Raw genomic sequence first — 55,863 nt, 5'->3', positions numbered from 1 at the left:
CCACGCGGTCGGCCAACTCGACGAGGCGCTGCGAGCCGGGGAACAGGTGGGTTCGGAAGTCGGACAGGATGCCGAAGGCGTAGACGTCCAACTGCAGTTCGTCGACGATCCTCGCCAACTGGTCGATGTGCTCGGACGTGTAGAACTGCGCCTCGTCGCACACGATGTAGTCGACGCGCTGCCCGGTGGTCAGCTCCCCGATGACGTAGCGCCACAGGTCGAAGTCGTCGGTCACCTCGATCGCGTCGGTGCTCAACCCGAGCCGCGAGGTGATCTTGCCCTCCCCAGCCCTGTCCTGCGAGGTGAACACCCTTCCACGCCGCCCGTGCGTGGACTGGATGTGGTCCAACTGCAGCGCGAGCGTCGACTTGCCGCAGTCCATCGGGCCGGTGTGGAAGACCAGTTCAGCCACTCGTGGTCCTTTCCTCGATGAGGTCGTGGTAGGCCGCCACGTACCGCTCGGCGGTCCGCTCGGGGCTCAGGTCGGGTAACAGCTTGGCAGAGGCGGCCGACATCGCGCGACGTTTCGCCGGGTCCATCATCGCGACGAAGCCGCGGGCCATGGACTTGACGTCCGGGCCGGTCAGCAGCGCGCTTTCCGGGGAGGTCCCGACGGTGAGGCGACCGTCGCAGTACATCACCGGAAGCCCCGCAGCGACGGCCTCGGAGATGACGAGGCCCTGCGAGTCGAACCGGTAGGAGCTGAGCACCAGCGCGTCGGCGTTGACCAACTCGTAGGCGATCGCGGAGAGCGACGACAGGTGCCAGCGGAAGTCGATGTTGTCGGCCCCGGCTGCGAGCCTCTTCAGCGGGTCGCGCTGATCCCCGTCGCCGACGATCACCAGTTCGGCGTCAGGCAGGTCCGCGGCGCGGAACGCCTTGATGAGCACGTCGAGGCGCTTCTCCTTGGCGAGCCGCCCGATCGACAGGAACCGGACGCGGGGGCCCTCCCGTTCCCGCTGCGTCTCGCCGATGGCGTCGAGCATGCCGCGGTTGTAGCCGGTCGGCACGACGTAGCTTGGCAGCCGCTCTCCGGCCGCCTCGTCGATCAGGTCGCGCATGAACGGCGACGGCACCGTGTAGGCGTCGACGCGCTGTGCGATCTGCGCGAACGACTTCCAGTCCGTGCGGGCAGCAAGGCCGCCCGTCTCGTGCCGCGCGGAGGGCAGCTTGGCGGGTGGGGTGTCCTGCTGGGTCGCGCCGCGCAGGGCAGGCAGCACCAGCAGTCGGTAGCTGAGTGTGCCGAAGAACGCGCCGCGGACGGTCTGGTGCGTTCCCGCGATGTTGGCGTGGAAGGTGTGCAGGTGTGGGATGTTCTGCAGCCGGGCGATCCTGGCGCCGAGCACCAGCGCGCCCCGCTCCGTCTGGCTGTGCACGACGTCGAAGTCGGCGACAGACGAGATCAGCTTCGCGCGCCGGTCGCTGCAGTGCAGCACGCTGAGGTGCGCGGGCAGCCCCTCGAGGTAGATGGTCGGGCATTCGATGATCCGCCCGAGCCTCGGTTTCTGCAGGTGGCGATCAGGGGCGATCAGGGTCACCTCGTGACCCATCGCCGTCAACTCCTCCAACTGCGTCTGCACCGATCGGCCGATCCCCCGGAGGCCGGGAAGAAGTCGTCGATGATGATCGCGATGCGCAGGCTCACCGGGTCCCACCAAAGGCGAGGAGCGGGACCTCCATCTCGGCGGCAGTCAAGGACCCGTGCATGCCGACCAGCCCGAACTCGCCGGGCGTCGCGGTGCTCATCGCGGCGAAGTCGTGATGCATGGCAGCGACCACGTCGCCGATCCGCGACTGGCTGACCCCCGTCACACGCGGGCCGAACCAGCCGGCCTCGATGGCCTCCTCGCGGCGCAGCACCATGGCCCGTTCGCCGAGAACCGACTCCCACGCCCAGGCGATCTCGCGCGGCGAGTCCCCGTAGACGTGCCGGAACCGCGGCTCTCCGCCGACCAGCGAATGGCCCGTGAGGCGGGGCTCCTCCTCGATGACGATGCGGGAGGCCTGCGGCACGTTGACCATCCCGTGATCTCCGGTGACGAGCAGGCACACATCCGCGGGAAGGGTCTCGACGAGGTGGGCGATCGTGTCGTCGACGGCTCCCAGCCGGTCGAGCCACTGCCACGAGCCGACGCCGTAGCCGTGGCCGTCGTGGTCGAGCATCCGCTCGTAGCAGTAGACGACGTCGGCGCTGCGGAGCGCGTCGGTGACCAGCGCCGAGAAGTGCTCCGGCGCCCCTCCGCCGAGACCGGGAAGTGGGTGGTGCCCGCGAATGCGAGCCTGGTCAGCGCGCTGCCCGCGAAGCGGTCGAGGGTGACGGCCCCACTGCCGCGGCCCACGGAGGCGAGCCTCTGGAAGACGGTCGGCACCTGCGCGAAGCCCTTGACGTCGCTCGGCCCGCCCTCCCAGGTCAGGGCGTTGATGACGCGCTGCACGCTCGGCTCGAAGAAGCTGTACCCGACCACGCCGTGCTCCCCGTTGGCACGCCGGTGCCGAGCGAGGTCAGCGAGGTCGCGGTGGTCGAGGGCACCGAGCAGGTCAGCCGGAGCGCCCCCGCCAGTGCATCGCCCATCGTCTCCGCGTGGTCGAGGTGTTCGCCCAGTTGATGCCAGCCGAGGCCGTCGACCAGGAGCACCACGTACTTCGAGGCGCGGGGCACCTCGATGACGGGTTGCTCGCCGTCCAACCGGGCGATGACGCTCGGGAAGACGTTGACGAGCGCCAGGTCCTCGTAGCGGGGCTCGACGAACTGTGAATGCATCAGCCGACCGCACCCTGAAGCCGGAGGCCGAACGCCACGAGCCTCCGCGCGTTCTCGCCGTCTGCCTGGCGCGACATCCGTACGGTGATGTCGTCGGGCTGCATCACGCCGGTGTAGCCGTGGTCGGCCTCGCAGGTCGGGTCCTCGCAGGAGGCAGGCCCAAGGTCGATCCGTCGCGCGGCGCCCCACACGATCGTCAGCCAGGCCTCGCTGAGCGAGGTGAGCTGCTCAGGGTCGCTCAGCGACCGGGTCACGACAACGGAGTCGACGGCGCGCAGGGCGACGCACTCAACGGTTGACAGCGCCTCGGGACGGCCGCCCTCGCCCTCGTCGACGTGGCAGATGACGAGTTGGCGGTCGGTGCGGATCAGCACGGTCAGGTGCCGGTGAAGTTCATGCCCCGCGAACGTCGCCTCGTGCTGCACGAGATAGTCGAGCGGCTCCTGCCCACCGATGCCCATCTGGGTGGTCTGGGTGACCAGATCCGGGTAGAACCCGCACTCGGCGATCTCGGCGATGAGCTCGGCGGGCAAGGTCGAGTTGAAGTTGGCGGACTGGCTCACCCGCCCATCATGGCATGTCTGGGTTAGGTTTGAGCCATGGCCTCCCGCCCCTTCATCGCCGCCCGCATCGAGGACAGGCTCAACCGTCTCGTCAATCGTGTGCTGCTCCGCCGAGGCTGGAAGGAGAACATCCTCGCGTTCACCGGATATGGCACTCCCGAGCAGTTGCGCATCCTGGCCCGCGTGGTGCTGCGCCCGTCGGAAGACCTTGGCATCGTGCAGGCGGCGCAGGCGCTGCTGTACCGGCGCGGCTGGCGCAACTTCATGAACGTGGCCCGCGTCAACGCGACCGTCAACGTCGTGGTCGGCGAGACCCGGATCCCCGTCAAGGCCGACAGGGGCGGCTACGTCGACGTGCGGGTCCACAACCCAGGGCTGCCGCCGGGCTGGCACACCGTCCGGCTCGAGGGCGACGGCGGCGCCTCCGCGCTGGCAAGCGTGCAGGTGATCGGCCACGACGTCACGTTCGGCATCGTCAGCGACATCGACGACACCATCTTGTCGACCCTGCTGCCCCGCCCCATGATGGCCGCGTGGAACTCCTTCGTGGTGACCGAACAGGCCCGCCAGGCGGTCCCCGGGATGGCAAGGCTCTACCAGCGCCTGCTGGCGGCACACCCCGGATCGCCCATCATCTTCGTCTCGACGGGGCCTGGAACACCTATCCGATGATCCAGCGCTTCCAGGCCCGCCACGGCATCCCGCAGGGCGCGATCCTGCTCACCGACTGGGGCCCGACGCAGACCGGCTGGTTCCGGAGCGGCACCGACCACAAGCGCAGGGCGCTGCGCGAACTGGCCCGCGACCTACCCAACGTCCAGTGGCTGCTCGTCGGGGACGACGGACAGCACGATCCCGACCTGTACGCCGAGTTCGCCTCGCTGCAGCCCGAACACGTGCGGGCACGGGCGATCCGGCAGTTGACGCCGGGCGAGCACACGCTGGCGCACGGCCTCCCGATGGAGGTCAATACGGCCGACCGGTGGTCCCCCGACATCGCCCCGGAGGTCAGGGCCCCCGACGGCGACGGCCTCGGCGACCAACTCCCCGACCTGCTCGATGACGAGACACGGTCCCGCTCCTGAGGCGTGGACCCGCCGTGGAGGGATAACCTTGGCAGGTTGCCATCCCGGAGGAGGAGACGTACATGGCGAAGCCAACCGTCGATGACGATGTGAACGACGAGGAGCACATCCTCGACGTCGACGTCACGCAGGAGATGGAGTCGAGCTTCCTCGAGTACGCCTACTCGGTCATCTACTCCCGCGCGCTGCCCGATGCCCGCGACGGCCTCAAGCCGGTCCAGCGGCGCATCCTCTTCTCGATGGACGAGATGGGGGTCCGCCCCGACCGCGGCCACGTCAAGTGCGCCCGCGTCGTCGGCCAGGTGATGGGCCTCCTGCACCCCCACGGCGACGGCGCCATCTACGACGCCCTGGTGCGGATGGGTCAGTCCTGGGCGGTGCGCCTCCCCCTGATCGACGGACACGGCAACTTCGGCTCGCTCGACGCGGGCCCCGCCGCGATGCGTTACACCGAGTGCAGGATGGCGAGCCCCGCGGTGGCGATGACCCGCGGCCTCGACCACGACACCGTCGACTTCAAGCCGAACTACGACGGCAAGGAGTCCGAGCCTGTCGTCCTCCCCGCCGCGATCCCCAACCTGCTCGTCAACGGCGCCACCGGCATCGCCGTCGGCATGGCCACCAACATCGCACCGCACAACCTGATCGAGGTCGTCGCGGCCCTGCACCAACTGCTCAAGCGGCCCGACATCGAACTCGACGAGTTGATGCGCCACATCCCCGGCCCCGACTTCCCGACCGGCGGCAAGATCATCGGCCTCGACGGCGTCCGCGACGCCTACGCCACCGGCCGCGGCACCTTCAAGATCCGCGCCACCACCCGCATCGAGAAGGTCTCGCCGCGGCGGATGGGCATCATCGTCACCGAACTGCCGTACATGATCGGCCCCGAGAAGATCATCGAGCAGATCAAGAAGGGCGTCGACGACAAGAAGCTCACCGGCATCGCCGACGTCAAGGACCTGACCGACCTCGCCAACGGCATGCGGCTGGTCATCGAGGTCAAGAACGGCATCAACCCCGAGGCGCTGCTCGAGCAGTTGTTCAAGGTCACCAAACTCGAGGACACCTTCGCGATCAACGCCGTGGCACTCGTCGAGGGCCAGCCGCGCACCCTCACACTGAAGGAGATGCTCGAGGTCTTCCTCGCGCACCGCCTCGAGGTGACGCTGCGGCGCTCGCGCTTCCTGCTCGCCAAGGCCGAGGACCGGCTGCACCTGGTCCGGGGCCTCATCACGGCCATCGCCGACATCGACGACGTGATCGCGATCATCCGCACCTCCGACGACGCCGGGCAGGCGCGCGAGCGGCTGATGGGCGCCTTCGACCTGACCGAGGTGCAGGCCAACTACATCCTCGACATGCAGTTGCGGCGCCTGACGCGCTACTCCACCATCGAACTGGAGAAGGAGGCGGGGGAACTCGCCGACGAGATCGCCCGGCTGCGCGACATCATCGACAACGACGACGTGCTCCGCCGGTTGGTCGGTGAGGAGCTGACCCAGGTCGCCAAGGAGTTCGGCACCCCGCGCCGCACCGTGCTGCTGGCCTCCTCCGGCGCGCCAACCACCGCGAAGGCGCCCCTCGAGGTGCCAGACGACCCGTGCTGGGTGCTGCTGAGCGGCAGCGGGCTGGTCGCCCGCACCGACACGCTCGCGCCGCTGCCGGGCGAGGGCCGCTCCGCGCACGACGTGGTGATCGCCAAGGCCTCCATCACGGCTCAGGGAGAGTTCGGCGTGGTCACCAACCGCGGCCGCCTGCTGCGCTGCCGCGCCATCGAACTGCCCACCGTGCCGCTGACGGCCTCGGCGCCCAGCCTGCAAGGCGGCAGCCTCGCTCACGAACTGTGGCCGCTCGAGCCGGGTGAGCGACCCATCGGCCTGACGACGCTCGACCCCGATTCGCTGGGGCTGGCGCTCGGCACCCAGCAGGGCATCGTGAAGCGGGTCAACCCCGAACTGCTGAGCAAGGACACCTGGGACGTGATCCGTCTCGACGACGGCGACCAACTGATCGGCGCCGTCGAACTGACCGACCCCGAGGCCGATCTGGCGTTCATCAGCACCGATGCCCAACTGCTCCACTTCCCCGCCTCCGGTGTGCGTCCCCAGGGCCGTGCGGGCGGCGGCATCGCCGGCATCAAGCTGTCTCCGGGCGCCAAGGTCGTCTGGTTCGGGGCCGCCCATCCTGACACCGACGTGGTGGTCACCGTCTCCGGCTCGTCCGACTCGCTGCCAGGCACCGAGACCGGGCTCGCGAAGGTGACGCCGATGTCGGAGTACCCGGCGAAGGGCCGGGCGACCGGTGGCGTGCGGGCGCACCGCTTCCTGAAGGGCGAGGACACGCTGCTGATCGCCGCGATCGGTGGAGCCCCCGTGGTCGCCGCCGCCGCGAGCGGTTCGCCCGTGGATCTGCCCTCGGCGCACGGCAGGCGCGACGGGTCCGGGTCGCCCGTCGCACAGCCCATCACGATGCTCGCAGGCCGAAATGGTCAGAGCGCCGATGCCCTGACCCCAGGAGTACAGTCGCTCCTCGATGAGGAGTGATACATGAGCTTTGACGACCTGCTAGCCAACAACGCCACCTACGCCTCGACCTTCACCGACGGGAACTTCGACGGTGTCGCACGGGCCGGGGTCGCGATCGTGACCTGCATGGACTCGCGGATCGAGCCCCTCGCGATGCTGGGCCTTCACCTCGGCGACGCCAAGATCCTTCGGTCCCCCGGCGGCCGCGTGACGACCTCCGTCCTGAACGGCTGCGTGCTTGGCGTGCAACTGCTTCAGGTCGACCGGATCATGATCATCCCGCACACCCGCTGCGCCATGGCCAAGGGCACCGACGAGGACGTGCGACGGCAGATCCTTGAGGCCAACGGTGTCACGGCGAGCTGGATGACGTTCGGGTCATCGCCCGATCAGATGCGCCGCGTCCATGAGGACGTCGAGATGGTCAAGTCCCATCCGTTGATCGCGGGAAGGGCCGAGATCGGCGGCTTCATGTACGACGTCGACACGGGCCTGCTCGAGCAGATCATCTGAGCCGCGACGCCCGGCGTGCCGTCAGGGCAGCAGTGCCCGGTGGGCCTGCCGGATGTGGGCCTCGCAACGCTCGGCCGCCAGGTCGCCATCTCCCAGGCGTAGCGCGTCCAGGATGTCGGTGTGTTCCACGTTGAGTTGACCGCGCAACGCCTCCCAGTCGGGAAGCCGCTTCTCGGCGGCGAGGATCGGGCTGGCCACGGCCTCGCGGATCGCGATCGTGACGTCGCGCACCAGCCGGTTCGCCCCGATCCGGGCGATCGCGACATGGAAGGCCGTGTCGATCTCGTTGAACTCGGCGGCGTCCTGGGTCTCGCGCATCCGCTGCAACATCGACTCGAGTTCCGCAAGGGACTCGTCGTCGCGGTGCTCCGCGGCCGCGACCGCCGCGGCGCGTTCCAACACCACGCGCGTCTCGGTCACCTCGGAGAAGGAGATCGCGTCGAGGGCGACGTGCAGTTTCAGCATCCGTCCGAGCGCGGGGCCCTGGTTCGCCCCGACCCTGGTGCCTCCGCCGGGGCCGGTATGCGAGGTGACGACGCCCTGCGCCTGGAGCACCTTGATGGCCTCTCGGACCGCGCTGCGACTGGCGCCCAGTTGGACGGCGAGTTCGCGCTCGTTGAGCAGCCTGTCGCCAGGGCCGACCCGGCCCTCCAGAATCTCGGTCGTCAGATGATCGAGGACCGCCTCGAAGCCACCCACCCCACTTGTCATGTGCTCAATTGTGGACCATGTCACCAAGGCCTTGCACACGCCTGTCCGCGAGCGGCGTGTCCTGCTGACGACCCCAATTCGGGGGTTGGTCTGACCTGAACGCTCGGGCGTGTTAGGTTTGGTCTGACCAGCCTTCGGTTGGCAGCAGAAACGGACAACGGAGTTCCATACATGTTCACACCTCAACTCGAGCCGCTCGGCAGTTTGACGCTGTCGGCCCTCGTCGCTCTCCTCCCCCTCCTGGTGATGTTCTTCACCCTCGGCGTCCTGAAGTGGAAGGCGCACTGGGCGGGGCTCTCCTCGTTGGCGACCGCGTTGCTGGTGGCCATCTTCGCGTTCAAGATGCCGGCGGGGATGGCGCTGCTGGCCGGTACTCAGGGCGCCGTCTTCGGGCTCTTCCCGATCACCTGGATCGTGCTGACCGCCATCTGGCTGTACCAGGTGACCGTCGTGTCCGGTCGCTTCGAGGACCTGCGGGCCACCTTCGGCCTCGTCTCCGACGATCCCCGCATCCTGGCGATCCTGATCGCCTTCTGCTTCGGCGGCCTGATGGAGGCCCTCGCCGGCTTCGGTGCCCCCGTCGCCATCACCGGCGTGATGCTGATGTCGATCGGCTTCTCCGCGTTCCGCGCCGCCATGGTGGTGCTGCTCGCCAACACCGCCCCTGTCGCCTTCGGCGCCGTCGCCATCCCGATCATCACCGCGGGCAACCTGACCGGCATCGACTACCACCACATCGGCGCCTACGTCGGCCACCAGTCCCCCGTGCTTGCCCTGTTCGTCCCGCTGCTTCTTGTGTTGCTCGCCGACGGGAAGAAGGGCCTCAAGCAGGTCTGGCCCGCGGCCCTTGTGATCGGCGCGTCGTTCGCCGTGGCCCAGTGGGTCTCCGCGACCTACCTGTCGGTCGAACTGACCGACGTCATCGCGTCGCTGTTCGCGCTCGCTGTCGGCGTCGTGTTCCTGCGCTTCTGGAAGCCCGCCGGCGGCGAGGAGGCCCTCGAGCGTCTGGCGGCCGAGCGCAGCCAGGAGAAGCTCGAGGACGTCACCGAGACCGACGCAACACCTGCCCGCGCACTGACCGGCGGCCGCATCTTCATGGCCCTGTTCCCCTACCTTCTTGTCATCGTGATCTTCTCGGCCGCCAAGCTCATCCCCGCGGTGGTCGGCTTCCTGGCGGGCACCGACCTCAAGATCAAGTGGCCCGGCCTCTACGGCAACCTGCTCAACAACGCGGGCGAGCCAGCCACCACCGCCATCTACAACTTCCAGTGGCTCTCGAGCCCGGGCACGCTGCTCGTCATCACCGCCATCATCGTCGGCCTGGTCTACCGCGTCTCGTTCAAGGACATGGTCGGCGAACTGTGGGCAACGGTCCACAAGATGCGCTGGTCCGCCCTCACGATCGCCTCGGTGCTCTCCCTTGCCTATGTCATGAACATGTCGGGCCAGACGATCACCATCGGCACCTGGATCGCGGGCGTCGGCACCGCGTTCGCCTTCTTCTCCCCCATCCTCGGCTGGATCGGCACCGCGGTGACCGGTTCCGACACGTCCGCCAACGCGCTGTTCGCAACGCTGCAGCAGACCACCGCTGACAAGGTCGGGCTCGACCCGACCCTCCTCGTCGCGGCCAACACCACGGGCGGCGTCGTCGGTAAGATGATCAGCCCACAGAACCTGGCCATCGCCTGCTCGGCCGTCGGTCTGCTTGGTGCGGAGTCCCAGTTGTTCCGCCGCGTCATCTGGTGGAGCCTGGGGATGCTCGTCATCCTGTGCCTGCTGATCGGCCTGCAGTCCACCCCGGTGCTGAGCTGGATGCTCCCCACCTTCAACTGACGCACAAGGAGCGCCTCCTATGTTGAGTCCCGGAACGAGGGTCGCACTGTTCGCGACCTGCATCAACGACACCATGAAGCCGTCGATCCCGATCGCCACCGTCAAGCTGCTCGAACGGCTCGGCTGCACCGTCGTGTACCCGTCAAAGCAGACCTGCTGCGGGCAGATCATGACGAACACGGGCTACTACAAGGACGCGGTTCCGACGGTGCGCAACTACGTCGACTCCTTCGGCGAGTTCGACTACATCGTCGGGCCGAGCGGGTCGTGCGTGGGGTCGGTGCGCGAGCAGCACGCCATGCTGGCCCGCTGGGCCAAGGACGCCCCGCTCGAGGAGGCCGCGACGGCAGTCTCGGGACGCACCTACGAGCTGACGGAGTTCCTCGTCGACGTGCTGGGCGTCACCGACGTCGGCGCCTACTTCCCGCACCGCGTCACCTATCACCCGACGTGTCACTCGATGCGGATCACCAAGGTGGGCGACCGGCCGATGCAACTGCTGAAGGCCGTCCGGGGAATCGACCTTGTCGACCTGCCGATGGCCGACCAGTGCTGCGGCTTCGGGGGCACCTTCTCCGTGAAGAACCCCGACGTCAGCATCGCGATGGCCTCCGACAAAGCGCGCCACGTCCGCTCCACCGACGCCGAGTACCTCGTTGCGGGCGACCAGGCCTGCCTGATGAACATCGGCGGCGTGCTGCACCGGCAACGCTCCGGCATCAAGACCATCCACCTCGCCGAGATCCTGGCGAGCACCGAGGAGGAGGTGTGGGTCGCATGAGCCCCACCCGCGAGAGGCTGACCCCCGAGCCGCCGTCCTGGCTGGGCATCCCACCGTTCCCGGAGGCCGTCAAGGAGGCCCTTGGCAAGGCGGAGCAGCGCAAGAACCTGCGCCACGCCACCGGAACCATCCGCGCCAAGCGGGTCGCGCGCGCCGACGAGGTCGACAACTGGGAGGAACTGCGCACGGCGGCCGCCCAGATCAAGGACCGGGTCGGCAGGCACCTCGACGACTATCTGGTGCAGGCTGAGAAGGCCATGACCGATGCGGGCGTCACCGTGCACTGGGCCCGCGACGGCAAGGAGGCCAACCGGATCGTCGCCGACATCGCCAAGGCGAAGGGCGTCGATGAGGTCGTCAAGATCAAGTCGATGGCGACGCAGGAGATCGACCTCAACGAGGCGCTCGAGGCAGAGGGCATCGCGGCGTGGGAGACCGACCTCGCCGAGCTGATCGTCCAACTCGGGCACGACCTGCCGAGCCACATCCTGGTGCCTGCGATCCACCGCAACCGCTCCGAGGTCCGCGAGATCTTCAGGACCGAGATGGGCACCTACGGCACGCCTGCCCCCGCGGGCGTCTCGGACAACCCGGAGGAGTTGACGGCGGCGGCCCGCACCCATCTGCGCGACAAGTTCCTGCGCTCGAAGATGGCCGTCTCGGGCGGCAACTTCATCATCGCCGACACCGGAACCCTGGTGATCGTGGAGTCGGAGGGCAACGGCCGGATGTGCCTGACGCTGCCGGAGACGCTCGTCTCGGTCGTCGGGATCGAGAAACTGCTTCCCACCATCGAGGACCTCGAGGTGTTCCTGAAGCTGCTGCCCCGTTCCTCCACCGGCGAGCGGATGAACCCGTACACGTCGTTCTGGACGGGCGTCACGCCAGGCGACGGGCCGCAGGACCTGCACGTCATCCTGCTCGACAACGGTCGCACCAACGTGCTCTCCGACCCCGTCGGCAGGGCCGCGCTGCGCTGCATCCGCTGCTCGGCGTGCCTGAACATCTGCCCGGTCTACGAGCGGGTCGGCGGCCACGCCTACGGCTCGATGTACCCGGGCCCGATCGGCGCGATCCTCGGTCCGCAGTTGCGCGGCCTCGAGGAGGAGCGCGACAGGGCGCTTCCGTACGCGTCGACGCTGTGCGGGGCGTGCAACGACGTCTGCCCGGTGCGGATCCCGTTCACCGACATCCTCGTGCACCTGCGTCACAAGGTGGCCGAGTACAAGTCGAGCAAGCACCCGACCGTCGAGGGCGGCATCATGAAGGGCGCTGGCTGGGTGATGTCCGACGGCAAGCACCTGGCGAGCGTCCAGGTCGCCTCGAGGGCCGCGGGCAAGTTGTACCGCGGCAAGTGGATAGGCCCGATGCCGGTGCCGCTCGCCGGTCGCTGGCTGCAGGCCCGCGACGTGGAGGCGCCGCCGACGGAGACGTTCCGTGAGTGGTGGAAGAAGAACCGGGAAGGCGGCCAGAAGTGAGTGCCCGCGAAGAGATCCTGAGGCGTGTGCGCAGCGCGACCGCCGACGTCAACGTGTCCGACCCCGCGCTCGACGTGCCGGTGCACTGGCGCTACGGGCAGCCGCTGTCGACGCCCGACGTGCTCGCCGACCTCGTGGAGAAGGTCGAGGACTACAAGGCGACGGTGGTGCGGGTCAGCGACGCGGAGGTCGGCGCGGCCATCGTGACGGCCCTGCGCGGGCTCGACGCCGCAAGCGTCGTGCTTCCCGATGGCCTGCCCGACGAATGGGCGGACGCGGTGCTGGACGGCGGCCTCGCCGTGCACCGCGACGACCCCGAGTTGAGTCACGCCGAGTTGAACGTGATCGACGCCGTCGTGACGACCTCCGCCGTCGCGATGGCCGACTCCGGCACCATCGCGCTGGACCACGGCCCCGGTCAGGGTCGCCGTGCCCTGACGTTGCTGCCCGACCGGCACATCTGCGTGGTGCGCGCGGATCAGATCGTCAGCGACGTCCCCGAAGGCATCGCCCGGCTGGCACCGGCGCTCCGCGCACGGCGTCCGGTGACCTGGCTGAGTGGTGGATCCGCAACCAGCGATATCGAGCTGAGTCGGGTCGAAGGCGTCCACGGACCCCGCCGGTTGTGGGTGATCCTGGTAGACGCCTGAGGGTGCTGGGACTCGGCGGGACATGTCTGCTTCCGCCGGGCCCCGTCGCGACCGGCCGTGCGCATCAACGACAGTGCGCACGGTCGGTCGCTGCGCCAGGTGGCGGTCCCGGCCGCACCCCGCGACACCGTGGGAGTCGGCTCAGGCGTCGATGCGGTCCGCCTCCAGCGCGTAGGCGCCCTCCACGATGAACTCCTTGCGAGGGGCGACGTCGTTGCCCATCAGCATCTCGAAGACCCGCTCGGCGTTGGCCGCGTCGTCGACGGTGAGCCTGCGCAGCGTGCGGTGCCGTGGGCTCATGGTCGTGTCGGCCAACTGGTCGGCGTCCATCTCGCCGAGGCCCTTGTAGCGCTGCGGCTCCTTGAACTTCTGGCCGCGCTTGGTCAGCTCGGCGAGCTTGCGCTGGTACTCGGCGTCCGAATACGTGTAGATGTACTTCTCGAGGCCCCGCTTGGGGTTGATCAACTCGAAGCGGTGCAGCGGCGGCACCGCCGAGAAGACCCGGCCCGCCTCGACGAGCGGCCGCATGTAGCGGAAGAACAGCGTCGCGAGCAGGCAGCGGATGTGGGCACCGTCCGAGTCGGCGTCTGCCATGAAGATGACCTTGCCGTAGCGGGCCGATTCGACGTCGAAGGTGCGACCCGACCCTGCGCCGACGACCTGGATGATCGACGCGCACTCGGCGTTCTTCAGCATGTCGCCGACGGAGGCCTTCTGCACGTTGAGGATCTTGCCCCGGATCGGCAGCAGCGCCTGGAACTCGGAGTTGCGCGCGACGTTGGCGGTGCCGAGGGCGGAGTCGCCCTCGACGATGAACAGTTCGGTCGCGTCGACGTTGTTGGAGCGGCAGTCCTTCAGCTTCGGAGGCAGGCTGGAGCTCTCCAGCGCGTTCTTGCGCCGCTGGTTCTCCTTGTGGGCTCGGGCCTGCACGCGGGTCCGCGACGCCGAGACGACCTTCTCCTGCAGCGTCCTTGCGATCGCGCGGGTCTTGTTGGCCGACAGGAACGCGCCGAGTTCGGTCTCGACGATCCGGGCGACCAGGCGCTGCACGGGCGGCGTGCCGAGCACCTCCTTGGTCTGGCCCTCGAACTGGGGCTCCGCGAGCCGGACGGTGACCACGGCGGTGAGGCCCTCGAGGCAGTCGTCCTTGACGATCTCCTCGCCCGCCTTCAGCAGCCCGCGGGTGCCCTCGAACGACTTCACGAACGCGCGGGTGAGGCCCCGCTCGAACCCGCTGACGTGTGTGCCGCCCTTTGGCGTGGCGATGATGTTGACGAAGGAGCGGAGCACCGAGTCGTAGCCGGTCCCCCAGCGCACCGCGATGTCGACGTCGAGGTCGCGTTCGACGTCGGTGGCGGTCATCGCGCCCGCCTCGTCGAGCATCGGGACGGTCTCGACGAACGAGTCCCTTCCCTGCAACCGGATCACGTCGGTCAGCGGCGCGTCGGGGGCCAGGAAGTCAGCGAACTCGGTGATGCCGCCTACGTGGACGAACGACTCGTGGCTCGAGGTGCCGTCGCGGGCGTCGTCGACGTCGATCCTCAGCCCTGGCACCAGGAAGGACGTCTGACGTGCGCGGTCGTGCAGTTGCGTGATGGAGAGGCCGGCGTCTGCGAGGAAGATCTGCCTGTCGGGCCAGTAGCGCACCCGGGTGCCGGTCTTGGCCTTGGCGACCCGGCCGACCTTGCGCAGCCCACCCTGCGGCGTGAACGGCGCGTCGGGGCCGTCGCCGTCGAAGACGCCCGGCACGCCTCGGCGGAAGCTCATCTCCCAGGTGGCCGAGTTCCGGTCGACCTGGACGTCGAGGCGGGAGCTGAGCGCGTTGACGACGGAGGCGCCGACGCCGTGCAGGCCGCCGGTGGCGTTGTAGGACGAGTTGCCGAACTTCCCTCCTGCGTGCAGTTTCGTGAACACGACCTCGACGCCGGAGAGCCCCGTGCGGGGTTCGGTGTCGACGGGGATGCCGCGGGCGTGGTCGTGCACCGTCACGGAGCCGTCATCGCCGAGCATCACCTCGATCTCGTCGCCGTACCCTGAGAGCGCCTCATCGACGGCGTTGTCGATGATCTCCCAGAGGCAGTGCATCAGCCCTCGGGTGTCCGTGGAGCCGATGTACATGGCGGGGCGCTTGCGGACCGCCTCGAGGCCTTCGAGGACCAGGAGGTTCTTCGCCTCGTAGTCGCGCGAATGCTGCTGCTTGCTGGTTGGGGACTGCACCGGCCCAGGCTACCCGGCCCCGCCGACGTCCTCCGCCAGCGAAACACTTGCGACCAATCGACGGGAACATTGAACAAGCCAGGTACGTTGGAGACTGTAGAGACGAGAGAACAAGCACGGGAGGCCACCATGACCGAACTCGTTACCGATCCGACCCTGACCGCACTCGACCGCTGCGACCGTTGCGGGGCGCAGGCCTATCTCCGCGTCTTCCTTCGTTCCGGCGGCGAGCTCCTGTTCTGCGCACACCACGCCGCGGCCCACAGGGAGAAGCTGAACGAGGTCGCGAGCCGCATCCAGGACGAGACGAACAGGCTCAGCCAGCGCTGATCCAGCGGTCGATCAGATGACGGGCGATCGACGCCCCACCAGGTAACACAATTCCACCAGACGATACGGCGGCGGCGAGATCCGTCCGGGTGTAGAAGGCACCCTCAAGGATCTCGTCGCCGTCGACGCGTATCCGGGAGTCGACGGCCCTCGCCTCGAAACCGAGCATCAGCGACCTGGGCATCGGCCACGGTTGGCTGCTGACGTAACTCAGTTCGGCCAACTCGACGCCGACCTCCTCGGCCGCCTCGCGGTGGCAGGCCTGCTCGACCGACTCCCCCGCCTCGATGAACCCGGCGATGATGGAGACGCGGTGCGGCGGCCACTGGAAGTTGCGGGCGAGCAGCAGGCGGTCGTCGGGATCGGTGATCGCCACGATGACGCACGGGTCCATCCGCGCGAAGGAGAGGGCACCGCAGGACCCGCACACGCGCCGGATGCCGCCCTGATCGGGCGCCGTCGGCCCTCCGCAGCGTTCGCACGCCGGGTTCTGCCTGTTCCAGCGCGCCAGGAACACCGCGGCCGCCAACGGGTCGTACTCGTCGGCCGGCGCCTCGCGCCACCCGATGGTCTCGCCGTCGAGGCTGGACTCGGGGCTGGCGAACCAGTCGCGCCCGTCGAAGACCCCCAGGTAGATGTCGTTTGCCCCCCGCCGCCCCTGCGTCGGTGCGATCAGGGCCTGGCCGTCCGCCGCCGCGATCCGACCCTCGCCGTCGATCGAGAGGACCACTCCGCGCTGCCACGCCTCGTCGAGATCGGCCTCGGTTCGACGGTCGACGGCGCGGTCGAGCGACGAGGATCTGCTCCAACGGCTCATTGTGCTCCTCCCGCCTTCAGTGCCGAGTCGATCAGGCCTGCGGGCGCGTTGACCATCCGCAACTGATCGGCACGGACGTGATAGAACGCGGCTCCGACCCCGGCCGGGTCGACTCCGCGGGCCTCGGCCCAGGCCTGACGGTACACGGCCAGTTGGAGCGGATCGGCGCGTCTCGTGGAGGTCTTCCAGTCGATGACAAGGTAGTCGAACTCGCCCTGCCAGGCGTAGACGGCGTCGATGCGGCCTCGCAGGACATGCTGGCCGCGGCGCATCAGGAACGGCACCTCGACGCCGAGCGGCGCCCGGTTGGCGAACTGGCCCGCCTCGAACGCCTCGATCAGCGCCCCCAACTCCTCCGACGGCGCTGCCCCTTCGGGGACCAACTCGTCGAGGCCCGCGGGCAGTTCGAAGCGTTCCTGCAGCCAGGCGTGGAACCGGGAACCGACCCGCGCCTCCGTGGAGGGCTGCCGCGGCATCCGGCGCAGCAGCGTGGTGGCGAACTGCTCCGGGTCGGCCCGCAGCGCCATCAGCGCGGTGGCCGACAGCCCGTCCGGAAGTGCCACGTCGCGGTCGCGGCGCCTGGCGAGCAGGTCCGTCAAGTGACGCGCGCTCTCGTTCCAGGCGTCGACCTGAGCCTGCTCGGCCTCCGTGACCGTTCCCGACTCCCACACCCAGCCGTCGAGCCCGTCGGGTGAGGCGAGCGCCACGCGCGCCCAGTCGACGAGCGTGGCGGCCTCTGCCCGCCTGCCGAGCGGTTCCGCGGCCAGCCGCTCGGGCCACGCGGCCCGGATCGGCTCGGCGGGCTCCGGGTTGGAGTCGAGCCCTCGGGCCGCAACGTCGAGGTAGGTGCCGATGCCCTCAGCGGCCTCCCTGATCACCCGGAAGTAGGGCGACTCGGTGCGCGGCCGCACGTTGCCGGGGGTCCACACGTGCGACGACGCGACGAGCAGTTGCTTGGCGCGGGTGGCGGCGACGTAGGCGAGCCGGTCCTCGGAGAGCCGGTGGTCGACCTTGAGCGCGTCGCGGTATCCGCCCAGCCCGTCCTTGGTGAACTCCCCCAGTTGGGGAACCGCTGACGCGTCGCCGCGCAGCATCGCGGGCATCGTCTGAGCGCGGCTCGGCCAGGCGCCGCTGCGCGACTCGGACGGGAAGACCTTGTCGACGAGGCTCGGCAGGTAGACGGTGTCCCACTCGAGGCCCTTGGCGCGGTGCACCGTCAGGAGCTTGACGGAGTCGTCCTCGCTCGGCACCGCCTGCATCAGACCCTCGCCGAAGTCCTCCTCGGCGTCCAGGTAGGCGAGCAGGCCCGTGAGCGTCCCGTCGCCGTCGACGTCGGTGTAACTGGCGACCTCGGAGAGGAACCGGGCGACCTGGCTTGTCTCGCCGCCCGAGGCGATCAACTCGGGCTCGAGGCCGAGCACGCCGATGACGCGGGTCACGAGGTCCGCCACCGGGTCGGCGGCGTGCCGACGAAGCGACGTGATCTCCGCGTGGAAGCGGGCCAGCCTGCGGCGCGCCTCCGCCGTGATGGACGCCTCTCCCGGGTCGGCCACGGCGTCGAGCAGGCACAGCACCTCCCCCGGGTCGGCCTGCGTCACGGCCCGGACCAGTTCGTCTCCCCCGTCGTCGGCCGCCGAGGCGCCAGCGAGTTCCCGCGCCCGGCTGCCGAGGGCCCCCATGTCGGCGAGGCCGATGGCCCAGCGGGGGCCGGTCAGCAGGGCAGCGACGTCGGGGTTGGCTGTCACGTCGTCCAGGACCCGCAGCGTCGAGACGATCGGGCCGATCTCGGGGAGGCCGAGCAGCCCGCCGAGGCCGACGATCTCGACGGGCACGTCCCGATCACGGAGCGCCTCGAAGATCGGGGCGAGCAGCGCGTTGCGGCGCACCAGCACCGCCTGGTCGGCCCATCTGATCCCGGAGGCGTGGCGACCGATCACCGTCTCTACGAGCCAGTCGGTCTCATCGCGGAACGTGTCGAAGGTGGCCGCGGCGACCGCGCCGATCGGCGCCTCCTTCGGAGCGACCAGCGCGACGCCGTCCTCCCCGGGCGCGGCGCGAAGGCCCGCGGCGAGCGCGTTGCCGACGTCGAGGATCCGCTGCCCGCTGCGCCGGTTGATGCTCAGGCTCTGCCGGACGGCGGGCGAACCGTCGGCGCGCCTGAAGTGGTAGGGGAACTCCAGGATGTTGGCCGCTGCCGCGCCGCGCCAGCCGTAGATCGCCTGGTAGGGGTCGCCCACCGCGGTGACGGGGAAGCCCATCGCGTCGCTGTCGGGCGGGCCGGTGAACAGTTCGCGCAGCAGCCTGGCCTGCGCGGCGGAGGTGTCCTGGTACTCGTCGAGCAGCACGACCTTGAAGCGCTCCCGCAGTTCGCGGCCGACACCGGGGACCTGAGTGACGAGGCGCACGGCCTCCCGCAGTTGGTCGGCGAACTCGACGACGCCGAGGCGACGTTTCAGGTCCTGGTAGGAGCGCACCAGGTCGAGCAGTTCGAGCCGTTCGGCTCCGGCGTCGAGCGCGGCACGCACGTCGCGCATCACGTTGCCGCGGTACAGGGGCGCCTGCTCGAAGCGGGCGACGGCCCGGCTTGTCGCCTCGGCGACCTCGTCGGCGTCGACCAGGTGGGACTGCATCTCCGCGTCGAGCGCCAGGATCCGCTCGGGGATGGAGTGGTGGCTGAGCCTGCTGATGCTGCGGAACGGGCCGGGCGCGTCGGCGACGACGCGGGTCGCGAGCCGGAATCGGCTGGCACCGGTCACCATGACGGGGTCGCGCTCGATGCCGATCCGCAGCCCGAACTCGCTGACGAGGCGGGCCGCGAACGAGTCGTAGGTCATCACGAGTTCGGCGCCCTCGCCTTGGTCCCCGACGAGCACCCCTGCTCGGTCGAGGGCCCCGCCGATGCGTTCGGCCAGTTCGGCGGCGGCCTTGCGGGTGAAGGTGAGCCCCAGCACCTCCTCGGGGCGGACCTGCCCGGTGCCGACGAGCCACACCACGCGGGCGGCCATCACGGTGGTCTTGCCGCTGCCAGCGCCCGCGATGATGACGGCGGGCTCCAGTGGCGCGGTGATCGCGGCGAGTTGTTCGTCGGAGAACGGGATCTGGAGGGCATCGACGAGTTGCTGCGGGGTGCTGAGCATCGCGCGCCTGATGGGGTGGATCGTCACTTGGCGGACCTCCGACCGGCCTGGTTCTGCACCGGGCACGACGACGCGAACTGGCAGTATCGGCAGGCGCCGCACTCGACGGCGTCGAAGGTGCCTGCGCGGATCACGTCGACGGCTTGGGCGATCCGGTCGTGCACCCAGGTCGGCCCGACGACCAACTCCTCGTCGGCCAGGGCGGGGGCGTCGTCGATCGAGGGCTGTGCGACCAAGGCGGGGAGGCTCTCCCCCGACCGCACGAAGGCGAGCGCGGGCGGCGCGACCCGGCGTTCGCCGTCGGCGACCTCGTCGAAGGCGCCGAGGCTGGCGGCGAGTTGGTAAACGCCCAACTGGGCGTGGTCGACGACGTCTGCCTCCCGCAGGATCCGGCGCCCGGTCTTGAGGTCGACGACGCGGAGCCTGCCATCGGCGTCGCGCTCAAGCCGGTCGACGGTGCCGACGAGCACCACCTCGCGGTCCTCGATGCTCAGCGGCACCCTGAACTCGCGCTCAACGGCGACGACGTCGCGACCGTCGGAGGCCTGGTAGCGGGCGAACCTGTCGATCGCCTCGTCGATCTCCGACCGCTCGGTCGCCGACAGCCATTCGGCCTCGAACGGGATCTGCTCCCACACCCGGTCGAGTTGGGCTCGCATCTGGTCGGCCGTCAGCCCGTCCTCGGCCGCCTGCCTGGCGATCAGGTGCACGATGTCGCCGATCGAGGCCCGCGACTGGCGGCCGCCTTCAGCCTTCGCGCGGCGGGAGAGGAACCAGCGCCGCGGGCATTCGAGCAGTGCCTCAAGCGAGCTGCCTGTGATGGTGATCTGGCCAGGGGCGGGGCGCTTCCAGACGACGGGCGCTCGACGCCCCACCAGGAGCCTGGGTCGGCGCCGGGGAAGCCCGGGCTGCCGTCGGGCGCGGTGATCTGCGCCAGCCGGGCCAGCCGGACGGCGGCCGCCCGCCGCAGCCCCGGGGATGCGGACTCGTCCTCGATGGTGCGCCGCAACTGCCCGACGAGCGAGGCGGCCGACAGCAACTTGTCCGGCCGACCGTGGACCCGCTCTACCGGAACGCCCAGCTCGCCCAGGAACCGGGACGCGCGGCCACCCTCGCCGTCGACCCCCTGCACGGCGCTGACCGAGAGCATCGTGCGGGCCCGCGAGCAGGCGACGTAGAAGAGTTGCCGCTCGCTGAGCAGTTGTGAGCCGACGCCCGCGGGGCCAGATGGTCGGCGCTGAGCCGCTCCGCGTCGAGCAGCAGCCCCGGCCGCGACAGCCGTGGCCAGAGGCCCTCCTGAACGCCGATCACCCACACCCGCTCCCATTCGAGGCCCCTGGTGCGGTGCGCCGTCATCACCTGGACGCCGCGCCCCTCGGCCGCGAGTTCGCGGCCCGTGTCTGCGGGAATCTCCTGGCCCGCGACCTCCGTGATGAAGGTGGTCGCCCCGGCCACCCCGAGCAGGTCGTCCATCCGCTCCGCCAGGTCGAACAGTTCGACCATGGCGTCGAGGTCGGCGTTGGCGCGTCGGGAGCCGTGCAGCGCCTGGTCGCGCAGCCGCGATGGCCAGTCGGTGGCGTCCCAGAGGCTCCAGAGCGCCACCTGGACCTCGGCACCGGAGCGGAGTAGGTCCGCGGTGTGGCGCAGCAGCCTGGACAGTTCGAGAGCGGCGGCGGCGTCCTCGCCGTCGATGCCGTCGAGCAGGTGCGGCTCGCCGAGGCAGCGCCCGAGCAGCGCCGACGAGGTGCCCAGCTCGCGGTGCCGTGCCAGCAGGCTCCGGGCGAGCCTGCGCTGCGCGACGCCGTCGAGCCCGCACAGCGGTGAGGAGAGCAGCAGCCGAGCCTCATCCGCCTCAGGTGCGCCGCCGCGGGCCGCGACCCCGAGCGCGAGCAGCACCGTGCCGACCGCGGGCTGCTCCGCGAGCGCGATCTCGTCGCCGGAGACCTCCACCGGCACCCCGAGCCGGATCAGTTCCTTGGCGACGGCGCTCAGTTGGGTGCGACCGGCGCGCGTCACGACCACCAGGTCGTGCCAGGAGCAGCCCTGGTAGGTGACGGCGTGGCGCAGTTCTGCGGCCACGTGCGCCAGTTCCGCGGACTCGTCGTCGAAGACTCTCGACACGACGTCGCCACTCGACTGCACGGCGACGGGGGTCGGCGCGGCGTGATGCTGGTCGAGCCTGGAGTCGAGCGCGGCGAGCGCCCGGCCGACCTCCTCGGCGTTGCGGAAGCCATGCGTCAGGGTGAGGCTGCGGGACCCGGGCAGGGCTGCCAGGTCGGCGAGCGCGCTCGGGCTGGCGCCCCGGTAGCCGCCGATCCGCTGATGGGGGTCGCCCAGCGCGAGCACCGGCAGGCCGACGCGGGCCAAGTCGGTGACGAGGGCCACCTGGGCGGAGTCGAGTTCGTGGGCGTCGTCGACGATCACCGCGTCGAATGCGCCCCGAACCGACTCTGCGACGGGCGCCTCGGTGAGCAGCAGCCGTGTCCGGTAGACGAGTTCGGCGTAGTCGAGGGTGCCGGAGAAGTCGCCGACGGTCAGGTAGTCCTCCATGAACCTAGCGACGGACGCGAACAGGTCATCGCCCGCCTCACGGGCCAGCGCCCCGACGCCCTCGGAGTCGAGGGAGAACTGGCGGGCCCGCGCAAGCACCTCGCGCAACTGCCGGGCGAACGCCCGGGTGCCCAGCGCCGGTCGGACCTCCTCTGGCCACGCATCGGCCGGGACCCCGTCGAGCAGTTCCCGGATCCGGGACTCCTGCTCGGGCGCCCGGAGCAGCCTCCAAGGGCTGTCCTCGTGCGGCCAGTAACGCCCCAGCAGCCCGAGCGAGAGCCCGTGGATCGTGGTGACCTGAGCCGACGTCTGCGCGCGCGGCAGCCGCCTGGTGATGTCGCGGCGCAGCGCCTGCGCGGCGGTGCGGGAATGGGCGAGCACCACGGTCCGCTCGAGCGAGCCGCCCGCCAGGACGTGTCGGCTTGCGGCCTCCGCCACGACGAGGGTCTTGCCCGTTCCAGGGCCCGCCGCGACCACCGTCATACCAGGCGCCTGCCGCGCGGCCGCCTCCTGCTGAGGGGTGAGTTCGGGAAGCTGCGTCCAGGCACGGGGCGCGATCCGGTAACTCATGGCGACCATGCAACCATCAACGGCCGACAATTTCACGCCGGAGGGTGGCAAGCTAGCCACGACGCGGAGGGGTGGACATGAACGACAGGATCACGACTGAGGTCGACGGGGTCTCGCTGAGCCTCAGCAACCTGCACAAGCCGCTGTTTCCGAGCGGCTTCACCAAGGGCGAGCTGATCTCCTACTACGTCGAGGTCGCCGACGCGATGCTGCCCCACCTGCGCGGCCGGGCCGTCACGCGGGTGCGGTTCCCCAACGGGACCTCCGCCCAGTCGTTCTTCGAGAAGAACGCCCCCGCCGGGGCGCCGGAGTGGGTCCGCACGCTGGACGTCGCCACCTCTGCAGGCAGCGTGAACTACGTGCTCGCCGAGGACCGGGCAACCCTCGCGTGGCTGGCCAACCTGGCCGCCGTCGAGTTGCACACGCCGCAGTGGCGCGCCGAGCACGCGAACGTTGGTCCCGATGGCGTGATCCTCGAGGGCGAGGACGAGCCACGCTCCACGACGCTGATCGTCGACCTCGACCCAGGCCCGGGCATCACCCCGGCGGACTCGGCAAAGGGCGCGATCCTGGCGGCGACGCTGCTTGCCCAACTCGGCCTCGAGGCGTTCCCGAAGACCTCGGGGAACAAGGGGTTGCAGTTGAGCGTCCCGATCGCCCCGACGCCCGCCTCGCGGGTGTTCGCTTTCGCCGGGTCGCTCGCAAAGGCGCTCGCTGCCGCGCACCCGAAGCTGTTCATCGCCACGATGAGCAAGGAGGCGCGCTCGGGGTTGATCTTCGTCGACTACGCCCAGAACCTCGCCGCCCGCAACACAGTGACGGCCTACTCGGTGCGGGGCCTCGACGAGCCGTCGGTTGCGACGCCGCTGACGTGGGACGAGGTCGGCGCGCTCACTCCCGAGACGCGGCTGCGAACCTCCCCCGCCGAACTGCTGGAACGGCTGGGGCGCTACGGTGATCTGTGGGCGGCTCAGGTGTCGACCCCGGACAGCCCGGCGTTGCCCGACCCGCTGACCTGACAAGATGGGGCGCGAACCGCCCGATGGGAGTGACCGACTCGATGCAGACCGACCGCTCAGAGCGCTCTCACTACGTGCGCGTCCCCGCCGCCTGGGTCGCAGGCTGCAGCGATACCGGACAGCGCCACAGGACCAACCAGGACGCGATGTGCCTGGCGGTGCGCGACGAGACCCGCCACACGGCGATGCTGGCCGTCGCCGACGGCGTCACCACTGCCGAGGGCTCCGAGGTCGCCTCGCTCGTGGCGGCGGAGACGGTCGTCGAGCAACTGATCGAGGCCACCCAGGCCGGGCAGCCCACCAACCTCGCGTTTGTGCATGCCTTCGAGGGCGCGCACCAGGCAGTGCTGGACGCCCGGGACGAGCCGTCCGCCTGCACGCTGATCGCCGCGAGCATCGACGAGGGTGCCATCGCCGTCGGCAACGTCGGCGACTCGCGCGCCTATTGGCTGGGCGACGACGGGTCGTGCCAGTTGCTCTCGACCGACGACTCGATGGCACAGGCCCGGATCATGCTCGGCATGTCGCGCGACGACGCCGAACGGTCCAATCAGGCGCATGCCATCACGAAGTGGCTCGGGCGCAGTTCGACCAACGTCACGCCGTCGGTGATCACGCTGCTCCCCCGCACCAACGGTTGGCTGCTGCTGTGCTCCGACGGGCTGTGGAACTACTCGAGTTCTCCGGAGTCGATGTCGGACACGTTCCAGGAGGTGCTGTCCCGCTCGTCGAACCCAGGCCAGGTCGCCGAGAACCTGGTCGCCTGGGCCAACGCGCGCGGCGGCCGCGACAACATCACCGCCGTGGTCGCCCGCATCGAGCGCTGAGCCGGGTCCGGCGTTGAGCAGCATTCCGCACTCGGGTGCGGCCGCGGCAGGTGTTCGCGTTCACATCGTCGTCGAGCCACGGATACTGCTCATCCCACGTCCTGCCCCCAGCGTCGACGCAGCGTCGCGGCCATGAACGCGCGCCGCTCTCCGACGGCCCTCGCCGTGGCCGGTGCCCGCGTCGCGGCGGGCGTCGCCGTGGTCGTGGTGCTCCTCCTGACCTACGCGGGTCGGGTGGCCGCGCGGGACGCCAACCCGTTCGACTTCTTCGGCTACTTCACGAACCAGACGAGCCTCCTGACGTCGCTCGTGCTGATCGCCGTTGGGACCCTCACGCTCGCTGGCCGCCCGGTCCCCCACTGGCTGACGGTGGCCCGAGGCGTCGTAACCGGATGCCTGATCGTGGTCGCCGTCGTCTACAACACCCTGGTGCCTGGCACCGGGTCGGCGCCGCCGTGGGTCAGCGTGGTCCTGCACGTCGTCGTCCCGCTGCTCGTGCTGCTCGACTGGACGCTGGTGGGCGACCGTCCCGCGCTGGCGTGGCGCCGACTGTGGCTCGTGCTGCCGTACCCGGTGGCGTGGCTCGTCGTCACGCTCATCCGCGGCAGGACCGACGGCTGGGTGCCGTACGGCTTCCTGCTTCCCGACCGGGGCCCCGGTTCCCTGGCGGCGCACGTCGTCGGCCTGTTCGCGGCCATGCTCGGTGCCGGAGCCGTCGTCTGGGCCGCCTCCCGGTTCCGTGGCCTGATGCTGCGCCGCGGAGACGGCCGCACCCCGTGAGCGCCTGAGTCAGACCGGCCACCGTCGCGCCCTCCGAGATGCCGACGACGACTGGCGAGGCGGCGACGGCTTGCGCCTGACCACTAGAGTGGGAGGCATGGAAGTCAAGTTCGGCATCACAGACATCGCGCGCGAGGTCACCATCGAGACCCTCGCCACCCCTGACGAGATCGCGGACCAGATCCGCACCGCCGTCGAGAACTCCTCGTTGGTGGATCTGACGGACGATAAGGGTCGCCGCATCCTGGTTCCCGCCTCCAAGATCGGCTACGTCGACCTCGGCGCCCCCGCGGCCAGGGCGGTCGGCTTCGGCACCGTCTGAGTGGCTTTCGGGCGGCCTGCGTTAGAATGGCCTCCATGCGGACGCAAACCGTCCGCCTCCGGCTGCGCCGCTGCGCGCCGTGAGTTCATTTTTGACTGAAGGTTTGAGCCCTGAGCGACAACGAGAATGTGGCCGACGAGACTTTCGCCGACCTTGGTGTCCACGAATCCATCACCTCCGCGCTGGCTGAGGCCGGCATCGTCCATCCCTTCCCGATCCAGACGCTGGCGATCCCGCTGGCCCTGGGCGGAAGCGACCTGATCGGCCAGGCCCGCACGGGCACCGGCAAGACCCTGGCGTTCGGCGTCAGCCTGCTGCACCGCATGGTGACCATCTCCGACGGCGTCAAGCCGACCCACGGGAAGCCCCGCGCCCTCGTGGTGTGCCCGACCCGTGAGTTGGCCCTGCAGGTCGGCCGCGACATGGACGTGGCAGGCAAGCACCTGCAGATGCGCGTCCTGACCATCTACGGCGGCACCGGCTACGACGAGCAACTCGACACCCTTGAGAAGGGCATCGACATCGCCGTCGGCACTCCCGGTCGCCTGCTCGACCTCGCCGACCGCGGCGCGCTCGATCTGAGCCGCATCCAGGTGCTCGTCCTCGACGAGGCAGACGAGATGCTCGACCTGGGCTTCCTGCCCGACATCGAGCGGATCCTGCGCAAGACGCCGTCGGATCGGCAGACGATGCTGTTCTCGGCGACGATGCCCGCGCCGATCCTGACGCTGGCGCGCGCCACCCTGAACAAGCCCATCAACATCCGCGCCGAGGGCGCCAACGCGCAGATGACGGTGCCGGACATCGAGCAGTTCGTCTACCAGGCGCACGACCTCGACAAGCCGGAGATCATCTCGCGGATCCTGCAGGGCGAGAAGACCACGAAGGTGATGGTTTTCACCCGCACCAAGCGCGCGGCGCAGCGCCTGATGGACGACCTGGTCGACCGGGGCTTCGCGGCCGCGGCGATCCACGGCGACCTGAACCAGCAGGCCCGTGAGCGCGGGCTGAAGAAGTTCCGCGCCGGGACGATCAGCGTGCTGGTGGCGACCGACGTCGCCGCCCGCGGCATCGACATCAGCGGCGTCAGCCACGTCGTCAACTACGAGTGCCCCGACACCGACGCCACCTACGTGCACCGCATCGGTCGCACGGGTCGCGCCGGCAACACGGGCGTGGCTGTCACGCTGGTGGACTGGTCGGATCTGCAGCGCTGGAAGATGATCGACCACGCGCTCGACCTGAACAAGGGCACGCCCGAGGAGACCTACTCGACGTCGCCCCACCTGTTCACCGATCTGAGCATTCCCGAGGGCACCAAGGGCAGGCTGCCCGGCGCCGTCGCGAAGGAGCGCTCCTCGGATCGCGAGCGCCCGTCGCGACAGACTTCAGGCGAGGGCGGTGGCCGTCGCCACCGTTCGCGTCGCTCGACGGAGGCCGCTGGCGACCACGCCGCCGAGAAGAAGCCGGCCGATCAGCCGTCGAAGCCGCGTCGTCGCCGTCGTCGGGTCGTCAACGGCGTCGAGGTGAACCGCGAGGAGGCCAAGTAGGCCTCCCTACCGTCAGCAGACGGCCGCGTCCCCAGGGGGCGCGGCCGTCTTCTTCGTTGCACAGCCAGAATGCAGATCCAGAGCACGCAGGGGCCCCTGTCCCAGGGTCCAGGCGTCAGGGCGATGAGCAGCATCGGCAACTCGGCGCCGACTTGAACGTGCACACCGGCCGCTGACGGCACCGAACCCCGGTTACTGCTCAACGCCGAGCCAACCGCAGGCTCAGTAGTCCATCTGCATCGCGGCGCGGACCTCGGAGAGGGTCTGGTCGGCGATCGCGTTGGCGCGGGCGTTGCCGTCGGCGAGCACCTGGCGCAGGTACCCCGGGTCGGCCTCCAACTCGGCGCGGCGGGCGCGGATCGGCGCGAAGTATTCGTTGAGCGACTCCGTGACCAGCTTCTTGAGGCCGCCGCCGCCCGCGTCGCCGAGTTCGTCCGCGACGTCCTCGGGGGTGCGACCCAGCGCAAGCGCGGCCACGTTGACGAGGTTGGAGACCTCGGGACGGTTGGCCGGGTCGTAGCTGATGTGACGGTCCGAGTCGGTCACCGCCCGCTTGATCAGCTTGGCGGTCTCGTCGGCCGTCATCCGCAGTTCGATGGTGTTGCCCTTCGACTTGCTCATCTTCTGGCCGTCGAGGCCGAGCACGGTCCCGGAGGCGCTCAGCAGCGCGTCGGGCTCCGGGAAGACGGGGCGCGAGGCGTCGGCGCGACCGTAGCGCTCGTCGAAGCGCCGGGCGATCACGCGCGCCTGCTCCAGGTGCGGCAACTGGTCCTTGCCCACGGGCACCAGGTTCGCCTTGCAGAAGAGGATGTCTGCGGCCTGATGCACCGGGTAGGTCAGCAGCAGGCCCGACATCGGGCGGCCGCCCGTGTCGTCGAGTTCGGTCTTGACGGTGGGGTTGCGGCGCAGTTCGGCGTCGGTGACGATCGACAGGAACGGCAGCATCAACTGGTTCAGCGCAGGCACCGACGAGTGGGTGAAGAAGGTGGCGTGCGCCGGGTCGAGCCCGACCGCCAGGTAGTCGGTCAGCAGCGAGTAGACGCGCTCCTTGATGGGGCCGACGCCGTCGCGGTCGGTGATGACCTGGTAGTCGGCGATCAGGATCATCGTGTCGATCCCGAGGCTCGCGAGCCGGACCCGGTTCTGGAGCGACCCGAAGTAGTGCCCGATGTGCAGGTGACCGGTCGGCCGGTCGCCCGTCAGGATGCGGAACTTGGAGGGGTCCTTGGCGATCTCCGCCTCGATCTCGCGGCTCCGCTCCGTTGAGCGGGCCAGCGAGGCCTCGTGATCGTTGCTGCCCGGCTCGAGCGACATCGGTAACTACCTGTCTGATGGGGGTCTGTCTGCGGCCCCAGCCTAGCGCTCCCCCGCCGCTACACCACTCCGCCTCGGCGCCGGATGCGTCCGATGAGATCGCGGTACGCAGACGGGCGGGTCACGTTGGCGCCGAGCGGATGGTTCTTCTTGCCTGTGCCGTGATAGTCGCTGGATCCGGTACGCACCAGCCCAAGGCGCGCGCCCATCTCGAACAGCAGCGACCGGGTGTCCTCGTCGTGGTCGGGATGGTCGACCTCGATGCCCTCCAGCCCGTGCGACCTGACCAGCGACTCCAGGTAGGGCGCAGGCAGCACTTCGCGGTTGCCGCGTCCCCAGGGGTGGGCGATCACTGCGACGCCCTTCGCGGCGTGCACCAGGTCGATGCCCCGCTCCAACGGGACCGCGTAGCGGTGCACATAGCCGGGCTTCCCGTCCCCAAGCCACTTCGCGAACGCCTCGTCGCGGTCCTCGACGTAGCCCTTGGCGACCAGCGCGTCAGCCACGTGCGGGCGGCCGACGGCGGGCGCCCCGTGCGCGGCCGTCATCACGTCGTCCATGGTGATGGGAAGGCCTGCCTCGGTGAGCCGCTCCACCATGGCGGGGAGCCGGTCGGTGCGACCGAACCTGATCCGGCCCAGTTCCTCGTTGAGCGCCCTGTCGAACGGGTCGCAGCCGTAGCCGAGCAGGTGCACGGAGCGGCCGTCGTGTTCGGTCGACAGTTCGATGCCGCACAGCACCTTGACGCCGATCCGCTTGCCCGCCTCGAGCGCCTCGGGGATGCCCCCGAAGGAGTCGTGGTCGGTGAGCGCGACGACGTCGAGCCCCGCCTCGTGGGCCTTCATGACGAGGCTCGTGGGCGTGTCCGTCCCGTCGGAGACGCGCGAGTGGGTGTGAAGGTCGATCCTCATGCGCACCATCCTAGAGCGGGAGGCCGTGGTCAGCGGCGAGTGGGGCGCTGTCTCCTGGCGCCGTTCCTGGAGCCCCTCCTGGTGCCGCCCGTGCGACCCGCCTGGGCCGGGGGCTTGCGTGGCTCCGGGGCCTCCTTGGTGCGGCGCTCCGCCTCGCTGCGGGAACTGTTGACGCTGCGACCCCGGACGATCCCGATGAATTCGTCGATCAGCGGGTTCTCGTCGTCGACGCGCCACACCAGCGCGACCGTGGTGGGGGGCGCATCGGTGACGTTCCGGTAGACCATGTCGCGGCGCGAGAGGCTGCGGGCCACCGACATCGGCACGCGCAGCACTGCCGCGGAATAGGTGGCCAGGTCGATGCTGGCGGGCTCGGCGTCCTCGATCACGTTCTCGTCCGCGAGGTCGTCGAGGCTCACCTCGTCGAGTTCCGCGAGCACGTGGTCCTTCGACATCCACACCACGGGCACCTCGTCGTAGAGCGGGATGGCGTGCAGCCCATCGCGCCCGATGGGGAGCCGGGCGAAGCACAGGTCGAGCGACCCGTCGACGACGCGACCGCGCTGCTGCTCGAGCGTCACCTCCTCGACGGCGAGGTCGATGCCGGGGAACCGCTCCTCCCAGATGCGCTGCCACTTGGTCAGCGTCACCCCGGGGACCTTCCCGATGCGCAGGCAATTCGTCACCCGGATCAGGGTACCCGTAAGCTCGGTGGAATGAGCCAGACGCTGAAGCCGATCACCGCGGCAGCCAAGCTGGGCATCTACCTGCCCGCAGCCCCGGAGGAGTTCCGCGCGACCTCGCACACCCGCGAGGAGATCGACGAGTTGCGGGCCGATCCGCCCGCGTGGCTGGCCGACCTGCGCCGCAACGGCCCGTTCCCGCGCGACGTGGTCGCGCAGAAGTTGGGCGTGTCCCGTTCCGGGCTGGCGCGCGCCGGCGTCACGGAGGCCATGACGGCAGACGAGATCGGCGTGCTGCTCGACGACCCGCCTCAGTGGCTCGTCCGGGAGCGTGAGACCCACCGCACCGTGCTCGCCGAACAGGCCCGCGCCGACAACCGCGACTGATCCGCACCGCGGCGACGTCCGGGACGGCCCCGACGCACCACTACCCTTGGGTCCCATGAAGCTCGATTACGTCCACACCTACGCCGCCACGCCGGAGCAGGTCGTCGCCCTGATGCGCACCCCTGAGTTCCTCGACGACGTCGCCAAGCACGCAGGCGCCGTCGCCCACACCGTCGACGTCTCCGACGAAGCGACCAAGCTGGGGATGACCCTGAAGGTGCCCGCGAGCCTCACCAAGTTCGTGGGCCAGACGATGCGGATCGATCAGATCTTCCGGTTCCAGGCGGCGGGCGCCGACGGCACCGTCCCAGGCACCGTCGAGGTTGACGTGCCTGGCATGCCCGTCGAGGTGAACGCCGCCGCGCAATTGCGCCCCGAGGGCGAAACCACCCGCGGCCTCTACTCCGGCGAACTGCGGGTCAGGATCCCCCTGGTCGGCAAGAAGGTCGAGGCGCAGGTCGAGCCGTTCATCACCGACGCCTTCGACGGACTGGAGCGCCGCGCAGCCGACTGGCTGGCCCGCTGAACTAGCCGACGACGAACCCGTCGCCCTCCACAAAGGCGCGGGCGACGTCCGGCTCGGCGTCGGTGAGAAGGAGGAACACGACCTCCTCGTCGTCGTCCTCGCCCAGGAACCGTTCCCGTCCCGTCTCGACGTAGTGCCCGGCCGCCTCGAGGGCGGCGCGGGTCGACTCCGCCTCGTCCGGATCGTCGAAAGAGATGGTGGTGGGCCGCATCAGCTGGCCTTGGTGGCCGCGGCCTCCTCACGCCGCTGCTTTGCCGCCTCCACCGAAGCCTTCAGCGCCGCCATCAGATCGACGACGTCGCCCGCGGGCGCAGACGTGTCCGCGGCCTCGGGGATGCTGGCCCCGGCCAGCTTGGCCTCGACGACCTCCAGCAGGGCCTCGCGGTAGGAGTCGCTGTAGGCCTCGGGGTCGAAGGTGCCCTCGAGTTGACTGATCAGCATCTTGGCCATGTCGATCTCCGCGTCGGAGACCGTCACCTCGGCGGGCGGGGCCGCGAACGCGCCGTCGCGCAGTTCATCTGGCCAGTACATGGTGTGCATCAGCAGCAGGTCGTCCTTGGCGCGGATCAGCGCGAGCGACTCTCTGCTGCGCAGCGCCACCTTGACGACGGCGACCTTGTTCTCGCGGGTCAGCGCGTCGCGGAGCAGCACGTAGGGCTTCTGGCCCGCGGTCTCCGCCTCCAGGAAGTAGGTCTTCTGGAAGAACCGCGGGTCGACCTCCTCCTCGTCGACGAACTGCACGACGTCGACCGTCCTCAGGGTCGAGAGCGGCAGGTTGGCGAAGTCCTCGTCGGTCAGGATCGCCATCCTCCCGTCGGAGGCCTCGAAGCCCTTCGCGATGTCGGCGAACTGGACGACCTCTCCGCACTTCTCGCAGACGCGCTGGTAGCGCACCCGCCCTCCGTCGGTGGAGTGCACCTGCCGGAAGCTGACGTCCTTGTCGTCGTTTGCGCCGTAGACCTTGACGGGGATCGAGACCAGACCAAACGAGATCGATCCCTTCCAGATGGAGCGTGGCATGTCTCAGTCCTCCTTGAGCCGTCGATACTCGACGACGTCGTTCCAGAGCAGGTCGTGGCTGTTGAGCAGGTCCTGCACCTGCGGCATCTCCCAGACCTGGTCGATGGTCAGGCCCTTTGAGATCGCGGCGGCATCCGCCACGTCCGTCCCGGGCTCGTCGGCGAACCAGGCCGTGATGGCCCTCGACGGCAACTCCCGAAGCGACACCTGACCGTTGCCGGGGTCCTCCCCCGGCTCGATCAGGTCAGGGTCCACCTCGGCGACCACGACCAGCCGGACGCCGTGTGTGGCGAGCCCCGCGACGGAGGCGAGCACCAGCGCCGCGTATTCGGCGTCCTCCGAGTCCGAGGCGGCGTAGCCAAGTTCCTCGAGCAGTTCGGGGGTGACGGTATAGGCGATCCTGTCGGGGCCGAGCGACTCCCCCGCAAGCACGTCGAGTTCGTGCGCGGCGACGGGGACGAAGACCAGTTGGCGGTTCACGTCCCCCAGCCTAGATGCAGGGGGTGTCGATTGCTCAGCGATCGGCTGGGGCGTCGCGGAAACAGGCGGTGTTGTCCGGCCCTGATGCGTGTTGTCGCGGGCTGTGGGGGCCGTTCCTGGGCTGCTGGGCGGGTCTTAGCGTCATCCCATGACAGTGATCAGCGCCCGGCCCGCGACCCTGGCCGTCGTCCATCCCGATCCGGCCGCGTCGCCCGAGCCGCCTGCACCCCCGCAGGCGATGGCGCTGATCACGGCGCTCCTGGAGGCCATGATGGGCAGGAGGCCGCTGCACCAGTTGCGTCCGCACCTGGATCTCGCCGCCTTCGGGCACCTGGCCTGTTACGTCGACGAGGGGGCCTTCCGTCGGATGACGGTGGGCAGCGTCCGCACCCAGATGCCGACCGGCCGCGCCGTCGAGGCGAGCGTCCGGCTGCGCTGCGCCTCCCGCTGGATCAGCTGCGTGATCAGGCTCGATGTGGGGCAACGCGCCTGGCGCTGCACCGACCTGACGGTGCTGCAGCCGTCATGAGGTTCAGTTGGCTCCTGCGGGGCGGCCGTGGCACATCTTGTACTTCTTGCCCGACCCGCAGGGGCACGGCTGATTCCGGCCGACCTTCTCGGTCTTGGTCGCGCTCGGGCCACCGGTCTTGGTGGCCTCGCCGCTCTCGTCTGGGGCCGAGTAGCTCAGCCGCTGCTCCGCCTTGCGCTCGAGGCCCTTGGCAAGGGGCGCGGTGCTCGTCGTCCTGGCGGGCCCCTCAGCCTCTTCCGCCTCGACGGGGGCCTCCTCGTCGGGGGCCTCGTCTGCGGGCTCCTCCGCGCTCTGCTTCGCGGAGCCGGTGAGCGTGCCGACGTCGACGAGATCGCCGCTCTCGGTGGTGACGAGGCCGACCTTCAGCTCGGGCTCTGCGGTGCGGGGCTTGACCTCGAGGTTGAACAGGAAGGCGATGACCTCCTCCATGAAGGCGTCCATCATGGCGTTGAACATGTCGCCGCCCTCGCGCTGGTACTCGACCAGCGGGTCGCGCTGCGCCATGGCACGAAGCCCGATGCCCTCGCGGAGGTAATCCATCTCGTACAGGTGCTCGCGCCACTTGCGGTCGAGCACGGTGAGCAGAACCTGGCGCTCCAGCTCGCGCATGGTGTCGGCGCCGAGCTCCTCCTCGCGGGCGTCGTAGGCGCTGGCAGCGTCCTCCTGGACGAGCTCGACCAGTTCCTCCTGCTGCGGAAGTTCGTCCTCGATGTCCTCCAGCTTGAGGGAGATCGGGTACAGCGTCTTCAGCTCGGTGAACATGGTCTCCAGGTCCCAGTCCTCCGGGATGCCCTGGGTGTGGGTGCGCACCACGTCGCCGACGACCCGGTCGGTCGCCGCGCGGAGCTGGGCCGACACATCGGCGCCGTCGAGCACCTTGCGGCGGTCGCCGTAGATGGTGTGCCGCTGACGGTTCATCACGTCGTCGTACTTGAGGACGTTCTTGCGCATCTCGAAGTTCTGGCTCTCGACCTGCTTCTGCGCGCCCTCGATGGACTTCGACACCGACTTCATGTCGATGGGGACGTCGTCGGGGACCTTCATCATCAGCAGCGCACGCTCCAGCAGTTCCGGGCGGAACAGGCGCATCAGGTCGTCGCTGAGCGACAGGTAGAAGCGGGATTCGCCGGGGTCGCCCTGGCGGCCGGAACGGCCTCGGAGCTGGTTGTCGATGCGGCGAGATTCGTGGCGCTCGGAGCCGACCACGTACAGGCCACCAGCCTCGACGACCTCCTCGTGCTCCGTCTTGACCTGGTCCTCGAGCGACTCGAGCGTGTCGGCCCAGGCCGCCTCATACTCCTCGGGGGTCTCTGCCGGGTCGAGGCCCTGCTTGCGAAGCTGCAGGTCGGCGAGGAACTCGGGGTTGCCGCCGAGCATGATGTCGGTGCCTCGGCCTGCCATGTTGGTCGACACCGTGACGGCGCCCTTACGGCCGGCCTCCGCGACGATCGCGGCCTCCGATGCGTGGTGCTTGGCGTTGAGGACCTGGTGCGGCACGTTGGCCTTCTTGAGCATGCCCGAGAGCAGCTCCGACTTCGCGACGGAGGCGGTGCCGATCAGGATCGGCTGGCCCTTGCCGTGCCTCTCGACCACGTCGGCGACGATCGCGTCGTACTTGGCATCCAGGGTTCGGTAGATCAGGTCGGCCTGGTCGGCGCGGACCATCGGCCGGTTCGTGGGGATCGGGATGACGCCGAGTCCGTAGATCTTCTGGAACTCGGACTCCTCGGTCTTCGCCGTTCCGGTCATGCCCGCGAGCTTGTCGTACATGCGGAAGTAGTTCTGCAGCGTGATCGTGGCGAGCGTCTGGTACTCGTCCTTGATCTGGACGCCTTCCTTAGCCTCCAACGCCTGGTGCAGACCCTCGTTGTAGCGGCGCCCCGCGAGGGTGCGGCCGGTGTGCTCGTCGACGATCAGCACCTCGTCGCCAGCGATGACGTAGTCCTTGTCCCGCTTGAACAGTTCCTTCGCCTTGATGGAGTTGTTCAGGTAGGAGATCAGCGGGGTGTTGGCCGACTCGTACAGGTTCTCGATGCCGAGGCGGTCCTCAACCTTCTCAATGCCGGGGGCAAGGACGGAGATGGTGCGCTTCTTCTCGTCGACCTCGTAGTCGCGGTCGCGCGTCAGAGTGCGGGCCAGCCGCGCGAAGACCGGGTACCACTCGTGGTTGTCCTCGGCGGGGCCGGAGATGATGAGAGGCGTCCTGGCCTCGTCCACCAGGATCGAGTCGACCTCATCGACGATGGCGTAATGGTGACCGCGCTGCACCATGTCCTCCGTGCGGAGGGCCATGTTGTCACGCAGGTAGTCGAAGCCGAACTCGTTGTTGGTGCCGTAGATGATGTCGGAGTGGTACGCGACGCGGCGCTGCTCGGGGGTCATCTCGGCGAGGATCGCGCCGACCTCCAGCCCGAGGAAGTGGTGGATGCGGCCCATCTGTTCGGACTGGTACTTGGCCAGGTAGTCGTTGGTGGTGACCACGTGGACACCCTTGCCGGTGAGCGCGTTGAGGTAGGCGGGGAGGGTGCCGACCAACGTCTTGCCCTCACCGGTCTTCATCTCGGCGATGTTGCCCCAGTGGAGGGCGGCGCCGCCCATCATCTGGACGTCGAAGTGGCGCTTACCCAGCACCCGCACCGACGCCTCACGCACCGTGGCGAAGGCCTCCGGCATGATCCGGTCGAGGCTCTCGCCGTCCTCGATGCGCTTGCGGAAGCTGTCCGTCTCGGCGCGGAGTTCCGCGTCGGACATCGCCTGGAACTCCTCCTCGATGGAGTTGACCTGGTCGGCCACCTTCTGGAGCTTGCGGAGCTGCGCACCCGAGCCGATGCCGCTCAGAAAATCCATGAATCCCACGAGGTTGTCCTTTTCTCTACCCACGCCGCGGACGAGGCGGCATACCGCCAGCCATCCTAACGCGCGGCACCAAGGCACGCGAGACGCGGGACGCTCGCCCCGGCATTGAGCCGGGGCGAGCGTCGTGAATACAGGTGGCGCGTCAGGACACGTTGAGGTGGATCACACCGTAGTTGTAGGCCTTGCGGCGGTAAACCACCGACGGCCTTCCCGTGTCCGCGTCCTTGTAGAGGAAGAAGTCGTGCCCGACCAGTTCCATCTCGTCGAGGGCCTGCGCAAGGGTCAGCGGCTCGGCCTCGAACTCCTTCTCGCGCACGACGAGCGGGCCGTCGCCGGTCACCACCAGGCCTGCGACGGTGTGCGACTCGACCTCCCCCTCATCTGCCTGCGCCGCCTCGGCGGGCAGCGCCTCACTGATGCTGGCGGCGCGCAGCCCGCGGTGGGTCTTGCGTCGATCGGCCGCCTTGCGGAGCTGGGCCTTCAATCGGTCCAGTGCGAGCTCGAACGCGGCCATCTTGTCGCTGGCCTTCGCCTCGGCTCGGATGACAGGTCCGCGGCTGCGGAGCGTCAACTGCACGGTGATGGCGTCTGCGGGGTCCTTCGTGGTATCCGATGCGCTGAACTCAACCTCGACGCGGATGACGCGGTCGCGAAGCCGCTCCACGCTGGTCACCCGCTCGGTGACGAGTTCCTTGAGTTCGGGGCTGATCGTGATCCGACGACCGGTGACGACGATGTCCATGCTTCCTCCGTCTGTCATGGGGCTTTTTCGGCCCGTTGTGCCGTTGGCGAGGTGCTCTCACCCACGGATGAAAACGCGCCCCAGGATGTCCCATCTCTGGTCCTCCTGCGGCGCCTCCATAGAGCAACGCTACCGGTAGCCCAAGTTGGCTGTCAGCCCTTTGTCCGGCATGGCGCCCGAATCGCTCACATAAGCCGCTGTCGCCGCACCGACGATGAGCGCTTCCACCTGCTGTAGGGCACGGCGCGCCTCCCTGAGCGACGCCCCGGTCGTGACGATGTCGTCCACGATCAGGACCGGCGACCGGGTCGGCCGGGCGAGCATCGCGTGGTCGAGGTTGCGCTGCCGTTCGCCGCGCCCGAGCCCCGACTGGTCGGCCCCTCCCCCGCGACGACGCAGCAGCCGCGCAGCACCGAGGCCCGTGCGCCGCGCGGCGAGCCGCGCCAACCGCCACCCGTGGTCGAAGCCACGCGCCCGGACGTTGGCGGGCAGCGAGGCGACGGGAACCAGCAGCGTCCCCGGCGGTGGCCGCCACGCCGCCACGGCCACCGCGAGGCGGTCTGCCAGTGCCCGCTCCAGGTGGAGGGCGCCGTCGTCCTTGTAGCGCGGCACCACGTGCTCGAGCACTGGCCGGTACGGGTTCGCCGCAATCACCTCCAGCCCGCGCAGCCCAGGGACGCGGACGGGCCCGCGGTCGAGAAGCGCGCGGCAGGCGCGGCAGATCCCCCAGCCCGGCGCGTCGCATCCGGGGCAGGTGGCGCCGAGCAGGAGGTCGGCTGCCGCATCGAACAGGGAGGCCATGCCCCTTCATACGCCGCGGGCGCCGTGTCGTGCCTGGTGTCCCCAGGCTCAGCCGCCGTAGGCGACCGAACTGATGTTGTCAGCCAGCCGATGCCAGCGGGTGCGCGCGTCGTAGCGCCAGGCAGACCCCGTGTCGGTGCGGATCGCGATGGGCCCTCCGCCCTGCCGCGCGAGCGCAGTGATGTCTACGGGAGCACCGGAGGGGGCGAGGTCCTCGATGCGGGAGCCGTCGACGTGCGCGGTGAATACGGACGGTTGGGAGCCCTTCGTGCCGATCAGGCCCAGCAGCGTCTCGTCGGACCAGGTGACGGCCTGCACGTTGCTCAGCCGCTGGTTCTGGTCCCCGATCAGTTCCAGTTCGCGCCAGCCGACCACGCGCACCGGAGAGGCGCTGAGCACGGTGCCGAGGCCGAGGCTGCGTTCCTGCCCGTGCGACAGGATGATCGCAGCCCTCGCCCCCGTCGGGGACACGGCGAAGCCCTCTATGCGGGAGCCGGGCACCTCGTCGAAGGCCACCCTCTCGGGGTCACGGCCGCGCTGCACCACGATCAGCCGGGTGGTGCCGTCGGTCTCGTCGCCGAGCAGCCACAGCGACCCGAGGACGAACTGCGGGCGCCGCAGGTTCGACAGGCCGGCGGTGGCCACCGCACTGGTCTGCCCCGCCCTCGGCCCCATCGACAGCACGGTGCGCGTCTCGTCGATCAGGGCGAGGGTGCCGCCGTCGAGCGAGATCGCCAACTCCGAGTACCTGGTCTCCTGGCGGATCAGCGCCTCGAAGGTCTCGCTGAGCCTGCCGGGGACGCCGTCGCGGATCGCGAACAGTTCGGGGGTGGGGACGGCTCGGGAGAGCACCTGGTAGCCCTGCTGGGTGGCCAACTCCAGCACGCCCTGCGCGTTGGAGTCGGGCAGGGTGAACGGCAGGCCGTCGCGGGTCACGGCAAGGCCGGTGACGCGCGGGATCGACGTCAACGACCACAGCAGTTGGGCACCGATGCGCCGCCTGGCGTCGTCGCCAAGGCTGGAGCTGAGGCCGGTGAGGTCGACGGTGACGACGCCTTGGGGGTCGATGCTCGCCTCGTTGTCCCCGAGCTTGACCGTCACGGGAATGGCGTTGCTGACGGCGCGCGCGATCGACTCGGATGGGCCGTCGAGCAGCGAGTCGATGATGCCGGTGGGTGAGACCTTCGACTCGGGCAGATGGATCGGGTCCGGCACGACATGGGTGCCGGTGGTCGACATGTAGTAGACCGTGACCTCCGAGTAGTAGCGCTCGAAGATGTAGCGCGAGAGCAGCAGCCCGCCGGGCGGGACGCCGATGCGCCACTCGTCGTCCTGCTTTACGACGCCGAAGTCGTGCTCGAACGCGCGCAGTTGCGCCGCGTAGTGCCCCGCCGCGTCGAGTTCGCCGATCGCCATGCCGTCGATGGACGCCTCGGCAGCGTCGCCGGTGACGGAACCGTCGTAGACGACGGCGCCGATCGGCTGCCAGCCGTCGTTTGCCTGCGATGTGAGGTACTGCCGCGCGACCGCATAGTCGCCCTCTGGGTCGGCCATCGCCTGCAGGAAGCCCTCGACGAGCCTGCTCGGGGTGATGCCCGCCTGTGGTGGCTCGGGGGCCACGTCGATGCCGGGCGGCTGTGCCGACATCGGGACCTCCTCGATGGGGCCGCTCGTGGCGATCCCGGTGCACGCGGTCAGCGTCGCGAGCAGGACCGCGACCAGCGCGAGCCATGCGCGTCTCATCGGCGGCTCCTTCCCGCATCGTCGACAGGGATCACCGCGAGCGGCGACCCGGTCAGTTCGTGGTCCGGTTCCTTCGGCAGCGTCAGGCGGAACTGGGCGCCTCGGCCGGGCCTGCCCCAGGCGGTCAGCCAGCCGTGATGCAGTCGCGCGTCCTCCATCGAGATCGACAGCCCCAGGCCAGAGCCACCGACGACGCGGGTCCGGCTCGGGTCGGCGCGCCAGAACCGGTCGAACACGCGGGCAGCGTCCTCCGCCTCGAAGCCGACGCCGAAGTCGCGAACGGTCACGGCGACTGCAACGTCGTCGGAGGCGACCACCACCTTCACCGGCTTCCCCTCGGCGTGCTCCATGGCGTTGGTGACGAGGTTGCGGATCACGCGCCGGATGCGTCGGGAGTCGACCTGCGCGGTGTTGTCGGTGGTTCGTACCTCGACGCTGAGGTCGACCCCGAGGCTCTCGGCGATGCCGCGGTTGCCGTCGACCTCTGCGGTCACGAGCGCGGCGACGTCGGACTCGTCGAGCGACAAGACGGCGGCGCCCGCGTCGAAGCGGGAGATCTCGAGCAGGTCGGCGAGCATCAGGTCAAAGCGGTCGATCTCCGAGCTCATCAACTCCGCGGAGCGGCGTTGCATGGGCTCGAACGTGTCGCGCGACTCGTGCAGCATGTCTGCGGCCATCTTGATGGTGGTCATCGGGGTGCGCAGTTCGTGGCTGACGTCGCTGACGAAGCGCTGCTGCAGCGTGGAGAGCATCTCGAGTTCCCGGATCCGCTGCTGAAGCTGCGCCGCCATCCGGTTCATGGACTTCGCCAGCGAGGCGAGGTCGTCGGTGCCGCGCACCTTGAGCCGCAGGTCGAGCTCTCCCGAGGCCAGCCGGAGGGCGGCCTGGCTGGCGCGCCGCACGGGTCGCACCACCTGGGCGGTGACGAGGTAGGCGACCGCGGACAGGGCGGCGGTCAGCACGCTGCCTGTCACCAGCACGGCCGCCTGTAGGGCCCGCAGCGTCTGCAGTTCCGCCGTCATCGGGAAGATGTAGTAGACGGGGTAGCGCTCACCCGTCGAGCCGATAAGCGAGGTGCCGACGGCCCAGCCGGGCTCCGCCGGCTCCTCGGGCTGGCTGTAGACGACGTTGGTGGCAGTGACGAACATCCCGTCGCTCTGCTCCACCTTCTCGCGCAGCGACTCCGGCACCGAGTCGCTCTTGATGCCGCTCGAGCCGAAGCTGGAGGTGGGGCCCTGGATCAGGACGCGGTACTGCGCGGCCTGCGCGTCCGCGAGGTCGGCCAGCCGGCCGAGGGTCTCGTGGATCGCGACACCGCGCGAGTCCGGGGTGCGCAGTTGGGCCTGCATGAACGCGTAGACGCCGGCGGCCTCGTTCAGCGAGGACTCCTTCTTCGCCGCGACGACCCCCGCGGTCGCCTGGTTCATCAGCAGCACGCCGGCCAGCACCAGGAGCAGCATCGACAGCGTGAGGGTGCTGAGCAGCACCCTGAGGGCAGCGAGCTCCACCACAGCTGGGCCCAGCCCTTCGGACGGTTACGCGGAGCGTTCACCAGCGCGGTATCCGATCCCCCGAACGGTGATGACGATCTCCGGCCTCTCCGGATCCTTCTCAACCTTGGCCCTGAGGCGCTGGACATGGACGTTGACGAGCCGTGTGTCTGCGGCGTTGCGGTAGCCCCACACCTCGTCGAGGAGCGCCTCGCGGGTGAACACGTGCGTCGGGCGCTTCGCGAGCGCGAGCAGCAGGTCGAACTCGAGCGGCGTCAGCGGCAACTGCTGCGTGCCGCGCCGCACCACGTGCGAGGACACCGAGATCGTCAGGTCGCCGATGGTGAGGACGTCGGCCCCGGCGTCGCTGGAGACGCGCCGCAGCCTGGTGCGGATCCTGGCGAGCAGTTCCTTCGCCTTGAACGGCTTGGCGACATAGTCATCGGCCCCGGCCTCGAGGCCCGACACCACGTCGGCGGTGTCGCTCTTTGCCGTCAGCATGATGATCGGCACGCCCGACTCGGCACGGATGTCGCGGCACACGAGCACCCCGTCGCGACCGGGGAGGTTCAGATCGAGCAGCACCAGGTCTGGTCGCGACTGGCGGAACTCCGCGAGCGCGGCGTCACCCGTTGCGCAGCGGACGGTCTCGAACCCCTCCTGCCGCAGGACGATCTGCAGCATCTCGGAGAGTGCGGCATCGTCGTCGACGACGAGAATGCGGACCTTGCCCTTGGCTTCGCTCACCCTGGTGCCTCCTTGCTGTGAGGCCTCCATGGTACCGACGCCGCCTCGTCGCTCAGACGGGCATCGCCGCCTTCGCCTTCGCGGCGACCCGTTCGATGCGACCGCCGTGGTCAGCGAAGCTTCCTGCGAGCGACGCCGACGGGCCGGACCAGCCGTCACCCGCGCGGATCCCCTCGTACATCTCGGCGGCGCTCTCCAGCGTGAGCGCGTAGATCTTGACCCGCGAGTTGAGCGCGAACATGTTCGTGGTCGGCGAGGGGGCGCGCTGCGCGAGTCCGTTGGCCGCCATCAACTGCGCTGCGAGCGTGATGGCCACCCGCTGGAACACCGAGCGCATCACGGAGTCGGCCTTCGCGCAGCCCTGCTGTAGTTTCTCGGTCACCTCGAGCAGTTCCTGCTGCGCCATCAACTGGCCCTTGGCCTTCGCCAACTGCCCGGCGGCGCCTGCGCCGTCCCAGTGCGTGTAGGTGTCGATGACCTGGCGCATGGCCAGGGTGGCCTCCTCGGTGGCGGCGTTGGCTCCCTGCCACGCCTCCTGTCCTTGGCCGAGCGCGGAGACGGAGTCTGCGGACTGCGCCAACCAGGCGTGGCAGGAGATGACGCGGTTCAACGCGTTGGCGGCGCGGCCCCAGGCGGCCTCGGCATCGGCCGCGACCATCGCCCGGATGGCGGCGAGGCCCAGGTGCTGCGCGAAGACAGGCAGGCCGAAGCTGAGGAAGGCCTCGATCGCGTCGTAGGTCCGTGCTCGCACGAGGCCGTCCGAGGTCTTCTGGATGGTCTCTGCGACCGTCTCGTGTGTGATGTGGAACGGTGCGCTCACTGGAGGGTCCTTCCCGTGACGTAGGTGGCCCAGACTTCCTGCTCGTCGAAGTTGTCCGCCGACAGGGCCAGCCGCTCGGAGGTCGACAACTGGCGCTCGCCTGCGTCGTCGACGAAGCCGATGGAACTGTCGACCGCATCCTGGTACGAGGTAACGGGGGCCTTCATGTGTCCGAACATCGTCGACGGTGGGGGCGCCTTGAGCATCGCGTCGACGATGGGCGCGGACAGATCGGCGACCTCGGCCCACTTCTTCGCGTCGCGTCGCAGGTCGTCGGTGCTGACGGCGTAGTCGCCCGAGTTTGCGCTCGGCGGCTGATAGGTGGGGGTCTCCTGGTGGAAGTCCTTACCCGGCTCTCCGCTGCGCGGCGGGGTGCCGCTCTCTGCGGGCCGCGGCCCCGAGACGACGATGTCGGGCCCGGGGTGACGCACGATGGGGGCCGTCGGCGTGGTGAACGGCGGAAGGGGCGTGGTGCCCACCGGAAGCGGCTGTGGGGTGAGGACCGGGCCGGGCAGGTACGGGGTGCTCGGCGCGGCGCCGCCGCCAGCGCCTCCCCCGCCGCCGCCGGGTGGCTGCGGCGCGAGCACGACGGGCGCCGGGCCCGTCGCGGGACCGCCGCTCAGCACCGGGGGCATGGCGCTCAGGGTGGTCCCTGGCTGGGTCTTCGCTCCGCCGGGGCGGTCCGTCTCGCCCTCCGGCCCTGCGGCCGAGCCTGCCGGGTCGGCGTCGGGGTCGGTGAACCCGTTGGCCTGCAGCGCCTCCTTGACGAACTCGGGGTCGTAGACCGGTGCTGCGCTTGCCGCCTGCAGTCCTCCGCCGCCGCCGGGCGGCGCGAAGACGGGGGCTGCTCCGCCACGGCCCGCGTTCTGTGCGTTCTGGAGCAGGGAGACGGGCATGGTTCCGACGGCTGCGTTCTGCGCCGCGTTGGCCTGCATCGACGTCATGGCACCGGGGTTGGCGGCGCCGACGGGGGCGCCGACTCCGCCGACAGTCGCACCGGGGGCGGCGGCTGGAGGAAGGACGCTCGCCGACTGGTCCTTGGCCTTGGCACCGCCGCGCGTGCCGGAACCGCGCAGCGCCATGGCAACCTTGGAGCGCCGGCGCCGGTCCTCCTGATCGTCGTCTGCGCGGGTCACGGCGCTCGGCACGGCGTAGTCGTCGGCGTCGTCGGTGCCCCACGGGTCGTCAGAGGTGGGTTCGGCGGCGGCGAGTTCCTCGTGCCCGAACACCACGGCTGCGCCGCCGAGCCCGGCGCTCACCGGCACGTCGGGCGCAAGGGTGGGTCTGCCAACCGACTTCGGTTCCTTCTTCTCCTCGGGCAGCACCTTGCGGTAACGCAGGATCGCCTCCTCGGAGTCCCCCAGGTTGGGTTCGGCGTCGCGGTTCACGTCAGATTCCCTTCGAGACGATGGATTGCAGGGCCCCTTGGGCCTGAGCGAGTTCGGCGGCGAGTTCCTCGTGCTCTCCCGGGACGAACACCGGCGGCTGATATGCCGCGTAGGCCTTTTCGTGGGCCTTGAGGACCGCCTCGACCACCTCGCCCATGCGGGCGGTGCGGAGCCACTTCTTGTCGAGGGCCACGCTGTCGGTCAGCCCCGCTAGGGACAGCGTCACGGTGCAGTGGCCGTGCGAACTGCTTGCGGTGACCTGCTCGCCCTGGAAGTCGGCCCACCGGACCTGGTCTGGCGCCCGGGAACTGAGTTCCGTGACGCGCTCAAGCAGAGTCTGGATCTGCTCGCTGATGCGGGGATGATCGGCCCATGTGAGATTGGGGTCGCCCTCGGGGACCTCGATCGTGGATGGGGCGAGCGTCGGGACGTCGCCGACGCGGGCGTTAGCGAGGAAGAAGGCCTCCGCCAACGCGTCCTCGAGTTTGTGGGTGCCGAGCCGGTCGCGCCAGCGTGTGGAGAGCCGCATCTTCGTCAGATGCCTGGTGTCCTCGTCCACCCAGATGCGAACGGCCCTGCGGGTATCGGGATAGCCGTGGGCGGCCTGCCAGTCGCCGGTCAGGTCGTCGGTGTCGTCGTCCAGGTCGTCGGTGTCCTCGACGCCGAGGCCCTGCGGGGCCAGCAACTCATCGTCCTCAACCGGGTCGTGCAGCACGTCATCCTCCCTCGTCCGAGCGCAATTCTTTCAGAGGCACGGGTCATTTTCGGCATCGATCCGGCCCCGTCAGTTGAGCGAAGGCTCCTCCACCCACGTCGACCAGCGGCCCGTCGAACCGCCCATTCGACGCAACACCCGTCGCCAGAGGCCATCCGGGTCGCCGAACACGTCCTCCGAACGCACCGGCGTGCGGAACCAGGATCCGCGGATCAACTCGCCCTCGAGTTGGCCAGGAGACCAGGCGGACAGGCCCACGAAGACCCGGAGCTGGGTGAACGACGTGACCAGCAGCTCGGACGGGTAGTTGACGTCGACCACGCCGATGTCGCCGGAGATGCGTTCCCAGCCGGGTGGTGGCGACTCGGGCGAGGCGGGCTCACCCAGCGCGACGACGACGTCCTGGTTGACGGGGCCGCCCTCGAAGACGCTGACGGGCGGACTCATCAGCTCGGTGAAGTCGGACAGCACACTACTGGCAGGGATCTCGGACATCACGTTGAGGCAGAGCCCGACTGTCGCCTCGCTCTGGTGCTCGATGAGCAGCACGACGGTGCGGTCGAAGTACCCGCCGCGGCCCGGTTGGGTGGCGACGAGCAACTGACCAACTGCTACTGCTCCGGCGTGATCCACGTCATCCACTCTACAAGCCGGGCCGTGGGATCCCGGGAAATGACAGTGCCCGCCACAATGGGCGGGCACTGTCGCAGGGGTGGAGGTGGCGGGAATTGAACCCGCGTCCTTGAGAGATGAACCAGGGCTTCTCCGGGCGCAGCTAACTAGGCGTTTTACTCGGTCCTTGCACTCACGTCAGCATGTCGCAAACGGACCCAGTATCAGTTAAGTCCCGAACAGCCCCTGACACACAAGCTGTCCAGCAAGCCCTCTAAATGAGGCCAGGACTCAAGGCGAAGGCGTCCCTGAGCTGACCCTTCGGTCGCTGATCAGGCAGCGAGAGCGAAGTTAGTGCGGTTGTTGTTGGCACTTATTGGTTTCCACGCAGCGTTTACGAGATAAACGTGGATCCTCGGCCCGCTTCTCCTGGGACTACCGCCCCAAGTCGAAACCAGTCACCCCCTGTTGAGTTGTCGCACGACCAAGTCTAGCGGGTGATCCCAGGAGTCGTGGAACCAGGCAGCTTGGGTCGGGCAAGCAGGAACGGTTCGACGTTGCCCGTCGACCGCTTGCCGTTGAAGGCTCGCACCGACGCCCAGATGGTCGAGCCCCACCAGGCCGCCCACGCGAGGAACACGAGCGCCTCGACGTGGAACATCCAGCCGAGGACGGTGAGCGCCAGCCCGATGGCCAGGAAGGTCAACTGGAGGCTCATGGCGCGACCTGCCTCCCACCAGAGGCGTGACCCCGGCTTGGTCGCCGCCTTGACGATGGCGGGGCCGACGAAGGAGGTCGCGAGCCCGGAGAGTTGAACGAGGCCTGCGCCGACGTTCTCGACGGGGGTCGCGCCGCCGGGTGTCTTCGGGGTCAGGACGGCGGGCGCCATCCGGGCGAGCCCGGCGAGCGAGCGACCCAGTTCGATCCTGTCCCGCGCGCCGAGCGCGAGGCCTAGTCGTCGATCGAGTTCCGTCTCGTTGATGGTGCCGTTGCCGTACATGGCGCTCAGGTGAGCGACGGCGCGGTCGCGCAGTTCGTCGCTGACACCGTTGAAGGGAGACTGACCGGGAACACTCATGTCATCCATTGTGGCGCAGCGGACCCGCCCACCCAACGGGAATCCCCCTGATTGATCCCGGAGGTCTGTGTCAGCGGCGGTTGTACCTGTTGCGGGTGGCGAGCGCCCGCTCGGCCTCGCGCTTAGCGTCCCGCTCGGCGAGGTCGCGGCGCTTGTCCCAGTCCTTCTTGCCCGTCGCGACGGCGATCTCCACCTTCGCGTAGCCGTCCTTGAAATAGATCGACAGCGGGATCAGGGTGCGACCGGAGTTGTCCAGCGCACGTTCCATCTTGTTGATCTCCGCGCGGTGCAGCAGCAGTTTGCGGGTGCGGCGTGCCGAGTGGTTGCGCCAGGTGCCGAACTCGTACTCGGGGATGTTGGCGTTGATCAGCCACGCCTCTCCCCCGTCGTCGACGGTGGCGTACGCATCGGTCAGCGTGGCCCGCCCTGCGCGCAGGGTCTTGACCTCGGTGCCGGTCAGCACAAGACCGGCCTCGAACACGTCACCGATCTGGTAATCGTGCCGGGCCTTCTTGTTCTGTGCGACGAGCTTTCGTCCGACTTCCCTGGGCATCGCTCAAGTATGACACCTGGGTGTCAGCGGAACCACTTGCTCATGGGGTTGACCAGGGACCCGTTCTGCCACACCATCAGGTGCAGGTGGCAGCCAGTGGAGTAGCCGGTCGAGCCGACGTAGCCGATGGTCTGGCCCTGGCTGACACGCTGGCCGACGGAGACGACGTAACGGGTGGCGTGGTTGTAGCCGGTGGTGACGTAGTAGCCGTCCACCTTGCCGTGGTCGATCATGAGCCGGTTGCCGTAGCCGCCGTTGTAGTAGCGCTCGGACACGACGCCGTCGGCCGCGGCCTTGATGGGCGTGTTGCATGCGGCGCCGAAGTCGGTGCCGTCGTGCAGTTTCCAGTAGCCGAGCACGGGGTGCAGGCGCATGCCGTACTGCGAGGTGATGCGCGCGGGCACGGGGTAGATGAAGTCGCGGCTCGACGAGGATGAGGACGAGCCGCCACCCGACGAGCTGGATGGCTTCTTGTTGGAGCTTGATGAGCCGGACGACGAGCTGGAGCCCTTGTCCGACGACGACGGCTTCGACGCGGCGGCGGCCGCCTTGTCCCGGGCGGCCTTGTCGCGGGCCGCCTTCTGACGGGCGGCCTCGTCACGCTCGGCCTTCTCGCGGGCCGCCTTCTCCTCGGCGGCCTTCTTCTCGGCGGCGATGCGCTGCTGGATGCGCTTCTCGACCGAGGAGTTCTCGGCCTCGAGGTCGCGCTGGCGCTGTTCCTCGGAGGCGACCTCGTCCGTGGCGGCGACCTCGGCAGCGTCGCGCTGCTTCGACAGGCGGGCGACCTCGGCCTTGAGGTCCTCGGCCTCCTGCGTGGCGTCCTGCGATGCCTTCAGTTGGTCGGCGGCGGCCTGGCGAGCCTCGGTGGCGGCCTTCTCGGCGGCGTCGGCCTCGGCTTGCGCGTCCTCGAGGGCGAGCCTGCGCATCTCCAGCTCGTCGAGCTGCTTGGTCGACGAGTCGAAGAGCGTGTCGGCGAGCTGCGCGCGCTGATTGAGGTTGGAGGCGTCAACGTCGCTGAAGATCAGGGCCAGGTTCAGCAGGCCGCTGTTCTGCTGCGTGGTGACGAGGATCTCCTCGTCGAGGCGCTTGTTGACGGAGTCGAGCGCCGCCTTGGCCGCTGCGACGTCTGCCTGTGCCTGCTTGAGCTTCTTCTCGGCGGCGGCGAGTTCCTTCTCGCGCTGCGCGTCGAGCTCCTCGGCCTCACGCTGGGCCGACTCTGCGGCGGCGAGGGCGGCCTTGGCGTCGGCGAGTTGGGCGCGGGCGTCAGCGGCCGCCTGGACGGCGCTGTTGAGGCTTGCGTGCGCCTCGTCGACGGCGACGGCCTGCGTGGCCATCTCCTGCTTGAGCTGTTCCTTGCGGTCGTCGAGGTCGTCGGCGGTTGCCGGCGTCCACGTGCTGCACACGAGGGTGACGGCGCAGGCGGCGGCGACGATGCCACGTGCCAGGCGGGTGGTTAGTTGGCGACGAACGGGCTTGGGGGAAGATCCCTGTTCACGCTTCACTCCAATCGGTCTAGATTCGCAGGTACTTTCGTGTTGCGAGCAGTGTTGGGATCACAGCGAGAGCGATGCCTACGACCGCAATGGCAACAATGGCAGTTGCCAGGTCGGTCCAGCCAATCCACGGTAAAGCTGTAATTGAGGTTTGAGCGTTCTCTACGATGACGAACCAGTAGCCCGCGGTGAGCGCTCCGGCGGCGATGACGATGCCGATCAGGCCCGCGACAAGGGACTCGAGCAGGAACGGCAGCAGGATGTAGAGGTTGGATGCGCCGACCAGTCGCATGATGCCGATTTCGCGGCGTCTGGTGAAGGCGGCCATCCGGATGGTGTTGGCGATCTGGAGGGCGCCTGCGAGCAGAAGTAGCGCCGACATGGTGATGGTCGCCCATTGGAGGGCGCCGAGCCACTTGAACATGGGATCGAGGACGGAGTGCAGGTCCTGCACCGCTTGGACGCCCTGGAGACCCTTTGCCTCGCTGACGACGCCGGCGTAGTTCTCGGGGTTGACCAGCTTGACGCGGAACGAGTCCTGCATGTCGGCCGCGGTGCGGGAGTCAACGACCGGGGACTCGGCGAAGACCCGCTTGAACTCCTCGAACGCGGCCTCCTTCGACTCGTAGACGACCTCGCTGACCTCGGGGTTGGCCTCGAGGGTCTGCTGGATCTGTTCACGCTGGGCGTCGGTGGTCGCCTTGCCCGGCGCGCATCGTCCGCCCTGGGTCTGCTCGGTGCAGAGGAACACGGAGATCTCGACCTTGTTGTAGAGGCTCCGCTTTGCGAGGTCGACCTCCATCGCGGTCAGGATGCCCGCGCCCAGGAGGGAGAGGGAGACGCCCATCGTCACGATGACGGCGATCGTCATGGCGAGGTTGCGTCGAAGGCCCGACCAAGTTTCGCGTAGTGAATGTCGCATGTGTGTGGTTGCTCCTTGCCCTACGCCGTGCCGTAGACGCCCTTGGCCTGGTCCCTGACGAGTTCGCCGGAGCGAAGTTCGAGGACCCGGCGACGCATCTGGTCGACGATGGACGAGTCGTGGGTGGCCATCAGGACCGTGGTGTCCGCCTTGTTGATCCGGTCGAGCAACTTCATGATGCCGACCGAGGTCTCGGGGTCGAGGTTGCCGGTGGGCTCGTCCGCGATCAGGATCTTCGGACGGTTCACGAAGGCGCGCGCGATGGCCACGCGCTGCTGCTCACCGCCGGAGAGTTCGTCGGAGGGGCGGTCCTCCTTGCCCTCGAGGCCGACCAGTTCGAGCGTCTCGGGGACGATCTTGCGGATCTCCTTTGCGGGGCGGCCGATCACCTGCAGCGCGAACGCGACGTTCTCGTAGACGGTCTTGCCCGGCAGCAGTCGGAAGTCCTGGAAGACGGTGCCGATCTGGCGGCGGAGCGCAGGCACCTTCCACTGGTTCATGGTTCCGAGGTTCTTGCCCGCCACGTACAGGGTGCCCTTGGTGGCGCGGTACTCGCGCAGGATCAGGCGCAGGAACGTGGACTTTCCGGAGCCGGACTGGCCCACGAGAAAGACGAACTCGCCCTTGCCGATCTCAAGATTGATGTTGCGCAGGGCAGGGCGTTCCTGACCCGGGTAGAACTTGGTGACGTCCTCGAACGTGATCACGCGGTGCACTCCGACAGGTGGGGAAGTTAGCCTGAGAAATTCTCAGACCAGACTGGAGTCTAGGTCGTCGCCCACGTGAGTCCTAATGCGACACGCGGGTCGTGCCTCATTCGGAAAGGGTGCGTGGGGCCTCAGGAGCCCGTCTCGGTGGTCTTGCGCCAGCGGATGCCCGCGTCGATGAATCCGTCGATCTCGCCATCGAAGACGGCCTCGGGGTTGCCGACTTCGTGTTCGGTGCGCAGGTCCTTGACCATCTGGTAGGGGTTCATTACGTAGGAACGCATCTGGGCGCCCCACGAGTTGCCCCCGTCGCCCTTGAGCGCGTTCATCTCTTGCTCGCGCTCCTGGCGGGCGCGCTCCAGCAGGCGCGACTGCAGCACCCGGAGGGCGGCGGCCTTGTTCTGCAACTGGGACTTTTCGTTCTGGCAGCTCACCACGATGCCGGTGGGCAGGTGTGTGATGCGCACGGCGGAATCGGTGGTGTTGACCGACTGGCCGCCGGGCCCGGACGAGCGGAACACGTCGATGCGCAGGTCGGCCTCAGGCAGGTCGACGTGATCGGCCTCCTCCGTGACTGGCAGCACCTCGACGCCGGCGAACGAGGTCTGGCGGCGGCCCTGGTTGTCGAACGGGGAGATCCGCACGAGGCGGTGCGTTCCCTGCTCGACCGAGAGCGTGCCGTAGGCGAAGGGTGCCTTGACGGCGAAAGTCGCGGACTTCAGCCCGGCCTCCTCCGCGTAGGAGGTGTCGTAGATCTCGGTGGGGTAGCCGTGCCGGTCGGCCCAGCGCAGGTACATGCGCATCAGCATCTCGGCGAAGTCGGCGGCGTCCACTCCCCCGGCCTCGGCGCGGATGGTGATCAGCGCGTCGCGCGGGTCGTAGTCGCCCGACAGCAGGGTGCGGACCTCAAGCGCCTCGATGTCCTTGCCAAGCTTCTCGAGGTCGCGCACGACGTCGGCGCGGGCGTCGGCGTCGTTCTCCTCCTCGGCGAGTTCGAGCATCACGGTGACGTCGTCGAGACGCGAACGCAGGCCGACCATCCGGTCGACCTCGCCCTGCTTGGCGGAGAGCTGCGAGGTGACCCGCTGCGCGTTGTCCTGGTCGTCCCACAGGTTCGGCGCGGCGACCTGCTCCTCGAGTTCGGCGATCTCCGAGCGGAGCTTGTCGAGGTCGGCAACGGCCTCGATCGACTCCAGGGAGTGTTCGAGGTCTTGGATGCGCGCGCTCAGGTCTTCGTTAGCCACAATCCACGATCTTAGCGCCGTCGGCGCCGTCTCCCGAGTCCGCGCGCGTCGGTGCGACAATGGGGCGAAGAGGAAGGTGCCCACATGGGAGCAAGCAAGACCCGCCTGAAGCAGGACCTGGCGGCCGCGATGCGCGCCAAGGACGAGGCGGCGAAGACGACGATCCGCTCGCTGCTGGCCGCGATCCACGTCGAGGAGGTCGCCGGCGACGCGCCCCGCGAACTGACGGACGCGCAGGAACTGGACGTCATTAACCAGGAGTTGCGCAAGAGGCGCGATTCGGCGGAGACCTACGCGAGCGCGGGTCGCCCGGAACTGGCGGAGAAGGAGACAGCGGAGGCCGAGATCATCTCCGCGTACCTCCCCGCTCCCCTGACCGCCGACGAACTCTCGGCCCTGGTCGACGAGGCGTTCGCCGAGTTGGACGAGCCCGCCACGATGAAGCAGATGGGCGGACTGGTCAAGGCCGTCGCCGCGAAGGCCGACGGTCGCGCGGAGGGCAAGGAGATCGCGGCGCTGGTGCGCCAGCGCCTCGCCCAGTAGACGGATCCGCGCCGCCCGACGACTAGCCCGGCGGCGCGGATGTGGCTAGCCTTGTCTAGCCCGCGGGCGCATAGCTCAGTTGGTTAGAGCGCTTGCCTTACAAGCAAGATGTCGGGGGTTCGAGTCCCTCTGCGCCCACCAGTAGCATCTGCCCCAGCCGGATGCCGTTTCGAACGCTCCTGGCTAGGCGCCAACGCCTATCCGCGTTTCGTTCCCCACGTGTCTGCACGCGTTTACGTCCCAGTTGACGCCTGCCTGTGGGGCGGATGTGCGGAGCGCTCGCTGGAGAACCGAGTCCCCGAGGGCCCTCCAGCCCTGTTCACTGACGCAACCGGCGTCCCAACGAACAGAAGTCGGGTTGACGAGTCACACCAGACGGGCACTGGCACACCCCCAATGGTTGATCGGGTGGCCGCTGCCGCAGATGCTGCCTCTATTCAAGCCCGGGTTGGTGATCAAGACTCGTGCACGTTTGCTGCGGACTTCCCAGGTGACACGGTTGGTCAATAGGCGGCTGGCTAGCCTAAGGCACCCGGTCTCCCAGGAAGGCGCGCTCATGACCGACTTAGCCAAGCTTGTCGCATTAGCTCTTGGACTGATGGCGCTGGTGATCGGTATCGCCTCAACATGGGAGCTAGCGAGCTACGCGAGCACCCCCGCAGGCGAGGTATGGATACCGATGTCTTGGACCTCCGCTGGGGTCTCTGGCTTCCTCGAGCCTGCGATCGCTTGGCTGTTCGCCTTGGCTGGATGCGTGGGCATCGCCTTCGACATGGCCCGTGATACTTCGATGATCTGGCCCGGCGTCGTGTTCCTGGCCGCACCCGCAGCCTTCCTGGTGGGCATCGGCGATTCGAGTCACCCGCTCATCGCCGCATGGGCGGGAGCCGCGTTCCTCCTGCTGGCAGGGATCGTCGCGCTCGCGGGCTCCGTCGGGGGTAGGCGCGCAGCCAGAGCGGCCTCCGCCCCGACGACCACCTGCTAATCAAATCCACGACACCCACCGACGCGTCGACCTGGCGCGTTGCTGGCGTGTGGGTCTCAGGCGATACCGGCCGCGATGAGGCCGATACCGGCGGACCCGACGCCGACGACGAGCACGAGTCCTCCGGCGTAGATGAGGTAGCGAAGGCCGTTGGGCTTCTCGGGGTCGCGCCCGACGACGCTGAGGAAGAACCCCGCTGGCATCAGGATCGCCGCCCACAGCACTCCCATGGAGAGGGTGGCGAACAGCCCGGTCACCCCGGCCACTGCCATCAGCAGCATGACAACGAGCCCCAGGATCACGAGCACACCGGCGTGGGCGTGACCAGCCCGGAAGTACGAGCGTTGAAGGTCGTTGGCCGGCACGGTTCGGCTCAGCACCCGCAGCAGGAAGCTTCCGCCGTAGGCGATTCCGATCACCGTCAGCAGAACCACACCGGCGGTGATTGTCTGGGAAGTGCTCATCGTGTTACCCCTTTGTCGTTCATCGTGTTTGGCTTGCGCTTGTCCGGTGCGTGATGGTCACCACGGTCGTGATGGTGGCCAGGATCGCGACCGCCAGGTGAAGGCGCGGGTCCGAATACCATCGAGGAGGCGGAATCGGCGCAACACCGAGATCGGAGGAGGGCCCGACTCCACTGAGGCCCGCGCCGTCAGGTTGTCTGATCCATGCCGCTACCGCAGGAAGCCAGACGTCCACGTCCGCCGACATATCGTGGCCGAGTCCGGGAAAGATGCGTGCGACAAGCACCCCGTCGAGGGCAGCGTCGAGGCGACGGTATGCCTCGTTGATCGGGACGATGGCGTCCTCGGCCCCCCAGATCGCCATCACCGGGGTGTGGGCGGCAGCCAGTCGCGGGCGGATGTCGAAGTCGAAGTAGTCCATGAGGAACCGGCCTTGCCCGTTGATGGTGGCCAGGGCGAGTCGGACCCATGCGGGTGACGCCTGAAGCCTGCTGTCGACGATCCACGCGGACTGCTCTCCAGGGGTGACCACCGGAGCGGATGCCAGGACGGTGAACGCCAGCGGTGTGCTCGGGCGGGCGGCTGCGTCACTGATGACCCAGCCACCTTCGCTGATTCCCAGCGCTCCGATTCGGTCGATCCCGGTAGAGGCGCGCATCGCCGCGGCGGCGGCGATGACATCGTCTGCCAGTTGGGGGTAGTCGCGTCGGAAGAACGTGTATCCGTCCGCACGCTTGTCATACGTGAGGGCTGCGACGCCGTGCTCGGCGAACTGCTCCGCCAGGGCGAGCAGGTCCCCGCGGCCGGAACCTCCCGCGCCGGCGACGATCACCACTCCCACTTCGGCACCGCCCTCCGGTTCCACGAGGACCGCTCCCGCTTTGCCACCGTCGACCGGAAACGTGAGATCGCTGCGGGTGGTGGCCACGGGACCTGACTCCGGCGGCTCGACGCCCGAGGCGGGCTGCAGCGGCGCCAGGCGTGCCGCCGGTTCACCTCCGGTCGCCAGCGTCGTGGCGGCGATCGTCGCGATCGTCGTCACGGTGAAGGCGGCGACACCCGCCAACACACCCTTCACCGTGAGGCGCGTCATGACGATGACCCGCCCTGCGAGCCGCCGAGAAGCCCGCCCGCGCAGCGCGCGATGTCCGCAATGTCGGACAGGCCGAGGAGCTCTCGAATCTGCGAGCGCGCGAGATTGCCTGTCAGATCGAGCGTCGCAAGGCCGTGCATCATCGACCAGGAGGCGGTGACGAGGGCCGCCGCGAGCTCCGTGGTGCTCTGCGGGGCAATCGCCGCGACTCCGGCGCGGAGTTCGTTGAACGCCCCCTGCGACGCCTCAGTAAGCGATGAGTCGTTCGGGTCGGTGAGCGTCGGCTGGAACATGACCGTGAAGTGGGCAGGGTTCTCCGTCGCGAACTCGACGTAGGCAACACCGAACTCGAGGAACGGCGCCCCCGCCTCGCGGAGAGCGACGAGCCGGCCCCTCAGCATGTCGAACCCCTCCGCGGCGATCGCGGTGAGCAACCCCTTGATCGAGCCGAAGTGATGGCGCGGCGCAGTGTGACTCACGCCAAGGTCGGCCGCGATCTCCCGCAAGCTCAATGCTTGCGGCCCGCGCTCTGCCACGACCTTCAGCGCCCGATCGAGCGCCGCGCGACGGAGGTTTCCGTGATGGTAGGTATCCACGCGGTAACCATACAGCGGTAAGTTTCCACTGTAAAGATCATGGGGAACGTTGAGCGTGACACCAAGTGTCAAGAACGGTCCGGACAGTTGCAGGCTGGGAGGAAGCGAAGATCGTGCCGCTTCCACCACAACCTCACAGTCCCAAAGGAGGTCCAACCTCGCGACCGAGGCTCAGCACCCGTCAACCGGCTACCGGACATCCCCGATCCCGGACCCGCCAGTCAGTGGGCCGCCTCGACTCCGGGGGAAGTCGCAGTGACCAGATCGTTCTCGCGCCGTAGTCAACGGCCTACAGCCCGCCGACGCTAAAGTCTCAAGCACATGGCAGGACGCGACCGGGGGAAGGAGCGGTGAACCGATGATCGATCCGCTCGACTTCGACCCGATGGATGCGCGGACCGCGAGGAACATCAAGATCGTGGTCTCCATCGCCATCGCCTCACTGTGGGCGTTCTTCCTCTACATCCAGGTGGTCTTCTCGACTCGCTTCTTCCCAAGTGCCGAGGTCCCGAACCCTGGCGGAGTGAGCATTGCCGTGGGAGTGCTTGTCATCGCTGTCAGTGTCGTGGTGGCCGCTGCAACGGTTTGGTTCACTCGGCGCCTCCCGGCGGGTTTCATCGCCGTGATCCACATCCTCGTGATGATCGCGCTCTTCGCCCTCACCTGGATCTGAGTGTTAGGGACGGTGACCGGTCTGGTTCCTCACCACCGCCTCGCCGTCATGCACGTCCTGGCTAGCCCACTACCTTCCGGAGGCCAACTCCGAGCACTCGGCAAGGGTCGGGAAGCGGGTCGGCCAGGCGTCGAGGGAGACGCAGATCTGCGGGGTTCCGGCGGCGCTCTGCGTGACGACCTCGGTGGAGTGGGTGTGGCCGTGGATCAGGGGCGTGCCGAGGTCGCGGAGCCGCCACTGGCTGTGCCTCTCCTCCTCCGTGTGGTCGCCGTCGTACGGGAAGTGCGAAAGCAGCAGGCTCAGCCCCGGATGCCTCAGCTTCGCGGCCAACTGGACGCTCTCGAAGGCCTCCTCGTATGGGCCGAGGTGTGCGTGGGCGTTGCGGTGCAGCGGGTGAGGGCGATCGTGGTTGCCGAGCACCAGGTGCTTGACGCCGGGCCAGGTGGCGATCCAGCGCAGATGCGCTCGCCTGTCCCCCATCGCGACGTCACCGAGCAGCCAGACGTGATCCTCGGGCCCCACCTGCCGGTGCCAGCGTTCTGCGAGCCGGTCGTCGTGCTCGACGGCGTCGGCGAACCCGCGAAGGCGCGCGACCATGTCGTGGCCGAGGTGGGTGTCGGCGATCAGGAAGGTCGCGGGCACTGAATCTCCTCTCGGCCGGTGCCGGTTCGTTGGGGCGACGTCGCGCGGCGTGCACCGAATTGATCTATTAATTGCGGACGA

55 protein-coding genes, 1 tRNA gene, 1 other RNA gene and 1 pseudogene (1 of these 58 cut by a window edge) are annotated in these 55,863 nt (G+C 68.9%); 20 read left to right on the top strand and 38 right to left on the bottom strand.

Annotation, left to right across the window (positions count from 1 at the left end; translation table 11 throughout):
* From BW730_RS05075 to BW730_RS05055, 5 genes are all read right to left on the bottom strand, one after another.
* A protein-coding gene (locus BW730_RS05075) for a thymidine kinase (protein ID WP_237268021.1) crosses the window boundary here: on the bottom strand, positions 1-382 show its 5' portion. The gene continues 239 nt to the left of window position 1, outside the view; only the first 382 of its 621 coding nucleotides appear in the window; its start codon is at positions 380-382; the stop codon falls past the left edge of the window.
* 22 nt (positions 383-404) lie between these two features.
* Positions 405-1,580, bottom strand: coding sequence for a glycosyltransferase (locus BW730_RS05070; protein ID WP_077685305.1), 1,176 nt, complete (start codon positions 1,578-1,580; stop codon positions 405-407).
* 61 nt (positions 1,581-1,641) lie between these two features.
* Positions 1,642-2,163 (bottom strand): alkaline phosphatase family protein, encoded by a 522-nt coding sequence (locus tag BW730_RS05065; protein WP_077685304.1) that lies wholly within the window; start codon positions 2,161-2,163, stop codon positions 1,642-1,644.
* A 247-nt stretch (positions 2,164-2,410) separates the two neighbouring features.
* Positions 2,411-2,761, bottom strand: coding sequence for an alkaline phosphatase family protein (locus tag BW730_RS05060; RefSeq protein ID WP_077685303.1), 351 nt, complete (start codon positions 2,759-2,761; stop codon positions 2,411-2,413).
* Entirely contained in the window at positions 2,761-3,324 is a 564-nt protein-coding gene (locus BW730_RS05055) for a DUF5998 family protein (protein ID WP_226997078.1), read from the bottom strand. Before BW730_RS05055 ends, BW730_RS05060 begins: the two co-directional genes overlap by 1 nt.
* A 264-nt stretch (positions 3,325-3,588) precedes the next feature.
* Between BW730_RS05055 and BW730_RS05050 the strand changes: the two are divergent.
* The 3 genes and pseudogenes from BW730_RS05050 to BW730_RS05040 all read left to right on the top strand — a co-directional run bounded on the left by BW730_RS05050 (position 3,589) and on the right by BW730_RS05040 (position 7,450).
* Positions 3,589-4,409 (top strand): annotated as a pseudogene (locus BW730_RS05050) (App1 family protein).
* Between the two features lie 62 nt (positions 4,410-4,471).
* Positions 4,472-6,955, top strand: coding sequence for a DNA gyrase/topoisomerase IV subunit A (locus tag BW730_RS05045; RefSeq protein WP_077685302.1), 2,484 nt, complete (start codon positions 4,472-4,474; stop codon positions 6,953-6,955).
* A gap of 3 nt (positions 6,956-6,958) precedes the next feature.
* A complete protein-coding gene (locus tag BW730_RS05040) occupies positions 6,959-7,450 on the top strand; it encodes a beta-class carbonic anhydrase (RefSeq protein ID WP_077685301.1) in 492 nt (163 codons plus the stop codon).
* A gap of 21 nt (positions 7,451-7,471) precedes the next feature.
* Here BW730_RS05040 and BW730_RS05035 read toward each other — a convergent pair whose 3' ends face one another.
* A complete protein-coding gene (locus BW730_RS05035; protein ID WP_077685300.1) occupies positions 7,472-8,161 on the bottom strand; it encodes a FadR/GntR family transcriptional regulator in 690 nt (229 codons plus the stop codon).
* A 171-nt stretch (positions 8,162-8,332) separates the two neighbouring features.
* Between BW730_RS05035 and BW730_RS05030 the strand changes: the two genes are divergently transcribed.
* Genes BW730_RS05030 through BW730_RS05015 form a run of 4 tightly spaced genes read left to right on the top strand, consistent with a single transcriptional unit; the run spans position 8,333 to position 12,906 of the window.
* Entirely contained in the window at positions 8,333-9,997 is a 1,665-nt protein-coding gene (locus BW730_RS05030) for an L-lactate permease (RefSeq protein WP_077685299.1), read from the top strand.
* 19 nt (positions 9,998-10,016) lie between these two features.
* Positions 10,017-10,778 (top strand): (Fe-S)-binding protein, encoded by a 762-nt coding sequence (locus tag BW730_RS05025; RefSeq protein ID WP_077685298.1) that lies wholly within the window; start codon positions 10,017-10,019, stop codon positions 10,776-10,778.
* Positions 10,775-12,256, top strand: coding sequence for a lactate utilization protein B (locus tag BW730_RS05020; protein WP_077687529.1), 1,482 nt, complete (start codon positions 10,775-10,777; stop codon positions 12,254-12,256). Before BW730_RS05025 ends, BW730_RS05020 begins: the two co-directional genes overlap by 4 nt.
* Positions 12,253-12,906, top strand: coding sequence for a LutC/YkgG family protein (locus BW730_RS05015; RefSeq protein WP_077685297.1), 654 nt, complete (start codon positions 12,253-12,255; stop codon positions 12,904-12,906). The genes BW730_RS05020 and BW730_RS05015 overlap by 4 nt, the downstream gene beginning before the upstream one ends.
* A 141-nt stretch (positions 12,907-13,047) precedes the next feature.
* Here the strand turns inward: BW730_RS05015 and BW730_RS05010 are convergent, their stop codons facing one another.
* Positions 13,048-15,123, bottom strand: coding sequence for a DNA gyrase/topoisomerase IV subunit B (locus BW730_RS05010; protein ID WP_077685296.1), 2,076 nt, complete (start codon positions 15,121-15,123; stop codon positions 13,048-13,050).
* A gap of 129 nt (positions 15,124-15,252) precedes the next feature.
* On the opposite strand from BW730_RS05010, the gene BW730_RS05005 reads away from it, so the two are divergent.
* The gene (locus tag BW730_RS05005) at positions 15,253-15,453 is read left to right on the top strand and encodes a DUF7455 domain-containing protein (protein WP_077685295.1); all 201 of its coding nucleotides are present in this window, start codon (positions 15,253-15,255) and stop codon (positions 15,451-15,453) included.
* Here the strand turns inward: BW730_RS05005 and nudC are convergent.
* From nudC to BW730_RS04985, 4 genes are all read right to left on the bottom strand, one after another.
* Positions 15,440-16,270 (bottom strand): NAD(+) diphosphatase, encoded by an 831-nt coding sequence (nudC, locus tag BW730_RS05000; protein WP_077685294.1) that lies wholly within the window; start codon positions 16,268-16,270, stop codon positions 15,440-15,442. The genes BW730_RS05005 and nudC overlap by 14 nt on opposite strands.
* Positions 16,267-19,434, bottom strand: a complete 3,168-nt coding sequence (locus tag BW730_RS04995) for an ATP-dependent DNA helicase (RefSeq protein WP_077685293.1) — start codon at positions 19,432-19,434, stop codon at positions 16,267-16,269. Before BW730_RS04995 ends, nudC begins: the two co-directional genes overlap by 4 nt.
* Entirely contained in the window at positions 19,431-20,282 is an 852-nt protein-coding gene (locus tag BW730_RS04990) for a RecB family exonuclease (RefSeq protein ID WP_158522477.1), read from the bottom strand. Before BW730_RS04990 ends, BW730_RS04995 begins: the two co-directional genes overlap by 4 nt.
* A 190-nt stretch (positions 20,283-20,472) precedes the next feature.
* Positions 20,473-22,527: a UvrD-helicase domain-containing protein gene (locus tag BW730_RS04985; protein WP_158522476.1), complete on the bottom strand. Its 2,055-nt coding sequence runs from the start codon at positions 22,525-22,527 to the stop codon at positions 20,473-20,475.
* A 77-nt stretch (positions 22,528-22,604) separates the two neighbouring features.
* On the opposite strand from BW730_RS04985, the gene ligD reads away from it, so the two are divergent.
* The 5 genes from ligD (at position 22,605) to BW730_RS04960 (ending at position 27,025) form a co-directional block, all read left to right on the top strand.
* A complete protein-coding gene (gene ligD, locus BW730_RS04980; protein WP_077687528.1) occupies positions 22,605-23,546 on the top strand; it encodes a non-homologous end-joining DNA ligase in 942 nt (313 codons plus the stop codon).
* 23 nt (positions 23,547-23,569) lie between these two features.
* Entirely contained in the window at positions 23,570-24,373 is an 804-nt protein-coding gene (locus tag BW730_RS04975; protein WP_077685290.1) for a PP2C family protein-serine/threonine phosphatase, read from the top strand.
* 132 nt (positions 24,374-24,505) lie between these two features.
* The gene (locus BW730_RS04970) at positions 24,506-25,153 is read left to right on the top strand and encodes a Pr6Pr family membrane protein (RefSeq protein ID WP_077685289.1); all 648 of its coding nucleotides are present in this window, start codon (positions 24,506-24,508) and stop codon (positions 25,151-25,153) included.
* 97 nt (positions 25,154-25,250) lie between these two features.
* Positions 25,251-25,475, top strand: coding sequence for a DUF3107 domain-containing protein (locus BW730_RS04965; protein WP_077685288.1), 225 nt, complete (start codon positions 25,251-25,253; stop codon positions 25,473-25,475).
* 128 nt (positions 25,476-25,603) lie between these two features.
* Positions 25,604-27,025 (top strand): DEAD/DEAH box helicase, encoded by a 1,422-nt coding sequence (locus BW730_RS04960; protein ID WP_226997077.1) that lies wholly within the window; start codon positions 25,604-25,606, stop codon positions 27,023-27,025.
* Positions 27,026-27,247: 222 nt separating this feature from the next.
* On the opposite strand, the gene trpS is transcribed toward BW730_RS04960, so the two are convergent.
* Genes trpS through BW730_RS04945 form a run of 3 tightly spaced genes read right to left on the bottom strand, consistent with a single transcriptional unit; the run spans position 27,248 to position 29,936 of the window.
* The gene (gene trpS, locus BW730_RS04955; RefSeq protein WP_077685287.1) at positions 27,248-28,339 is read right to left on the bottom strand and encodes a tryptophan--tRNA ligase; all 1,092 of its coding nucleotides are present in this window, start codon (positions 28,337-28,339) and stop codon (positions 27,248-27,250) included.
* Positions 28,340-28,398: 59 nt separating this feature from the next.
* On the bottom strand, positions 28,399-29,250 hold the full coding sequence (locus tag BW730_RS04950) for a PHP domain-containing protein (RefSeq protein WP_077685286.1): 852 nt from the start codon (positions 29,248-29,250) through the stop codon (positions 28,399-28,401).
* Between the two features lie 29 nt (positions 29,251-29,279).
* The gene (locus BW730_RS04945) at positions 29,280-29,936 is read right to left on the bottom strand and encodes a LysR substrate-binding domain-containing protein (protein WP_158522475.1); all 657 of its coding nucleotides are present in this window, start codon (positions 29,934-29,936) and stop codon (positions 29,280-29,282) included.
* 30 nt (positions 29,937-29,966) lie between these two features.
* Between BW730_RS04945 and BW730_RS18000 the strand changes: the two genes are divergently transcribed.
* Together BW730_RS18000 and BW730_RS04940 are read left to right on the top strand one after the other, a co-directional pair.
* On the top strand, positions 29,967-30,320 hold the full coding sequence (locus BW730_RS18000) for a DUF5997 family protein (RefSeq protein WP_145952730.1): 354 nt from the start codon (positions 29,967-29,969) through the stop codon (positions 30,318-30,320).
* A 55-nt stretch (positions 30,321-30,375) separates the two neighbouring features.
* Complete coding sequence (locus BW730_RS04940) at positions 30,376-30,846, top strand: DUF2505 domain-containing protein (RefSeq protein WP_077685284.1); 471 nt, start codon at positions 30,376-30,378, stop codon at positions 30,844-30,846.
* A gap of 1 nt (position 30,847) precedes the next feature.
* Here the strand turns inward: BW730_RS04940 and BW730_RS04935 are convergent, their stop codons facing one another.
* Genes BW730_RS04935 through BW730_RS04925 form a run of 3 tightly spaced genes read right to left on the bottom strand, consistent with a single transcriptional unit; the run spans position 30,848 to position 32,346 of the window.
* A complete protein-coding gene (locus tag BW730_RS04935; protein WP_077685283.1) occupies positions 30,848-31,057 on the bottom strand; it encodes a hypothetical protein in 210 nt (69 codons plus the stop codon).
* On the bottom strand, positions 31,057-31,866 hold the full coding sequence (gene ku, locus BW730_RS04930; protein ID WP_077685282.1) for a non-homologous end joining protein Ku: 810 nt from the start codon (positions 31,864-31,866) through the stop codon (positions 31,057-31,059). The genes BW730_RS04935 and ku overlap by 1 nt, the downstream gene beginning before the upstream one ends.
* Positions 31,867-31,869: 3 nt before the next feature.
* The gene (locus tag BW730_RS04925; protein ID WP_077685281.1) at positions 31,870-32,346 is read right to left on the bottom strand and encodes a DUF6912 family protein; all 477 of its coding nucleotides are present in this window, start codon (positions 32,344-32,346) and stop codon (positions 31,870-31,872) included.
* Between the two features lie 148 nt (positions 32,347-32,494).
* On the opposite strand from BW730_RS04925, the gene BW730_RS04920 reads away from it, so the two are divergent.
* The gene (locus BW730_RS04920) at positions 32,495-32,875 is read left to right on the top strand and encodes an Rv3235 family protein (protein WP_145952729.1); all 381 of its coding nucleotides are present in this window, start codon (positions 32,495-32,497) and stop codon (positions 32,873-32,875) included.
* 3 nt (positions 32,876-32,878) lie between these two features.
* On the opposite strand, the gene secA is transcribed toward BW730_RS04920, so the two are convergent.
* The 17 genes from secA to prfB form a co-directional block, all read right to left on the bottom strand.
* Positions 32,879-35,731, bottom strand: a complete 2,853-nt coding sequence (gene secA, locus BW730_RS04915) for a preprotein translocase subunit SecA (protein ID WP_471248205.1) — start codon at positions 35,729-35,731, stop codon at positions 32,879-32,881.
* A gap of 142 nt (positions 35,732-35,873) precedes the next feature.
* Complete coding sequence (gene hpf / locus BW730_RS04910; RefSeq protein WP_077685279.1) at positions 35,874-36,473, bottom strand: ribosome hibernation-promoting factor, HPF/YfiA family; 600 nt, start codon at positions 36,471-36,473, stop codon at positions 35,874-35,876.
* 129 nt (positions 36,474-36,602) lie between these two features.
* Complete coding sequence (locus BW730_RS04905; protein WP_077685278.1) at positions 36,603-37,274, bottom strand: ComF family protein; 672 nt, start codon at positions 37,272-37,274, stop codon at positions 36,603-36,605.
* 48 nt (positions 37,275-37,322) lie between these two features.
* The gene (locus tag BW730_RS04900; protein ID WP_077685277.1) at positions 37,323-39,017 is read right to left on the bottom strand and encodes an LpqB family beta-propeller domain-containing protein; all 1,695 of its coding nucleotides are present in this window, start codon (positions 39,015-39,017) and stop codon (positions 37,323-37,325) included.
* The gene (mtrB, locus tag BW730_RS04895) at positions 39,014-40,477 is read right to left on the bottom strand and encodes an MtrAB system histidine kinase MtrB (RefSeq protein ID WP_077687526.1); all 1,464 of its coding nucleotides are present in this window, start codon (positions 40,475-40,477) and stop codon (positions 39,014-39,016) included. Before mtrB ends, BW730_RS04900 begins: the two co-directional genes overlap by 4 nt.
* Before the next feature lie 75 nt (positions 40,478-40,552).
* Entirely contained in the window at positions 40,553-41,191 is a 639-nt protein-coding gene (gene mtrA, locus BW730_RS04890) for an MtrAB system response regulator MtrA (protein WP_418082046.1), read from the bottom strand.
* A 115-nt stretch (positions 41,192-41,306) separates the two neighbouring features.
* Positions 41,307-42,074 (bottom strand): hypothetical protein, encoded by a 768-nt coding sequence (locus tag BW730_RS04885; RefSeq protein WP_077685275.1) that lies wholly within the window; start codon positions 42,072-42,074, stop codon positions 41,307-41,309.
* A complete protein-coding gene (locus BW730_RS04880; protein ID WP_077685274.1) occupies positions 42,071-43,462 on the bottom strand; it encodes a hypothetical protein in 1,392 nt (463 codons plus the stop codon). The genes BW730_RS04885 and BW730_RS04880 overlap by 4 nt, the downstream gene beginning before the upstream one ends.
* 1 nt (position 43,463) lies before the next feature.
* Positions 43,464-44,177, bottom strand: a complete 714-nt coding sequence (locus tag BW730_RS04875; RefSeq protein ID WP_077685273.1) for a hypothetical protein — start codon at positions 44,175-44,177, stop codon at positions 43,464-43,466.
* 69 nt (positions 44,178-44,246) lie between these two features.
* Positions 44,247-44,810, bottom strand: coding sequence for a YqgE/AlgH family protein (locus BW730_RS04870; RefSeq protein WP_158522474.1), 564 nt, complete (start codon positions 44,808-44,810; stop codon positions 44,247-44,249).
* A 77-nt stretch (positions 44,811-44,887) separates the two neighbouring features.
* Positions 44,888-45,255, bottom strand: a transfer-messenger RNA (tmRNA) gene (gene ssrA, locus BW730_RS04865).
* 24 nt (positions 45,256-45,279) lie between these two features.
* Positions 45,280-45,867 carry a DUF1707 domain-containing protein gene (locus BW730_RS04860; protein WP_158522473.1) on the bottom strand — a complete coding sequence of 196 codons (588 nt, stop codon included), beginning with the start codon at positions 45,865-45,867 and terminating at the stop codon, positions 45,280-45,282.
* Positions 45,868-45,937: 70 nt separating this feature from the next.
* Positions 45,938-46,420, bottom strand: a complete 483-nt coding sequence (smpB, locus tag BW730_RS04855) for an SsrA-binding protein SmpB (protein WP_077685270.1) — start codon at positions 46,418-46,420, stop codon at positions 45,938-45,940.
* Between the two features lie 23 nt (positions 46,421-46,443).
* Positions 46,444-47,922: a M23 family metallopeptidase gene (locus BW730_RS04850; RefSeq protein WP_077685269.1), complete on the bottom strand. Its 1,479-nt coding sequence runs from the start codon at positions 47,920-47,922 to the stop codon at positions 46,444-46,446.
* A 10-nt stretch (positions 47,923-47,932) separates the two neighbouring features.
* Positions 47,933-48,835 carry a permease-like cell division protein FtsX gene (ftsX, locus tag BW730_RS04845; protein ID WP_226997076.1) on the bottom strand — a complete coding sequence of 301 codons (903 nt, stop codon included), beginning with the start codon at positions 48,833-48,835 and terminating at the stop codon, positions 47,933-47,935.
* Positions 48,836-48,855: 20 nt separating this feature from the next.
* A complete protein-coding gene (gene ftsE / locus BW730_RS04840; RefSeq protein WP_077687525.1) occupies positions 48,856-49,542 on the bottom strand; it encodes a cell division ATP-binding protein FtsE in 687 nt (228 codons plus the stop codon).
* A 131-nt stretch (positions 49,543-49,673) separates the two neighbouring features.
* Entirely contained in the window at positions 49,674-50,786 is a 1,113-nt protein-coding gene (prfB, locus tag BW730_RS04835) for a peptide chain release factor 2 (RefSeq protein WP_077685267.1), read from the bottom strand.
* Between the two features lie 84 nt (positions 50,787-50,870).
* Here prfB and BW730_RS04830 point away from each other — a divergent pair, with 84 nt between their 5' ends.
* The 3 genes from BW730_RS04830 (at position 50,871) to BW730_RS04820 (ending at position 52,314) form a co-directional block, all read left to right on the top strand.
* Complete coding sequence (locus BW730_RS04830; protein ID WP_077685266.1) at positions 50,871-51,329, top strand: GatB/YqeY domain-containing protein; 459 nt, start codon at positions 50,871-50,873, stop codon at positions 51,327-51,329.
* 64 nt (positions 51,330-51,393) lie between these two features.
* A tRNA-Val gene (locus BW730_RS04825) sits at positions 51,394-51,470 on the top strand.
* Between the two features lie 538 nt (positions 51,471-52,008).
* Positions 52,009-52,314: a hypothetical protein gene (locus BW730_RS04820; RefSeq protein ID WP_145952727.1), complete on the top strand. Its 306-nt coding sequence runs from the start codon at positions 52,009-52,011 to the stop codon at positions 52,312-52,314.
* A gap of 56 nt (positions 52,315-52,370) precedes the next feature.
* Here BW730_RS04820 and BW730_RS04815 read toward each other — a convergent pair whose 3' ends face one another.
* Genes BW730_RS04815 through BW730_RS04805 form a run of 3 tightly spaced genes read right to left on the bottom strand, consistent with a single transcriptional unit; the run spans position 52,371 to position 54,593 of the window.
* Positions 52,371-52,778 carry a hypothetical protein gene (locus tag BW730_RS04815; protein ID WP_077685264.1) on the bottom strand — a complete coding sequence of 136 codons (408 nt, stop codon included), beginning with the start codon at positions 52,776-52,778 and terminating at the stop codon, positions 52,371-52,373.
* Positions 52,779-52,797: 19 nt separating this feature from the next.
* Complete coding sequence (locus BW730_RS04810; protein ID WP_077685263.1) at positions 52,798-53,871, bottom strand: alpha/beta hydrolase; 1,074 nt, start codon at positions 53,869-53,871, stop codon at positions 52,798-52,800.
* Positions 53,868-54,593, bottom strand: coding sequence for a TetR/AcrR family transcriptional regulator (locus BW730_RS04805; protein ID WP_226997075.1), 726 nt, complete (start codon positions 54,591-54,593; stop codon positions 53,868-53,870). The genes BW730_RS04810 and BW730_RS04805 overlap by 4 nt, the downstream gene beginning before the upstream one ends.
* 232 nt (positions 54,594-54,825) lie before the next feature.
* On the opposite strand from BW730_RS04805, the gene BW730_RS04800 reads away from it, so the two are divergent.
* Entirely contained in the window at positions 54,826-55,140 is a 315-nt protein-coding gene (locus BW730_RS04800; RefSeq protein WP_077685261.1) for a hypothetical protein, read from the top strand.
* A 69-nt stretch (positions 55,141-55,209) separates the two neighbouring features.
* On the opposite strand, the gene BW730_RS04795 is transcribed toward BW730_RS04800, so the two are convergent.
* Positions 55,210-55,782, bottom strand: coding sequence for a metallophosphoesterase family protein (locus BW730_RS04795; RefSeq protein WP_077685260.1), 573 nt, complete (start codon positions 55,780-55,782; stop codon positions 55,210-55,212).
* Between the last annotated feature and the right edge of the window lie 81 nt (positions 55,783-55,863).

It is taken from the genome of Tessaracoccus aquimaris (assembly GCF_001997345.1).
Classification (GTDB): Bacteria; Actinomycetota; Actinomycetes; order Propionibacteriales; family Propionibacteriaceae; genus Arachnia; species Arachnia aquimaris.
This window is presented reverse-complemented; position numbering and strand designations above follow the sequence as displayed.

Excerpts from the sequence above, each read along its gene's own strand:
- BW730_RS05065 (WP_077685304.1), bottom strand. The coding sequence starts at position 2,163 with ATGCTCGACCACGACGGCCACGGCTACGGCGTCGGCTCGTGGCAGTGG.
- BW730_RS05060 (WP_077685303.1), bottom strand. The coding sequence starts at position 2,761 with ATGCATTCACAGTTCGTCGAGCCCCGCTACGAGGACCTGGCGCTCGTC.
- BW730_RS05045 (WP_077685302.1), top strand. The coding sequence starts at position 4,472 with ATGGCGAAGCCAACCGTCGATGACGATGTGAACGACGAGGAGCACATC.
- BW730_RS05040 (WP_077685301.1), top strand. The coding sequence starts at position 6,959 with ATGAGCTTTGACGACCTGCTAGCCAACAACGCCACCTACGCCTCGACC.
- BW730_RS05035 (WP_077685300.1), bottom strand. The coding sequence starts at position 8,161 with ATGACAAGTGGGGTGGGTGGCTTCGAGGCGGTCCTCGATCATCTGACG.
- BW730_RS05030 (WP_077685299.1), top strand. The coding sequence starts at position 8,333 with ATGTTCACACCTCAACTCGAGCCGCTCGGCAGTTTGACGCTGTCGGCC.
- BW730_RS05025 (WP_077685298.1), top strand. The coding sequence starts at position 10,017 with ATGTTGAGTCCCGGAACGAGGGTCGCACTGTTCGCGACCTGCATCAAC.
- BW730_RS05020 (WP_077687529.1), top strand. The coding sequence starts at position 10,775 with ATGAGCCCCACCCGCGAGAGGCTGACCCCCGAGCCGCCGTCCTGGCTG.
- BW730_RS05005 (WP_077685295.1), top strand. The coding sequence starts at position 15,253 with ATGACCGAACTCGTTACCGATCCGACCCTGACCGCACTCGACCGCTGC.
- nudC (WP_077685294.1), bottom strand. The coding sequence starts at position 16,270 with ATGAGCCGTTGGAGCAGATCCTCGTCGCTCGACCGCGCCGTCGACCGT.
- BW730_RS04985 (WP_158522476.1), bottom strand. The coding sequence starts at position 22,527 with ATGAGTTACCGGATCGCGCCCCGTGCCTGGACGCAGCTTCCCGAACTC.
- ligD (WP_077687528.1), top strand. The coding sequence starts at position 22,605 with ATGAACGACAGGATCACGACTGAGGTCGACGGGGTCTCGCTGAGCCTC.
- BW730_RS04975 (WP_077685290.1), top strand. The coding sequence starts at position 23,570 with ATGGGAGTGACCGACTCGATGCAGACCGACCGCTCAGAGCGCTCTCAC.
- BW730_RS04970 (WP_077685289.1), top strand. The coding sequence starts at position 24,506 with ATGAACGCGCGCCGCTCTCCGACGGCCCTCGCCGTGGCCGGTGCCCGC.
- BW730_RS04965 (WP_077685288.1), top strand. The coding sequence starts at position 25,251 with ATGGAAGTCAAGTTCGGCATCACAGACATCGCGCGCGAGGTCACCATC.
- trpS (WP_077685287.1), bottom strand. The coding sequence starts at position 28,339 with ATGTCGCTCGAGCCGGGCAGCAACGATCACGAGGCCTCGCTGGCCCGC.
- BW730_RS04950 (WP_077685286.1), bottom strand. The coding sequence starts at position 29,250 with ATGAGGATCGACCTTCACACCCACTCGCGCGTCTCCGACGGGACGGAC.
- BW730_RS18000 (WP_145952730.1), top strand. The coding sequence starts at position 29,967 with ATGAGCCAGACGCTGAAGCCGATCACCGCGGCAGCCAAGCTGGGCATC.
- BW730_RS04940 (WP_077685284.1), top strand. The coding sequence starts at position 30,376 with ATGAAGCTCGATTACGTCCACACCTACGCCGCCACGCCGGAGCAGGTC.
- BW730_RS04935 (WP_077685283.1), bottom strand. The coding sequence starts at position 31,057 with ATGCGGCCCACCACCATCTCTTTCGACGATCCGGACGAGGCGGAGTCG.
- ku (WP_077685282.1), bottom strand. The coding sequence starts at position 31,866 with ATGCCACGCTCCATCTGGAAGGGATCGATCTCGTTTGGTCTGGTCTCG.
- BW730_RS04920 (WP_145952729.1), top strand. The coding sequence starts at position 32,495 with ATGACAGTGATCAGCGCCCGGCCCGCGACCCTGGCCGTCGTCCATCCC.
- hpf (WP_077685279.1), bottom strand. The coding sequence starts at position 36,473 with ATGGACATCGTCGTCACCGGTCGTCGGATCACGATCAGCCCCGAACTC.
- BW730_RS04905 (WP_077685278.1), bottom strand. The coding sequence starts at position 37,274 with ATGGCCTCCCTGTTCGATGCGGCAGCCGACCTCCTGCTCGGCGCCACC.
- BW730_RS04900 (WP_077685277.1), bottom strand. The coding sequence starts at position 39,017 with ATGAGACGCGCATGGCTCGCGCTGGTCGCGGTCCTGCTCGCGACGCTG.
- mtrB (WP_077687526.1), bottom strand. The coding sequence starts at position 40,477 with ATGCTGCTCCTGGTGCTGGCCGGCGTGCTGCTGATGAACCAGGCGACC.
- mtrA (WP_418082046.1), bottom strand. The coding sequence starts at position 41,191 with ATGCTGCAGATCGTCCTGCGGCAGGAGGGGTTCGAGACCGTCCGCTGC.
- BW730_RS04860 (WP_158522473.1), bottom strand. The coding sequence starts at position 45,867 with ATGAGTGTTCCCGGTCAGTCTCCCTTCAACGGTGTCAGCGACGAACTG.
- smpB (WP_077685270.1), bottom strand. The coding sequence starts at position 46,420 with ATGCCCAGGGAAGTCGGACGAAAGCTCGTCGCACAGAACAAGAAGGCC.
- ftsX (WP_226997076.1), bottom strand. The coding sequence starts at position 48,835 with ATGCGACATTCACTACGCGAAACTTGGTCGGGCCTTCGACGCAACCTC.
- BW730_RS04830 (WP_077685266.1), top strand. The coding sequence starts at position 50,871 with ATGGGAGCAAGCAAGACCCGCCTGAAGCAGGACCTGGCGGCCGCGATG.
- BW730_RS04820 (WP_145952727.1), top strand. The coding sequence starts at position 52,009 with ATGTCTTGGACCTCCGCTGGGGTCTCTGGCTTCCTCGAGCCTGCGATC.
- BW730_RS04815 (WP_077685264.1), bottom strand. The coding sequence starts at position 52,778 with ATGAGCACTTCCCAGACAATCACCGCCGGTGTGGTTCTGCTGACGGTG.
- BW730_RS04810 (WP_077685263.1), bottom strand. The coding sequence starts at position 53,871 with ATGACGCGCCTCACGGTGAAGGGTGTGTTGGCGGGTGTCGCCGCCTTC.
- BW730_RS04800 (WP_077685261.1), top strand. The coding sequence starts at position 54,826 with ATGATCGATCCGCTCGACTTCGACCCGATGGATGCGCGGACCGCGAGG.